The organism is Paenibacillus sp. FSL R5-0378, assembly GCF_038009285.1.
Classification (GTDB): Bacteria; Bacillota; Bacilli; order Paenibacillales; family Paenibacillaceae; genus Paenibacillus_AQ; species Paenibacillus_AQ favisporus.
The window spans coordinates 1-57,671 of the sequence record NZ_JBBPAY010000001.1 but is presented as its reverse complement, the minus strand read 5'-3'; the positions used below and the strand labels follow the sequence as shown (position 1 = coordinate 57,671).

The 57,671-nt window shown below is 55.9% G+C and carries 55 protein-coding genes (1 of these 55 running past the window's edge); 44 read left to right on the top strand and 11 right to left on the bottom strand.

Annotated features, from left to right (window positions below):
- A protein-coding gene (locus MKY74_RS00270) for a hypothetical protein (protein ID WP_076175951.1) crosses the window boundary here: on the top strand, nt 1-620 show its 3' portion. It extends 310 nt beyond the left edge of the window; the window shows 620 of its 930 coding nt (coding positions 311-930); its start codon lies off the left edge, out of view; it ends in the stop codon at nt 618-620.
- A 240-nt stretch (nt 621-860) separates the two neighbouring features.
- On the opposite strand, the gene MKY74_RS00265 is transcribed toward MKY74_RS00270, so the two are convergent.
- Together MKY74_RS00265 and MKY74_RS00260 are read right to left on the bottom strand one after the other, a co-directional pair.
- Nucleotides 861-1,148, bottom strand: coding sequence for a hypothetical protein (locus MKY74_RS00265; RefSeq protein ID WP_076175948.1), 288 nt, complete (start codon nt 1,146-1,148; stop codon nt 861-863).
- Between the two features lie 130 nt (nt 1,149-1,278).
- Nucleotides 1,279-2,601, bottom strand: coding sequence for an ArsB/NhaD family transporter (locus MKY74_RS00260; RefSeq protein WP_076175945.1), 1,323 nt, complete (start codon nt 2,599-2,601; stop codon nt 1,279-1,281).
- 347 nt (nt 2,602-2,948) lie between these two features.
- On the opposite strand from MKY74_RS00260, the gene MKY74_RS00255 reads away from it, so the two are divergent.
- The 3 genes from MKY74_RS00255 (at nt 2,949) to MKY74_RS00245 (ending at nt 7,721) form a co-directional block, all read left to right on the top strand.
- Nucleotides 2,949-4,667 carry a glycoside hydrolase family 13 protein gene (locus MKY74_RS00255; RefSeq protein WP_076175942.1) on the top strand — a complete coding sequence of 573 codons (1,719 nt, stop codon included), beginning with the start codon at nt 2,949-2,951 and terminating at the stop codon, nt 4,665-4,667.
- Nucleotides 4,668-5,133: 466 nt separating this feature from the next.
- Nucleotides 5,134-7,128: an endonuclease MutS2 gene (locus MKY74_RS00250; RefSeq protein WP_076175939.1), complete on the top strand. Its 1,995-nt coding sequence runs from the start codon at nt 5,134-5,136 to the stop codon at nt 7,126-7,128.
- Between the two features lie 173 nt (nt 7,129-7,301).
- Nucleotides 7,302-7,721, top strand: a complete 420-nt coding sequence (locus tag MKY74_RS00245; protein WP_076175937.1) for a TipAS antibiotic-recognition domain-containing protein — start codon at nt 7,302-7,304, stop codon at nt 7,719-7,721.
- Between the two features lie 131 nt (nt 7,722-7,852).
- Here the strand turns inward: MKY74_RS00245 and MKY74_RS00240 are convergent, their stop codons facing one another.
- The 3 genes from MKY74_RS00240 to MKY74_RS00230 form a co-directional block, all read right to left on the bottom strand.
- On the bottom strand, nt 7,853-9,520 hold the full coding sequence (locus tag MKY74_RS00240; protein ID WP_076175934.1) for a DUF4179 domain-containing protein: 1,668 nt from the start codon (nt 9,518-9,520) through the stop codon (nt 7,853-7,855).
- Complete coding sequence (locus tag MKY74_RS00235; RefSeq protein WP_076175931.1) at nt 9,468-10,034, bottom strand: RNA polymerase sigma factor; 567 nt, start codon at nt 10,032-10,034, stop codon at nt 9,468-9,470. Before MKY74_RS00235 ends, MKY74_RS00240 begins: the two co-directional genes overlap by 53 nt.
- A 179-nt stretch (nt 10,035-10,213) precedes the next feature.
- Nucleotides 10,214-10,693, bottom strand: a complete 480-nt coding sequence (locus tag MKY74_RS00230; protein ID WP_076175928.1) for a GAF domain-containing protein — start codon at nt 10,691-10,693, stop codon at nt 10,214-10,216.
- A 247-nt stretch (nt 10,694-10,940) separates the two neighbouring features.
- On the opposite strand from MKY74_RS00230, the gene MKY74_RS00225 reads away from it, so the two are divergent.
- The 3 genes from MKY74_RS00225 (at nt 10,941) to MKY74_RS00215 (ending at nt 11,804) form a co-directional block, all read left to right on the top strand.
- On the top strand, nt 10,941-11,249 hold the full coding sequence (locus tag MKY74_RS00225) for a hypothetical protein (RefSeq protein WP_076175925.1): 309 nt from the start codon (nt 10,941-10,943) through the stop codon (nt 11,247-11,249).
- Nucleotides 11,250-11,320: 71 nt separating this feature from the next.
- Complete coding sequence (locus MKY74_RS00220) at nt 11,321-11,671, top strand: hypothetical protein (RefSeq protein WP_076175922.1); 351 nt, start codon at nt 11,321-11,323, stop codon at nt 11,669-11,671.
- Nucleotides 11,664-11,804, top strand: coding sequence for a hypothetical protein (locus tag MKY74_RS00215; protein WP_167372934.1), 141 nt, complete (start codon nt 11,664-11,666; stop codon nt 11,802-11,804). Before MKY74_RS00220 ends, MKY74_RS00215 begins: the two co-directional genes overlap by 8 nt.
- Nucleotides 11,805-11,920: 116 nt before the next feature.
- On the opposite strand, the gene MKY74_RS00210 is transcribed toward MKY74_RS00215, so the two are convergent.
- Entirely contained in the window at nt 11,921-12,925 is a 1,005-nt protein-coding gene (locus MKY74_RS00210; RefSeq protein WP_076175920.1) for an alpha/beta hydrolase, read from the bottom strand.
- Nucleotides 12,926-13,228: 303 nt separating this feature from the next.
- Between MKY74_RS00210 and MKY74_RS00205 the strand changes: the two genes are divergently transcribed.
- From MKY74_RS00205 to MKY74_RS00160, 10 genes are all read left to right on the top strand, one after another.
- Nucleotides 13,229-13,951 (top strand): thioredoxin domain-containing protein, encoded by a 723-nt coding sequence (locus MKY74_RS00205; RefSeq protein ID WP_076175918.1) that lies wholly within the window; start codon nt 13,229-13,231, stop codon nt 13,949-13,951.
- A gap of 12 nt (nt 13,952-13,963) precedes the next feature.
- A complete protein-coding gene (locus tag MKY74_RS00200) occupies nt 13,964-14,401 on the top strand; it encodes a disulfide oxidoreductase (protein ID WP_076175915.1) in 438 nt (145 codons plus the stop codon).
- Nucleotides 14,402-14,582: 181 nt separating this feature from the next.
- Nucleotides 14,583-15,161 carry a GNAT family N-acetyltransferase gene (locus tag MKY74_RS00195; protein WP_076175912.1) on the top strand — a complete coding sequence of 193 codons (579 nt, stop codon included), beginning with the start codon at nt 14,583-14,585 and terminating at the stop codon, nt 15,159-15,161.
- A 22-nt stretch (nt 15,162-15,183) separates the two neighbouring features.
- Complete coding sequence (locus tag MKY74_RS00190) at nt 15,184-15,957, top strand: energy-coupling factor transporter transmembrane component T family protein (RefSeq protein ID WP_076175910.1); 774 nt, start codon at nt 15,184-15,186, stop codon at nt 15,955-15,957.
- A 134-nt stretch (nt 15,958-16,091) separates the two neighbouring features.
- On the top strand, nt 16,092-16,709 hold the full coding sequence (locus MKY74_RS00185; protein ID WP_076175907.1) for an ECF transporter S component: 618 nt from the start codon (nt 16,092-16,094) through the stop codon (nt 16,707-16,709).
- Entirely contained in the window at nt 16,690-18,324 is a 1,635-nt protein-coding gene (locus tag MKY74_RS00180) for an ABC transporter ATP-binding protein (RefSeq protein ID WP_076175904.1), read from the top strand. The genes MKY74_RS00185 and MKY74_RS00180 overlap by 20 nt, the downstream gene beginning before the upstream one ends.
- 194 nt (nt 18,325-18,518) lie before the next feature.
- The gene (locus MKY74_RS00175; protein WP_244169442.1) at nt 18,519-20,060 is read left to right on the top strand and encodes an MDR family MFS transporter; all 1,542 of its coding nucleotides are present in this window, start codon (nt 18,519-18,521) and stop codon (nt 20,058-20,060) included.
- Between the two features lie 156 nt (nt 20,061-20,216).
- A complete protein-coding gene (locus tag MKY74_RS00170; protein ID WP_076175899.1) occupies nt 20,217-21,230 on the top strand; it encodes a S66 family peptidase in 1,014 nt (337 codons plus the stop codon).
- Between the two features lie 178 nt (nt 21,231-21,408).
- The gene (locus MKY74_RS00165; RefSeq protein ID WP_076175896.1) at nt 21,409-22,119 is read left to right on the top strand and encodes an ABC transporter ATP-binding protein; all 711 of its coding nucleotides are present in this window, start codon (nt 21,409-21,411) and stop codon (nt 22,117-22,119) included.
- Nucleotides 22,120-22,213: 94 nt separating this feature from the next.
- Nucleotides 22,214-23,479: an ABC transporter permease gene (locus tag MKY74_RS00160; protein ID WP_076175894.1), complete on the top strand. Its 1,266-nt coding sequence runs from the start codon at nt 22,214-22,216 to the stop codon at nt 23,477-23,479.
- Between the two features lie 128 nt (nt 23,480-23,607).
- Here MKY74_RS00160 and MKY74_RS00155 read toward each other — a convergent pair whose 3' ends face one another.
- Both MKY74_RS00155 and MKY74_RS00150 read right to left on the bottom strand, forming a co-directional pair.
- Nucleotides 23,608-24,687 carry an NAD(P)H-dependent flavin oxidoreductase gene (locus MKY74_RS00155; RefSeq protein WP_076175891.1) on the bottom strand — a complete coding sequence of 360 codons (1,080 nt, stop codon included), beginning with the start codon at nt 24,685-24,687 and terminating at the stop codon, nt 23,608-23,610.
- A 24-nt stretch (nt 24,688-24,711) separates the two neighbouring features.
- Nucleotides 24,712-25,974, bottom strand: coding sequence for a BaiN/RdsA family NAD(P)/FAD-dependent oxidoreductase (locus tag MKY74_RS00150; protein ID WP_076175888.1), 1,263 nt, complete (start codon nt 25,972-25,974; stop codon nt 24,712-24,714).
- Between the two features lie 393 nt (nt 25,975-26,367).
- Here MKY74_RS00150 and MKY74_RS00145 point away from each other — a divergent pair, with 393 nt between their 5' ends.
- The 12 genes from MKY74_RS00145 (at nt 26,368) to MKY74_RS00095 (ending at nt 39,345) form a co-directional block, all read left to right on the top strand.
- Entirely contained in the window at nt 26,368-27,963 is a 1,596-nt protein-coding gene (locus MKY74_RS00145) for an ATP-binding protein (RefSeq protein ID WP_244169441.1), read from the top strand.
- 121 nt (nt 27,964-28,084) lie between these two features.
- Nucleotides 28,085-28,519 carry a BrxA/BrxB family bacilliredoxin gene (locus MKY74_RS00140; protein ID WP_076175886.1) on the top strand — a complete coding sequence of 145 codons (435 nt, stop codon included), beginning with the start codon at nt 28,085-28,087 and terminating at the stop codon, nt 28,517-28,519.
- Nucleotides 28,520-28,635: 116 nt separating this feature from the next.
- The gene (gene nadE, locus MKY74_RS00135) at nt 28,636-29,445 is read left to right on the top strand and encodes an ammonia-dependent NAD(+) synthetase (RefSeq protein WP_076175883.1); all 810 of its coding nucleotides are present in this window, start codon (nt 28,636-28,638) and stop codon (nt 29,443-29,445) included.
- Nucleotides 29,446-29,818: 373 nt separating this feature from the next.
- Nucleotides 29,819-31,570, top strand: coding sequence for a sensor histidine kinase (locus MKY74_RS00130; RefSeq protein WP_076175881.1), 1,752 nt, complete (start codon nt 29,819-29,821; stop codon nt 31,568-31,570).
- 13 nt (nt 31,571-31,583) lie between these two features.
- The gene (locus MKY74_RS00125) at nt 31,584-33,221 is read left to right on the top strand and encodes a response regulator (RefSeq protein ID WP_076175878.1); all 1,638 of its coding nucleotides are present in this window, start codon (nt 31,584-31,586) and stop codon (nt 33,219-33,221) included.
- Nucleotides 33,222-33,327: 106 nt separating this feature from the next.
- Complete coding sequence (locus MKY74_RS00120; protein WP_076175876.1) at nt 33,328-35,019, top strand: extracellular solute-binding protein; 1,692 nt, start codon at nt 33,328-33,330, stop codon at nt 35,017-35,019.
- A 195-nt stretch (nt 35,020-35,214) separates the two neighbouring features.
- Nucleotides 35,215-35,319, top strand: coding sequence for a pyrroloquinoline quinone precursor peptide PqqA (pqqA, locus tag MKY74_RS35655; RefSeq protein ID WP_076175873.1), 105 nt, complete (start codon nt 35,215-35,217; stop codon nt 35,317-35,319).
- Nucleotides 35,320-35,370: 51 nt separating this feature from the next.
- Nucleotides 35,371-36,294, top strand: a complete 924-nt coding sequence (gene pqqB / locus MKY74_RS00115; RefSeq protein WP_076176001.1) for a pyrroloquinoline quinone biosynthesis protein PqqB — start codon at nt 35,371-35,373, stop codon at nt 36,292-36,294.
- A 1-nt stretch (nt 36,295) separates the two neighbouring features.
- On the top strand, nt 36,296-37,006 hold the full coding sequence (gene pqqC, locus MKY74_RS00110) for a pyrroloquinoline-quinone synthase PqqC (protein WP_076175870.1): 711 nt from the start codon (nt 36,296-36,298) through the stop codon (nt 37,004-37,006).
- Nucleotides 37,003-37,281, top strand: a complete 279-nt coding sequence (gene pqqD / locus MKY74_RS00105; protein ID WP_076175868.1) for a pyrroloquinoline quinone biosynthesis peptide chaperone PqqD — start codon at nt 37,003-37,005, stop codon at nt 37,279-37,281. The genes pqqC and pqqD overlap by 4 nt, the downstream gene beginning before the upstream one ends.
- On the top strand, nt 37,272-38,417 hold the full coding sequence (pqqE, locus tag MKY74_RS00100; protein ID WP_076175865.1) for a pyrroloquinoline quinone biosynthesis protein PqqE: 1,146 nt from the start codon (nt 37,272-37,274) through the stop codon (nt 38,415-38,417). Before pqqD ends, pqqE begins: the two co-directional genes overlap by 10 nt.
- Nucleotides 38,404-39,345: a dipeptidase gene (locus MKY74_RS00095; protein WP_076175863.1), complete on the top strand. Its 942-nt coding sequence runs from the start codon at nt 38,404-38,406 to the stop codon at nt 39,343-39,345. The genes pqqE and MKY74_RS00095 overlap by 14 nt, the downstream gene beginning before the upstream one ends.
- A gap of 83 nt (nt 39,346-39,428) precedes the next feature.
- Here the strand turns inward: MKY74_RS00095 and MKY74_RS00090 are convergent, their stop codons facing one another.
- Nucleotides 39,429-39,827 carry a cupredoxin domain-containing protein gene (locus MKY74_RS00090; protein WP_076175861.1) on the bottom strand — a complete coding sequence of 133 codons (399 nt, stop codon included), beginning with the start codon at nt 39,825-39,827 and terminating at the stop codon, nt 39,429-39,431.
- A gap of 223 nt (nt 39,828-40,050) precedes the next feature.
- On the opposite strand from MKY74_RS00090, the gene MKY74_RS00085 reads away from it, so the two are divergent.
- Nucleotides 40,051-41,787, top strand: a complete 1,737-nt coding sequence (locus MKY74_RS00085; RefSeq protein WP_076175859.1) for a pyrroloquinoline quinone-dependent dehydrogenase — start codon at nt 40,051-40,053, stop codon at nt 41,785-41,787.
- Between the two features lie 76 nt (nt 41,788-41,863).
- Nucleotides 41,864-43,018, top strand: coding sequence for a carboxypeptidase-like regulatory domain-containing protein (locus MKY74_RS00080; RefSeq protein WP_076175857.1), 1,155 nt, complete (start codon nt 41,864-41,866; stop codon nt 43,016-43,018).
- 139 nt (nt 43,019-43,157) lie between these two features.
- On the opposite strand, the gene MKY74_RS00075 is transcribed toward MKY74_RS00080, so the two are convergent.
- Nucleotides 43,158-43,616: a WGxxGxxG family protein gene (locus MKY74_RS00075; RefSeq protein WP_084204206.1), complete on the bottom strand. Its 459-nt coding sequence runs from the start codon at nt 43,614-43,616 to the stop codon at nt 43,158-43,160.
- A 226-nt stretch (nt 43,617-43,842) separates the two neighbouring features.
- Here MKY74_RS00075 and MKY74_RS00070 point away from each other — a divergent pair, with 226 nt between their 5' ends.
- The 7 genes from MKY74_RS00070 (at nt 43,843) to mutY (ending at nt 51,172) form a co-directional block, all read left to right on the top strand.
- Nucleotides 43,843-44,097: a hypothetical protein gene (locus MKY74_RS00070; RefSeq protein ID WP_076175855.1), complete on the top strand. Its 255-nt coding sequence runs from the start codon at nt 43,843-43,845 to the stop codon at nt 44,095-44,097.
- 330 nt (nt 44,098-44,427) lie between these two features.
- On the top strand, nt 44,428-45,324 hold the full coding sequence (locus MKY74_RS00065) for an ABC transporter permease (protein WP_076175853.1): 897 nt from the start codon (nt 44,428-44,430) through the stop codon (nt 45,322-45,324).
- Nucleotides 45,325-45,341: 17 nt separating this feature from the next.
- Complete coding sequence (locus tag MKY74_RS00060; protein ID WP_076175851.1) at nt 45,342-46,220, top strand: carbohydrate ABC transporter permease; 879 nt, start codon at nt 45,342-45,344, stop codon at nt 46,218-46,220.
- Nucleotides 46,221-46,230: 10 nt separating this feature from the next.
- Entirely contained in the window at nt 46,231-47,277 is a 1,047-nt protein-coding gene (locus MKY74_RS00055) for a glycoside hydrolase family 53 protein (RefSeq protein ID WP_076175849.1), read from the top strand.
- Nucleotides 47,278-47,299: 22 nt separating this feature from the next.
- Nucleotides 47,300-49,366 (top strand): beta-galactosidase, encoded by a 2,067-nt coding sequence (locus MKY74_RS00050; protein WP_076175847.1) that lies wholly within the window; start codon nt 47,300-47,302, stop codon nt 49,364-49,366.
- A 197-nt stretch (nt 49,367-49,563) separates the two neighbouring features.
- Nucleotides 49,564-49,959, top strand: a complete 396-nt coding sequence (gene acpS, locus MKY74_RS00045) for a holo-ACP synthase (protein ID WP_076175844.1) — start codon at nt 49,564-49,566, stop codon at nt 49,957-49,959.
- Nucleotides 49,960-50,002: 43 nt separating this feature from the next.
- A complete protein-coding gene (gene mutY / locus MKY74_RS00040) occupies nt 50,003-51,172 on the top strand; it encodes an A/G-specific adenine glycosylase (RefSeq protein ID WP_208629395.1) in 1,170 nt (389 codons plus the stop codon).
- A gap of 137 nt (nt 51,173-51,309) precedes the next feature.
- Here mutY and MKY74_RS00035 read toward each other — a convergent pair whose 3' ends face one another.
- Nucleotides 51,310-51,927, bottom strand: coding sequence for a superoxide dismutase (locus tag MKY74_RS00035; RefSeq protein WP_076175842.1), 618 nt, complete (start codon nt 51,925-51,927; stop codon nt 51,310-51,312).
- 611 nt (nt 51,928-52,538) lie between these two features.
- Here MKY74_RS00035 and MKY74_RS00030 point away from each other — a divergent pair.
- The 6 genes from MKY74_RS00030 to folE all read left to right on the top strand — a co-directional run bounded on the left by MKY74_RS00030 (nt 52,539) and on the right by folE (nt 57,599).
- Nucleotides 52,539-52,964: a GNAT family N-acetyltransferase gene (locus tag MKY74_RS00030; protein ID WP_076175840.1), complete on the top strand. Its 426-nt coding sequence runs from the start codon at nt 52,539-52,541 to the stop codon at nt 52,962-52,964.
- A 155-nt stretch (nt 52,965-53,119) separates the two neighbouring features.
- Nucleotides 53,120-53,725, top strand: a complete 606-nt coding sequence (lepB, locus tag MKY74_RS00025; RefSeq protein ID WP_076175838.1) for a signal peptidase I — start codon at nt 53,120-53,122, stop codon at nt 53,723-53,725.
- A gap of 45 nt (nt 53,726-53,770) precedes the next feature.
- The gene (queG, locus tag MKY74_RS00020; protein ID WP_076175836.1) at nt 53,771-55,546 is read left to right on the top strand and encodes a tRNA epoxyqueuosine(34) reductase QueG; all 1,776 of its coding nucleotides are present in this window, start codon (nt 53,771-53,773) and stop codon (nt 55,544-55,546) included.
- A gap of 22 nt (nt 55,547-55,568) precedes the next feature.
- Nucleotides 55,569-56,603, top strand: coding sequence for an HD-GYP domain-containing protein (locus tag MKY74_RS00015; RefSeq protein WP_076175834.1), 1,035 nt, complete (start codon nt 55,569-55,571; stop codon nt 56,601-56,603).
- 96 nt (nt 56,604-56,699) lie between these two features.
- Nucleotides 56,700-56,948: a YneF family protein gene (locus MKY74_RS00010; RefSeq protein ID WP_076175831.1), complete on the top strand. Its 249-nt coding sequence runs from the start codon at nt 56,700-56,702 to the stop codon at nt 56,946-56,948.
- Between the two features lie 57 nt (nt 56,949-57,005).
- On the top strand, nt 57,006-57,599 hold the full coding sequence (folE, locus tag MKY74_RS00005; RefSeq protein WP_076175829.1) for a GTP cyclohydrolase I FolE: 594 nt from the start codon (nt 57,006-57,008) through the stop codon (nt 57,597-57,599).
- The last annotated feature ends 72 nt before the right edge of the window (nt 57,600-57,671 follow it).

The following is a 57,671-nucleotide window of genomic DNA, read 5'->3' as shown; positions in this document are numbered from 1 at the left end:
AGCTGCAGGAGCTGGAGCGAAAGTTCCAGGAGGTCCGTTACGCGGAGTTTGAATATGAGAAGATTCTGGACGAGAAAGAAAAAGTGATTTTACAGAACAACGCCGAGCTGGCGGCGCTCGCCGAAGAACAGGCCGACTTGTCGGTCCAGCTCAAGGAATTGAAAGAAGCGGTGCGTGCGGGCGAGGCCGTACTGGAGGATCTGGAGCGGGCAGATGACAGTTTGGGCTCGGCCGGAAATTGGGGCACCTACGACATGCTCGGCGGCGGCATGATCTCCACGCATATGAAGCACAGCCGTATTGACGAGGCGATGGAGCACATTGAATCAGCGCAGTTCAGCCTGCGCCGGTTCGGCAAAGAGCTGAAGGATGTGCAAATGGCGCTGGATATCGAAATCGGGATCGGGAGTTTTCTGAAATTTTCTGATTATTTCTTCGACGGCTTTATATCCGACTGGCTCGTGCAGGGGAGAATCCGGGATACCCAGGACGATGTGCAGGAGAAAATATCCGAGGTGGAGCGGATTGTCCGCCGCTTGGAGGGGGAGTATTCACGTCTCGATACCCGGCTGGCGGATACGAAGCGGAAATACGAGTCGATCATTGAGTTGGCGGAGTAGCATTACGCGCTGTAAAAGAGCGCGATGTTGAACGAAACCTCATAAACGCATGAAAAGAAGCCGCCGGTCTCTGCTCGAAAGGAGCAAGCCGGGCGGCTTCTTATTTGACTAACGTATTAACCCTGGCATAAATGGCACTGCCACATTTCCAACGTAGAAGTAAATGTGAAGCGCATCTATTTTGCAGCAGCCAATGGCCTGAATAGATCGACAGCGAACGCACCGCCAGCGCTAAAAGCTCTAAGGCGAAGGCTTCCACTCCACGCTCTGCAGCAGCTGATGCTTCATCAGCGCCAGCACGAAGTCCACGTAGTATTCCTTCCGTACGATCGCACCGTACTCGTGATTTTTATAGACATAAAACAAGGCGTCCGTGTAGATATCATTGTCCTCGAAAAAGCGCCTGATCTGCTTGAGCCGAGCCAGATAAGGCTCTTCCTGCAGCAGCCGGATGCGGAACTCCGCGTCCTGCTCGTTGACGCTTTCCGTAATCTGAATGATGCTCGGGTCGTAACGATACTCCAGCATAAGTTGATCCTCCTTCGCACGTGTCATTTTGCGCTGCTTTCAGGGGCTGTCATGTCTTTCCCTGGAAACATCAGTGCCACCAGCTGCCCCCAATCTGCAGCAACACCATCGCCCCCATTGCCTTCGGCCGCTACATCAAATACCGAAGATACACGTATGCGCTGGCCAGAACGATGGACAGCAGCATCATCGGAAAACCGAGCTTCAGAAACTGGGCGAACTTGATCGGATATCCTTCCTTGGCAGCCATGCCGGCCACGATCAGGTTGGCGCTCGCACCGATCAGGGAGCCGTTGCCTCCAAGGCAGGCGCCCAGGGCCAAGCTCCACCACAGCGGCTCCAAATTGCTGATTCCGAGGCTGCCCATGTCCTGGATCATCGGGATCATGGTCGCGACAAACGGAATGTTGTCGATAAAAGCGGACGCGATCGCGCTCATCCACAGGATGAGCATCGACGTTGCCGCGACGTCGCCGCCGGTGAGATCGGTAGCTTTTTCCGCCAGGGTGGCGATGACCCCTGTTTCGATCAGGCCGGCCACCAGCACGAACAATCCCACGAAGAAAAAGATCGTCGGCCATTCAACCTTGGCAAAAGCCTCCTCCAGCATATGCTCGCCCGTCAGCAGAAGCAGCAGGAAAGCACCGGCGAGGGCGACGGTGGCCGACTCAAGGTGAACCAGCTGGTGAAGGAAGAAGCCGATGATCGTCAGACCCATCACCGTCAGGCATTTGATCAGGAGCTTGCGGTCGGTGAGCAGCTCTTTTTCATCCAGATCCATAATGCTCTGCATCAGCTCCGGCGTCGTCTTGATCTGTTTGCGGAACATGAGAATGAATAGCGGAATAAATACGGCGAGAATGATCACCGCAATGGGCGTCAAGTTATTGATAAAGGCGACAAAGGTCAGCTCCTTCACCGCGCTGCCGATCATTATGTTAGGCGGGTCACCGATCAGGGTGGCGGTGCCGCCGACGTTGGACGCCATGATCTGGGTGATCAGAAACGGCGTCGGGTTAACCCGCAGCTGCCGGGTAATGCTGAGCGTGACGGGCACCATAAGCAGAACGGTGGTCACGTTGTCGAGAAACGCCGATCCGATCGCGGTGATCAGAATCAGCGCCACCATGATGGCGACGGGCCGGCCCTTGGCCTTTTTCGCGGCCCATACGGCAATGAATTTGAATAATCCCGTCTCAGCTGTGATATTGACGATGATCATCATGCCGACGAGCAGGCCGAGCGTGTTGAAATCGATATGATGAATCGCGGTTTCCTGGCTCACGATGCCGAATATGACCATGAGCGCACCGCCGATCATCGCCACGATCGTCCGGTGAATTTTTTCCGCGATAATAAATGCGTAAACAATGAGAAAAATACCAATAGCCAGTATTGCTTGCTGTTCCATAGCGTGCCTCCCCATCCTGTATATGTGCGAATCCTGAATCATGCAGCCCGGGTTTGGTTTCTTTGAGTAGAGATCGCCATGCCGTATAGCGTATCCAGAACTCTACATTTTTTACCGGGACTTCAAAAACAACGCGTCTATCCTCCTTTACATCAGGATGGAGGAGTGCATGGCGGACCCGCACAACGAATGAGAGGGAAAAAAAGACAAAAGGAGCCCGCACATGGCAGGCTCCTCCAATTGAATTCTATTTGATTGAAATGTAAAAACTTGCTCTCATTCTGAAAGGTAAACCGGAAATCGGTTTACAATAATTATAAAGTGTTCGCGCGATCTTGTAAACAACCGTCGGATATCCGGCACAAAATGGAGCACGTAAGGAGCAGGTTATGAACAAAAAATGGTGGAAAGAAGCCGTAGTGTATCAAATCTATCCGATCAGCTTCCTCGACACGAACGGTGATGGCAAGGGGGATCTGCTCGGCATTATATCGAGACTGGATTACTTGAAGGATCTGGGGGTCGACGTGATCTGGATTTGCCCGATCTACAAGTCCCCCAATCACGATAACGGATACGATATCAGCGACTACTGCGACATTATGGACGAGTTCGGCACGATGGAGGAGTTTGACCGTCTGCTGCGGGAGGCGCATGCGCGCGGTCTCAAAATCATGATGGATCTGGTCCTGAACCATACCTCGGACGAGCATCCATGGTTTATCGAGTCGCGGTCGAGCAGGGATAATCCGAAACGGGATTTTTATATATGGCGCAAAGGCAAAGACGGACATCCGCCGAACAACTGGGAGTCCTATTTCAGCGGCTCGGTCTGGGAATACGACGAGAAGACAGGCGAGTATTATCTCCATCTGTACTCCAAGCACCAGCCGGACCTGAACTGGGAAAATCAGAAAGTGATCGACAGCATGCATGAAATGGTGGAATGGTGGCTCAAAAAAGGCGTGGACGGCTTCCGTTTCGACGCAATCGCGCATATTGTCAAGGCGGTCGGCCTGCCGGACGGGGACAACCCGGACCAGCTGCCGACGGTGCGCGCGTATGAGCTGTTTTCCAATCTGGAAAACGTGCACACCCTGCTGAGCAACCTGTATGAACGGGTACTGTTCCACTACGACATCATGACCGTCGGCGAGACGTCGGGTCTGGGTCCGGAGCAGGCGCTCAGCTATGTCGGGGATACGCGCAACGAGCTGAACATGGTGTTCCAATTCGAGCATATGCAGCTCGATGCGGGTTCTTCCGGTTCCGGCAAGTGGGATATTCGTCCCTGGAACCTGCTTGAGCTGAAAAAGGTCATCAGCGGGTGGCAGACGGTGCTGCACGACAAGGGCTGGAACGCGAATTATTGGTGCAACCATGACCAGCCGAGATCGGTGTCCCGGTTCGGGGACGACCAGAAATACCGGGTGGAGTCGGCGAAGATGCTGGCGACCTTCCTGCACACGCTCGAAGGCACGCCGTATATTTACCAAGGCGAGGAGATCGGCATGACGAACATCGCCTTCGCCTCGATCGATGACTACCGTGACGTGGAAACGCTGAATTACTATGAGGAGCAGCTGGATCAGGGCGTGCCCGAAGAGCAGGTCATGCAGGCGATTTGGAAAAAAAGCCGGGACAACGCCCGTACGCCGATGCAGTGGACCAATGGGGAGCATGCAGGCTTTACACGGGGCACGCCGTGGATCGAGGTGAACTCGAACTATCCCCTGATCAATGTGGAGGATGCGATTAAGGATCCGAATTCGATCTACCATTACTATAAAAAGCTTATCGCCCTCCGCAAACAGCATGAAGTGATCGTGTACGGCGAATACAAGCTGCTGCTTCCGCTCGACAAGGAGCTGTATGTGTATACCCGGACGCTGGAGGACCAGTGTCTCCTGGTCATCCTGAACTTTTTCGGAGGCGAGCCGGTGCTGAAGCTGCCGGCGGAGCTCGTGCCGGAGGCCAAGCAGCTGCTGATCTCCAACTACCCCATCAAGGGGGAGGAGGATCTCGGGAATTTGAAGCTGCGGCCGTATGAAGCGAGAGTGTACCTCATGAAGACACCACCCCTTGACTTCGTGGCGCAAACTTGGTAAATTTACCTCATCCTATAACAAGGGAGAGATTTTGATGACGGTGGTTGTTCTTAACTAATCAAACTCCATATCGGCTGTATGATGTGAAGACAGGCGGGGAATGCCCAGGAGGGCACTCTTTCTTTCAATGCGCCTCTTTGCAGAATGCAGTCTTGGAAATAGTTAAGAACACGCGAAGCATCAAACGACAATCCCTTGCGGACTGTTTGAAACCTTTGTGATCCGAATCGGTGGAGCGTTGGCCGCTCGACCGTTGTCATGCCGGATACGGGCCGCCGCCTAATGGGCGGCTGGCTCTCCGGCGTACAGGACCGTGCTCTTTGCAGCACGGTTTTTTTGCGTACAGCAAAGGCAGCAGACAAAGGCAGTCCGGCAGACCAGGGGCAGGAATCGCATGCGCGTATTCTCTGCCCCTTTTTGCGTTGCCATAGGAAGATATAACAAGAAACAGGAGGATGAACTACCAATGGATCAAACGACGATGATCATGCTGGAATACGACAAAATGAAGGAAGCGTTGAGAGACTATGCGGTTTCGTATGAAGGACGCAGGCATATCGATGAATTGGAGCCGCTGACCACGGCCAGTGCAGTCCGCAGGGCGCTGGATGAGACGGCGGAAGCCAAGGCGCTGCTGGATAAAGGGGCCAGCGTCCCGCTGCCATCCCTGGAAGGGATTGACCGGATTGTCTCTCTGCTTCATACAGGGTACCTGTTCGACGAGCAGGATTTTACCGCGGTCCATACGTTTCTGCACAGCTGCGGGCAGCTGCGTAAGTACATGGCCGGGAAGCGCGACATCGCGCCGGGCATCAGCTCCTATGCTTCCTCGATGCAGGAGCTGGCAAAGCTGAAGAGCGAAATTGAGCGCTGCATCCGGTTTGGCCGGGTGGACGATCAAGCCAGCAAAAACCTGGAGCGCGTCCGCAAGAAGATCGCCATCGTTAAGGAGCGCATTCAGAAAAAGATCGCCGCGATTCTGTCCAGACACGGCTCGATTTTGCAGGAAAATCTGGTCAGTGTCCGGGGCGGCCGGTACGTCATTCCGGTCAAGCGGGAGTATCACAAAACGATCAAGGGCTCAGTGCTTGACCAGTCGACGAGCGGGCAGACCGTCTTTGTGGAGCCGGAGGAGGTCGCCCATCTTCAAAGCGAGCTTGGCATGCACGAAGCGGATGAGGCCCGGGAAGAAGGCATCGTGCTGAGCGCGTTGACCGGGCTGCTTGAGGCGGCTTCGGCCGATCTGCTGCTGAACATCGATATCACGGGAACGTACGATTTTATTTTTGCCAAAGCGAAATACAGCCGCACTTTGGGCGGGAACAATGTTCTTCTTAGCGACAGCGGGCGCATCAAGGTAAGCGGAGCGCGGCATCCGTTCATGCTGAAGACGATGGTGCCGCTGCGGCTGGAGCTGGGCGGCGGTTACCGCTCGCTGATCATTACCGGGCCGAATACCGGCGGCAAGACGGTGGCGCTCAAGACGCTCGGGCTGCTCACCCTGATGGTGCAGTCGGGTCTGCTCGTGCCGGTGGAGGAAGGCAGCACGTTCACTGTATTCACTAAAGTGCTGTCGGCCATCGGGGACGGGCAGAGCATCGAGCAGTCGCTCAGCACCTTTTCCGCCCAAATTAAGCGCCTGATCGGGATGGTGGATGCGGCGGACCGCCATACCCTGCTGCTGATCGACGAGCTGGCGGCTGGAACGGATCCGGGGGAGGGGATGTCCCTGTCGATCGCCATTCTGGAAGAACTCAGCAACAGAGGCGCCATGATCATGGTCACGACGCATTTTAACGAGCTGAAGACGTTTGCAGCACGGACGCCGGGCTTCCAGAACGCCCGGATGGAGTTTGATGTCGAGACGCTGGAGCCGCTTTACCGGCTGACGATCGGGGAGGCGGGGCAGAGCTACGCGATTCAAATCGCCACAAAGCTGGGGATGACAGCAGGCATTATCGAGCGGTCGCAGGAAATTTTGCACAGGCAGAAGCCGCTGCCTGCCCTGCAGCCCGATGCAGCCGAGGAACATCCCATTGTTCAAACAGCGTCTGAGCAGATGGAGGAGACAGCTCAGTCCTCCGGCCCACTTGAAGCCAATGAGGGCGATGGAGCAGGGAGCCGGGATCAGGCGGATGAGGATCAGGAGCAAGCATCGGCCGCACCCGTGCGCAAGCTTGAGGTAGGAGACGCTGTCTATGTCAGCTCCTATGGGCGAACGGGCATCGTCTATGAGCCGGAGGACGCCATGGGCATGGTAGGGGTCATGATCCAGAAGGAGAAGATCCGGATCAACCAGAAGCGGCTCAAGCTGTTCATTGAGAAGAGCGAACTGTACCCTGAGGACTACGATTTCGACATTATTTTTGAGTCCAAGGAGAACCGGAAGAAGAGCAAGCTGATGAACCGCAAGCATGTCGAGGGGCTGTCCATCATTCGCGATTCCGACTCGAAGCCCTAAATTGTGAATCGGGTTACGGAAGAAAAAAATGTTAAAAAAAGTGGATAAATGCTCTTCCGGCAGCGGTTAAATTCCTGCGAAACGGGTAATTGGAAGATGACAAGACCTGACATCAATCGTGCAGACCATGAGGCAAAAGATATAGATCAGAAAGTCAAGTGGAGGGAGAAACGATGGAACCAGACAAAAGAGGCCGGGACTCAGGCCCGGCCGGATCCAATGTGACCGAGCAGGACGTGCTGACCCAGCTGGGAGGCGAGTCCGAAACGCAGGAGAGCCAGCATAAAATGCAGCTGTGGACCAAGGAAGACTACCTGCGCTCCCAGCGGGAAATCGATCAGATTAACCGGGATTTAAAGGCGGCCATCGAGGAAGGCCATCACCCGGGTGCTCCGCAGGTTCAGCGGATCATCCGCAGGCATTATGAATGGATGAGCCGTTATTACACGCCGTCGGCAATGGTATATATCGGATTGGGAAACTTATATGTGGAACAGACCGAACACAAGCAGCTGTTTACGGCATACCATCCGCAGCTCCCCGTTTTTTTACGGGACGGGATGATCATATTCGCCGAGCGCGAGCTGATGTAAGAAAGATGAACAAGGGTGAGCACAACAAGCCCGCCTGGCCGATGAATGGCCGGGCGGGCTTCTGCCGTATCCGGGGGAGCATTTGTTTCTTTCATGGGGGCGGATCCGAGAATTGACTTTACCAAAAGGCGTTAATTAATGGCCGCTTCAACCGTCTCGTCCGGTTCGAGCAGCATGTACACGCCCGGGTTCAGCTGCAGCGCCGTTCCTTCCGGAAGGTTCGAATACGTCTCCACTTTGGTAAACGGCCCGCTCGAAGGCGGCGCAGGGACGTAGTCCGGGAGGATCTCTTTTCCGCCGGCACGGATCACCGATTGCGATACCCCTTTAAAGGTCGGGTCCTCAGAGGAAGACTTCACGATCAACTGGCTGCCCTTCAGATAGTAGGTGAACGTGACCTTCCGTCCGTCCAGATCCATCTGCACCTGCTGCTCAGTGGCAGTCGGCGCGGCCAAATCGTACCAATGCTTCGAAAGGTCCCTTTTTGTAATTTCCAAACCTGAGAAGATAAGCTTCATCGGTTCCCCCGACCAGTCTTTAAACCATGTCGGCGACTCAAAGCGCAGGTAGCCTTCATCCAAATATTCCCGGTGCCGGACCTTCTCGTACATGCCGGTATGATAGTCACTGCCTTCGATGCGCTGGTCCCCCAGCTGCAGGGATACGTTCGTAAAGCGTCTCACGCCCTCAGTCCAGTCATTGGAATCCTGCCTGTATGGGATTCGGATCTGAAGCGGCGTGATGACCAGCTGTTTCAGGTTCAAATTGACGTTTGCGGCCTGTTCCTCATTTGCCGGAAGCGGTTTGCTGTAAATGGCTTCGCTGGCCTTGCTGCCGTCTGCGTTGAAGTCAAAAGCCCAGGTTCCCGCTACTCTCTTGACCTCCTGCAAATAGGTCAGGTGTAGCTTGGCTCCCTTCCATTCCCGTTCCGGAATGGTGAAGGTCGATTGGCACAGCAAATCGTTACCGTCCGGGGGCAGGACCGCCCGGGACACGCTTTGATACGTGTGCGAACCGGAGGTGATCACCAGGTGGGGGTCCAGATCGCCTGGATCCTCAAGCGGTGACGTCAGGGCATACCGGATGGTCAATTGGTCGTTTTTCCGGACGATCGATTGGATCTCCACAGCCGCGAAGCCGCCTGAAGACGACGATGGAGCCAGCATGGAGCCTTCGGCAATATCTCCCTCAAGAGGCAGATCGTCATATTGGTAAAAAACCAGGTTGCTGGCGTCCAAGTGCATGCTCCGTTTAGACTTCTTCAGCTCATCCTGCAGCTCGAACATCCCTTTCAGTGTATCTTTTTCCTCATCGCGCTTGAGCAGAACGTTTGGCTTGGCATCTTTTCCCTTGGAATCGGACAGGGAGACGGATTCGAAATCGACGGCGTCATAATCCGGAAGGCCCGGAACCTGCATCGTAAAAAGCACATCCATCTGCTCGCCGTCAGTCACGACGCCGTGCAGCTTCATCGTTGTGCCCGACTGCCGGGCACTCAAATCCAGCGGCTCGCCAAAGCCGTGCTGAATGGCATTGTTCACACCCGGCCGTCCCCACAAGTCCCAGCCCGGGTTTATGGCTGCAAACACGGGAACGGCTACCGCCAGGAAGACCACAGCGGAAGCGGCCGCCGGAACCCACTTGCGGGTCACCGATGACCTTTTTACAGTTGAAGACTGGCCTGAACGCCGTCGTCCAACCTCTTCCTCGATCGTGCTCCACATCGCTTCAAAATCGGGAGCGGGCTCAGGCTTTCGTGAAATGGCCCGTTCCATCTGTTCCAAGCTGAATCGGTTCATCGTCGTTCTCTCCTTTCATGAGGGGGCAGGAGGGCTTAGCGATATATTTTCTCATGAGCGAAAGCCCCTTATTGATTCTGGATTTGACGGTCCCCAAAGGAACGCGGATCATATCGGCGATCTCCTGCTGGGACAGCCCGTTAATGTAACGGAGAATCATCACCATCCGTATGTTCGCGGGAAGCCGCCCGTACAGCCGGGACAGCTCCAGGGCCAGTTCCCGCCCTTCGACCGTTTCCTCGACCGAATGCGGGGCAGCCGCCAGATGCCGATAGGAAAAGAGCTTTTCCTTGATGACGCCCGCTTTCGAGCGGCGAAGCGAGTTTTTGCACAGATTGGCGGCGATTTGAATAAGCCAGCGCCGGATATCCTGAATAGAGCTCCGGTCCGCGAGCAGTGCCCGGATAAACGTCTCGTGGCAGAGGTCTTCGGCATCTTCCCTGCGCTGCATCATATAGTAGCAAAAGCTGTAGACATCCCGGTTAAAGGTCTCGAACAGCTCTTTGTCCGTCATTGCTTCACCTTCCTTGACATGCAAAGATCCATGGAACTGATGCCGGCCGGCGGTTGTTCCATCTGACCATAAGACAAACAACGCCGTGTTTTCGTTCATTATCTTATCATGCAGGAATGGAAAAAAGCGGTCTTCCGCATCATAAGCAGAAGACCGCTTTATTTTCCCAGGATCCTATATTACAGCTGTGCCGTCAAAATACCGGCAAACTGTTCGAGAAACTGCCGCTCATCTTGGTCAAACCGCCCCTTCAGCGGGCTGTCGATATCGAGTACGCCGATCAGGCGCTCTCCCTGGACCAGCGGAACGACAATTTCGCTGTTCGAGGCGGCATCGCAGGCGATATGCCCGGGAAACTCATGCACGTCATCGACCACAATCGTTCTCCGCTCGGCTGCCGCTGTACCGCATACCCCTTTACCCAAAGGAATGCGGATGCAGGCCGGGAGCCCCTGAAACGGTCCGAGAACCAGCTCAGTTCCATCGAATAGATAGAAACCAACCCAATTTATGTCAGGAAGGAAGCTGTTCAGCAGGGCCGAGGCGTTGGCTAGATTGGCAATGGAGCTGGGCTCATCATGGATGAGCGACTTAAGCTGTTCGAGGACGGCTGCAAATTGGTCATTCCGGTTTCCTTCGTAGGGAAGGGCTTGAAACATGACGATCCACCTCATTTCTGTCTTTTAACCGTTGGTTAATTATAAAAGATAGTATACAGGAATTCCTTCCACGTCAAGTGAAATTCCTCCCTCTAAAAATCATGGTCATATCCTGTGAAGCCTGCTGATTCCGGCGTCCGGCATGGCTTAAACAGGGATTCTTATTGTTTCCCGGCAGCGGAAGAAGGGTAAACAATGGTAATGACAGGCTCATTTTTACAGGCGTTCGCCGGAAGGAGAGGAATCTATGCGTGCAGACGTACAAAATTTATTCATGAGTATCCACATGCTTTACCATGCCCATCACCATGACTTGACCATCCGTGATATGCAGCCCGTGCTGGAGGCGCACGGCTACAAGGTGGGGGAACGGGAAGTGAAGCAGCAGCTGGAGCGCCTGACCGAATTGAACTTTCTGACGGCTCACGGCGATGAATACAGCTTGACCGGAACGGGAATCGGGGAGTTCAAGGAAATTCAGGTCATGCTTCAGAAACTGTGCGGGGAAGTGCTGGCACCACTTGAAGAAACGGAGAGCGCGAATGCCGGTGCTTAACGCCCAGGCTTCCAAGATCAACTTCCTGCCACCTAGAATCGTTACCGCATCTTAGAATGGAGGGAATGAATATGCACAAATGGTTGACTACGGTTTTAACGACAAGCCCGGTGCGGGTGCTCGCGGCGGAGCTGCCCGATGCAGGGACTGAGCACAGCGCACATGGAGCATGGTATTGGTTGTCCTATGCGCTGGCGATTCTTGTGTTCGGATTTGCCATATATGTCATGATTGGAGCGCGTTTGAAGCGCCGGCTCAGTCGTTTGAAGCATACGCTGTCGGATGAATTGGTAAAGGTCAACGGCACCCTGGTAGCCGAAAAATCCTCGGAATTAACAGAGGAAAGAGCCGGCCAATATGCGCAGTCCCATATCCGCAGGCTGACGATTTTTGAGGGACCGGCTGAGATCGGATGTGGATGAACTGAGCGAGCTGGACGTTTCCGTATTCGACCTGAAGGGATTAAACCAAGCGATCAGTCATTACAATGCGGAGAAAATGAGCATCCGGGAAGACATTGCGGCAGAGGAGAGCAAGCAGTACAGGATGCGATAGGGCTGGCTGGCTTCATGTTCAGAAAATGGAAAAGCCCCTTGGTCCGAAGGAGAGGAGTCCGGAGTCCAAGGGGCTTTTTTGAGTTGTAATTAATGTTGTGAGATGGTACAGAAGTTTTACATATTAAATTCCGGCTGGGGAAGCCCCGCCTGCACAGGTTCTTCCACAAGCTCCTCGGCCTGTTCCGGCTGCATGGCAGGAACGGCCCCTTCCATCACATCGCGGACAAATTCCTGCACGGCTTTTTTATACAGCTCCGGGTTGACCCCCAGCGCATTGCCGTGGGAGGCTCCTTCAACGAGAAGAAGCCGTTTCATTCCTTCTTTGGCGGCAAACAGTTCCTCGCTCATCTCCGTCGGGATATAGCGGTCCCGTGTGCCATGGATAAACATGACGGGAACGGGGCTGTACCGGGCGGAGCGGACGGGGCTGACCTGATTCAGCGTAAAGCCTGCTTTCCGGAACAGTCTGCGGTCGACAAGCGGAAGGAACACAGCCGCGGGAATACGGTTCAGCGCCTGCATTTGATGATGCATCAGGCGCGTCAGATCGGAATAAGGGCAGTCGGCGATGACAAAGGCGGCGTCCGTGTGAGGCAGCGACAGGTATTCCAGCACGGTGCCTCCTCCAAGGGACATGCCGTGCAGGCCGACGACCGAGTCGCTGCCATACGTCGCGCGAATCCATCGGATCCAGGAGTCGATGTCGTGCTTTTCGTGGAACCCGTAGGTCGTATATTTGCCTTCGCTTTTTCCGTGCCGGCGCAGGTCGATCAGAAGCGTGTTGAACCCATCTTCCCGGAAAATGTCCATAAAGGGAATCGATGCCGGAAGCGAGGCGGTATATCCATGGACGAGAATGACGAAACGGTTGGAGCCCGAAGGGTGCGGTATGAGCATGCCGTTCAGTTTCAGCCCGTCATAGCTCGTAATTTGAACCTCTTCCTTGGGCAGCGACTCAAAGTAATCCTGCTTGAACAGCCCGACCTGCTCCATGGCTTGAAAGGTCTGCTCGTATGTGAGGGCCTTCATCTGCGTCATTTGATAAAAGGCGTAACGCGTAATTCCTATCGCGGCCAGGACAGCGGCAAAAACGACAATAACGGCAGTCTGCCACTCCATAATCTTCCCCCCCTTCTTTTCAAACAGTTACGGTAAAAGTAGTATCACCGGAACGTTTCAAGTCAACTCATATTTTCATGAAAAAACTCACTACGGGCTGTCATGTAATTGATTTTGTTACAATTTATTTAACAATTCCCGATTTGACCGGTTTTGGAAGCGGTTCTTTCTGGTCATCGGCGGGGGGAGATGCTAGAATAACCTAGAGAAGAAGTGTTAAGTAACTTACATTAAGGAAGAACTAAAGACCCAAATGCCAAGGCGCCTCAGCTTTAGTTCACAGGAAAGGAGACGTCAGGCTTCGTGAAACCGAAGAAGAAGCAAGTCAACACCGTGGCCCAACGTAAAGCCCAGCGGGCAGCGCAGGAGAAACGCATGAAGCGGATCATGTGGATTACAGGTGCATGTATCGTCGTGCTGGTCCTGCTGCTGGTGTTTATTCGGCCGCAATCCAAGGAAGCATCGTTTGATTACAGCTCGCTCCCGGTGCTGGGAAATCCGGAAGCCCCGATCAAGATCGTGGAGATGGGCGACTACAAGTGCCCGGCCTGCCAGTATTTCAGTCAGGACATCGAGCCGAGCCTGCAGAAGGATTTTATCGATTCCGGTAAAGCTGCGCTCTATTTCATGAATTACCTTATCATCAGTCCGAATGCGGACTCCAACACGGCTGCTCTGGCCGCGCAATCGGTGTTCCATCAGAACAAGGATGAATTTTGGAAGTACTACCACGTACTCTTCGACAACCAGCAGGATGAAAAAACCGAGTGGGCAACGCCAGAGTTCCTGGTGAAGCTGGCCCGCGACAATAACATCAAGGTGGATTACGATCAGCTCAGCAAGGACATCGAGGAGAAGACGTACCAGGATGAAGTGGACAGCCATATGGCTACCGGCAACAAGCTGGGCGTGAACAGCACGCCGACGCTGTACGTAAACGGCGAGAAGGTAGCGGAGAATGTCACGCTCGATTACAACGCACTCAAGAGCTATTTGGATAAAAAGTCGGCTGACACCGACAAGTAAGGGGAGTTTCGGATGGAAGGCAACCGTTTCATTGCGTTCATCAAGCCCTACAGCCTGTATTTTGCCTGGATCGTGTCCCTTATCGCCACGGGAGGCAGCTTGTATTTAAGCGAAGTGATGCACTACGAACCGTGCAGGCTGTGCTGGTTCCAGCGGATATTCATGTACCCGGAAGTGATTCTGCTCGGAATCGCCAGCTATAAAAATGACCGTAAAATCATTCCTTATGCGGTGACCCTCAGCGCGATCGGCGGCTGCATCTCGATCTATCATTATGCGGAGCAGAAAATTCCGGCGCTTGCCAATGCACTGCCGTGCAAGGTAGGCATTCCCTGCAATTTTGATTATTTGAACTGGTTTGGCTTCATTACGATCCCGCTTCTGGCATTGATCGCTTTTATTTTTATCATTGCGTTTCTGCTGATGGGAAGAACGGAAGCACAGCAATAATGGTGTAAAATACAGCGATGGACAAGCACTCCGGCTGCAGCCCTCCTTAAGGACACAGGGTAAGCGCCGGGGTGTTTTTTGCGTTCATATGGCAGAAACCGGGAGGGGAGGCGCTCTTGTGCTGCAGGGGGCAGGCGTTGTACATTGATAATATTGCAAAGTACATGAAGGGGGCGTTGGGATGAGCTATCAATGCAGCGGGAACATTCCCGAGCTTGAAGGGCCGCGGATCCGGCTCCGTCCGCTCGAGGAAGGCGACGCCCCGGCGCTGTATGCGTGCTGGACCGACGAGGAGGTGCGGAAGTACTCGGATCTTCCGGACCTGCCGGACGAAACGGCGGCAGCGGAACTCATCCGGCTGCTAAATCGTTTGGCGGCCACCGAGGATGGGCTCCGCTGGGGAATTCTCCTGCCGGAGGCCGGGATCATCGGCAGCTGCGGTTTGAATTGGTGGCAGCTGGAGGGTGCTTACCGGGGAGAAATCGGCTGCGAGCTTGCGAAGCCCCATTGGGGAAAGGGCTACATGCGAGAAGCGATCGGCCTGATGCTCGGATTTGGCTATCGGACCATGGGCCTTAACCGGATCGAAGCGCTGACCGATCCGCGGAATGAACGAGCCGTCCGTCTGTTCGGGTCCCTCGGATTCACGGCCGAAGGTCGGCTGAGACAGTACCGCCATACGGCTTCAGGCTTTCAAGATGCACTGCTCCATTCGCTGCTGCGTGAAGAATGGGAGCAGGCGGAGTATAACAAGTTTTAGATCAAGAAGGAGCGATCAGACGATGATCCTATCGTATCAAGGGGGAGGCTCGCCGCTGCACCGTATCGACCCGCTCAGCAAGCTCGTGGTCCTGCTATGCATCGCCGTGCTGACGATGCGTTTGCACACATCGGCAGGGCAGGCACTGCTGCTTCTGGCGGCCTCGTTCATGGCCCGAACGGCAGGCGGAGTCAGTTGGAGAAAGCAGTGGAAAGCGATGGCTTTCCTGATCGGTTTTGCGGTTCCGTACTTTATACTGACCCTGCTGACCGTACCCGGCAGCCATACCATTTGGCAGTTCGGCATGCTGCACGTCACGACGGAGGGAGCCGATGCGGCCGGTTCGGTGACGCTGCGCATGTTTACGGTGTTTCTCTCATCCTTTGTCTACATGGTCACGACCGATCCCGGCGATCTTGTCACCGCGTTAACCCGGCGGATGAGGGTTCCTTACCGGTTCGCCTTCGGCATTTCGATGGCGCTCACGTTTTTGCCTTTGCTTCAAGAAGAAGGGAGAAGCATTTCGGCAGCCCATCAGGTCAGGGGAGCAGCCCGCCCTAAGGGAGTCAAGCAGCGGTTAGGCTGGTGGAAGGTGTTTGTGTCCGCCATGTTGCATAATGCCGTGCGCCGGATTCAGCAGACTGCGGGAGCGATGGAAGCCAAAGGCTTTGGCGCATATCCCGAGCGTACGTTTTTAAGGGAGCAGCAGCCGTCTGCTGCCGGGCATATCACGGCGGTTGGGGCCGTGCTGATTACCGCGGCATTGTGGTGGTATATCCATATTGTTAACCTGTAATTTATTTTTAGGTTGACGTTTCGAATCCGATCATGCACAATAGCAGGGAGGCTAGGCCAATCGCAGGGAATTTGCGATGCGAGTCTTCAAGGGTGAGAAATCCCACCATTTTCCTGATTAGGAGTTGACATGAGATGGAAACTTTATCACAATCAAAGAGACGTGTTGTCCCGTTTACGACGCTGGACATCGTGCTGATGGCGATGCTGGCCACAGCGAACGCGGTATTGACCTTTTATTTATCTTACATTAATAAAATGCTGAACAGCCTGGGCGGGCCCGTGGCGACCTCTACCATCGTCGGCGTGTACATGGTGTACGGCCTGCTGGCCTACTACATTATCCGCAAGCCGGGAACTGCGGCGATTACATACGGAATCGGCGGCGCGATCCAGTGCTTCGTAGGCAATACGTACGGGATTGCGGCGAGCATCGTGGCGGCGCTGTGTTATCTGGTTGTGGCGGAGGCCGTATTTTTCCTGCTTCGTTACAAACGCTGGAATGCCGGTGCGATGATGCTGGTCGGCGGCGCGATGGTGCCGATCTGGTTCATTTGCGCGGCGAATATGTTTGGGTATACGTCCTGGAGCTTTCAGGTGCTGGCAATAACGATGGTGGTGCGGATCGTCAGCGGCATCGTGCTGTGCGGCCTGCTCACCAAGGTGCTCGGGGATATGCTTCAGCGGAGCGGACTGCTTAAACGTTTTGCCATTGGCAGAAAGGCTTCTGCGGATGCAGGGAACTTCCATTGAGCTGACGGAGCTTTCTTATTGGTACGAAGATGTGGAGGAGCCTGCGCTCCGCGGCGTGTCGCTCACGATTCCGGCCGGACAGTTTACGGCGGTAATCGGACCGGGCGGCAGCGGCAAGTCTACCCTGTGTCAGCTGCTTAGCGGCTATCTTCCGCGGAGCGGAGGCGGCCGCCGGGAAGGGAAGGTACGGCTGGACACGATTGACCCGGCGGAAGCTCCGATCGCTGAGATCGCCAAGGTGGCCGGCATCGTGTTCCAGGATCCCGACGCCCAGCTGGTGAGGGGCGTCGTCGAGGATGAGGCCGCGTTCGGGCCCGAGAATCTCCGCGTGCCGCCGGCGGAGATCGATTCCCGCGTGGCCGAAGCGCTGGCGGCGGTGAACCTGACCGCCCGCCGCCGCTCCCCGGTGCGCGAGCTGTCCGGCGGACAGCGCCAGCGCACCGCCATTGCCGCGGTGCTGTCGCTGTCGCCGCGGATGATCGTCTTCGACGATGCATCCGCCAGCCTCGACCCCGCGGCACAGGCGCAGTTCGTGCAGCTCTGCCGCAGGCTGCACGCCGAGGGCCGGACCGTCGTCACGGTGTCCGGCCGCTTCGACGATGCCGCGCGCGCTGCGGAGCGCGTCATCGTCCTGGACGGCGGCGCAGTCCTGCTGGACGGAGCGCCGCAGGAGCTGCTGCGCACCAGCCGGGACCGGCTGGCGCAGCTCGGCGTGCTGCCCCCGTGGGAGGGGGCAGCGGAAGCCGGCGGCCCGGCAGGTAGCCGCCGCGAGGTCCCGGAAGCCGGAGAGCATGCAGCGGAGCCGGCCGCCGGGCCCCTGCAGAGCGCCGGCATGTTGACGGCGCCGGCGCAGATGCCGCCGGGTGCGGATGGCCCCGGCGGTGACTCAGGTTCCGGACCGCTACTCGAGGTCCGGAACCTGAGCTACACTTATCCCGGAGGGCAGGAAGCGCTCCGGGACGTCTCGTTTGCGATGCATCCGGGAGCGTGGGGCATGCTGACCGGTGAGAACGGTTCGGGCAAAACGACGCTCACCCGCCTCCTGATGGGCCTGCTGCCGGTTCCTTCCCGTTCGGTATATTGGAAGGGGCGGGACGTATCCGGGATGCCGGTTCATCAGCTGGCCGGGGACATCGGATACGTGTTCCAGCAGCCGGAGCATCAATTCGTGGAGCATACGGTGTGGGATGAGCTCGTGTACGGCTTGCGGATTCGAAGCGGCTGGCGCCGGCGGCAAGCTGAACTGACGCCTGAGCAGACCGAAGCGGCCGAGGCGCTGCTTGCGGCTGCCGGGCTGAGCGGGCGTCGTCAAGACTCCCCATACCTGCTCAGCCAGGGTGAGAAGAAGCTGCTCAGCGTCATCGGCCAGCTGATCCAGCCGAAAGCCCTCTACATTCTCGATGAGCCCACTTCGGGCATCGATTACCGCGCCGCGCAGCGGCTGCTGAAGCTGTGCCGGGGTGCCGCCGCCCGGGGCGCTGCCCTGCTCATGATTACCCACGACCCCCGCCTGGTGGAGGAGGATGCTTCTTTCGTGCTCCGGCTCGATCAAGGCAAGGTCGAGGATTACCGGCAGTTGGGCCGGAATCACGGACTTATTCATGTACGATCATAGGCAGGAAGATTTCGTTTGACGACGGTCGAAGGATCGTCTACGCCTGAAACTTCACGCCCTTCTATTTTAATAAACCCTATGCATCCGCCCAGTCTGAAAAGCGGTCTCTTACCAGAGGCCATTTTTCGTGCACTGGGTGGATACGTTTCGTTATAAGGAAACTTTGTCAAAACGGGAGAAAGGATACAAATAACGTGAATCGATCTGAACAATTGCCTGGAAAGCAGAGCCGGAACTGGATTCTGGCCGGCATCCTCGTATCCACGTTCTTGTCGGCCATCGAAGGAACCGTAACGGGGCCGGCCGGTCCGGCCATCATCAGCAGCTTTGGCGGCATGAAGCTCCTCAGCTGGATTTTTACCGCGTACCTGCTGACCATGGCTGTATCCACTCCGATTTTTGGTAAAATCAGCGACCTGTACGGCCGCAAACCGGTATTTCAAATCGGGTCGCTGCTGTTTGTCCTGGGATCGCTGCTGTGCGGCTTCTCGCAAAGTATGGGACAGCTGATCGCGTTCCGGGCCATTCAGGGCATCGGAGCGGGGGCGGTCATTCCGGTCACTTTTACGATTATCGGGGACGTCTACCGGATTGAAGAACGTGCCAAAATCCAGGGACTCATCAGCTCGGTCTGGGGCATTGCCTCCCTGATCGGACCGCTCATCGGCGGATACTTTGTCGACTATTTGAATTGGCGCTGGATTTTCGGCTTTAACGTGCCGTTCGGGCTGCTGTCCATGTGGATGATCGCCCGCCATTTCCACGAGCAGCGGCAGGAGCGTGCCGAAACGCATGTCGATTTCGCGGGTGCCGGAACGTTTACGGTGGGGATGACGGCGCTGCTGTTTGCGTTGGCGACCGGCGGGCAGTTTTTTGCCTGGTCCTCGGTGTGGATCGTGCTCTGCATCGTGCTTGCGCTGGTTTTCCTGGCTGCCTTTATCGTGGTGGAGGCCCGGGCGAAGGAGCCGATGCTGCCGCTGAAGCTGTTCAGGATCCGCGACATTTCCGTGTCCACCGTCGCCGCCATGCTGACCAGCGCGCTGCTGATCGGCCTCACGACGTATACGCCGCTCTGGATTCAAGGGGTCATGGGCAAAAATGCCACGATGTCCGGGCTGACGATGGCGCCGATGTCGATCGGCTGGCTGTTCGGCTCCGTAGCGGGGAGCCGGCTCATTCTTACCGCCGGTTCGCGGAAAACGACGCTGATCGGCCTGGCCGGCATCGTGATCGGGGCTCTCGGGTTAGCCTGGATCGGCGAGGGGACGCCGCATTACGTGATTTTGATTTTTACCTTTATCTACGGCCTCGGCTTCGGATATTCCAACACGGTGTTCACGATTATTGCACAGTCCTCGGTCGGTTACTCGCTTCGCGGCGCGTCGACGGCGCTGAATACCTTTATCCGCTCGCTGGGCCAGACGGTCGGCGTCGCTGTCTTTGGATCGTTGATCAACTTGACGCTGGCCGGGCGGCTCGCCGATACTCCCGGGCTGGAGCGGGTCGGCCAAGAAGAGGTCAACCAGCTGCTGACTCCGGAAGGAAGCGCATCGCTTCCCAAGGAGCTGTGGAGCGAGCTGAGGCATATTCTTGAGGGGAGCCTCCATTCCCTGTATGTCGTGATGGCTGTCATTGCCGTCGTAAGCCTTCTGATCGTGCTCGGACTGCGAAATACGGTTCCTTCGGCCGGTCCGGAGGAAGAGGAGGAAAGAGCGCGGGAGGGCGCGAAAGTTTAAAACATCATAGCGTTGCTGTCGCAGCAAGGATTCTTCGATGTCCGGAGAATCCTTGTTTTTTTGGAATCTCTGGGCTCGCCAATACCGTAACATCGTCATTGTTCCAGCCGTCCTTTTCTAGTAAGATAATGGGAAAATCTTATGGGGGGATGGGCAGTGATTCAGTATCCGCGAATGGAAAAAGGGGCTGTCGTCGGTGTGACGGCTCCCTCCTCGGGCATAGAGCCCGGTCTGCACGACATGTTCCGCACGGCCGTCAGCCGTATGGAGGAGAGGGGCTATCACATACGTGTCGGGGAGACGGTCTGGACGCAGCACAAGGCCAAGTCGGCCCCGGCCAAGGTCCGTGCCGAGGAGCTGAACGAGATGCTCGGGGATCCCCAAATTGGTGCGATCATTCCTCCGTGGGGCGGGGAACTGCTCATCGAAATGTTGGACCGGGTGGACTTTGACCACATGCCGTCGAAATGGATTCTCGGCTATTCGGACCTCAGCGTCCTTCTTCTGGCCATTACCTTGAAGACGGGAATCGCCACTGCTCACGGGCTCAATTTCGTCGACCTGCGGGGGACGTATTCGGATCATACTTCGGCCATGTGGGAGGCCGTGCTGACGGCCAAGCCGGGCGATCGGATTGCTCAGCAGGCATCGGCCAAATACCAGAAGGAGTGGCGTCATGACGATCCGAGCCCGTGCGTCTTCCATCTGACGGAGCCGACGGTGTGGAAGACGGTTTCGGGCGGGCCGGAGTCAATGCAGGGCCGGCTGCTCGGGGGATGCGTTGACGTTATCCGCCATTTGATCGGCACGCCTTACGGGGATGTGGCAGCATTCCGGGAGCGCCATATTCCGGGCGAACCTCTCCTCTGGTATTTGGAGAACTGCGAGCTGAACACAGCCGATCTGCGCAGGTCTCTTGTTCAGATGAAGTATGCCGGCTGGTTCGAAGGCTGCGCCGGGCTGATGTTCGGCCGGAGCGCGGCCAACCGTCCCATGGAAGGATACACGGTGGAGGATGTATACCAGGAGCTGTCGGAAGAACTGGGCGTACCGGTCATTTACGATATCGACTGCGGTCACGTGCCGCCGCAAATGACGCTGGTGAACGGCGCTTATGCCGAAGTGAAGGCGGATGGCGGCGGAGGAACGCTGGTCCAGCATTTTAAATAAGCCCGCCGGCTGTAGATCGATTTCAGTCCCGGGACGTATGGATTATCAGGTGAACTTTTCATATAGTTAAATTAACAGGGTCGGGACGCAGCCGTTCCGATCCATATGGTTTTGGTGGCCTTTATTGATTTACATAAGCTCTATGGCTGAAACGGATTATTTTTGCTGGAGGTGGATCATGGAGCCTTTGCTGCCTGTGCTCGATGTGCATATCGAGGAAGCGGGATATGAAGAAGGACAGCCGCGCATTTGGGACGTTTCTTTTCAAGTGGCGCCCGGCGAGCTGCTGGGCGTCATCGGTCCGAACGGTGCCGGAAAAAGCACGACGCTGAAGACGCTGCTCGGTCTGCTGAAATACTCCAGGGCGTCCGTAACGATCGGAGGGGAGAGCGGGCGGTACGCCTACATCCCAGAACAGCCGGTATTTTATGACGATTTGACGCTCTGGGAGCATCTCGATTTGGCTGCGGCCGCTTACGAATTGGAATACGAGGCTTTTGTCCGCCATGCGGAGGAGCTGCTGGCTCAGTTCGGCATGAGCGGGGTGAAACATCAGCTCCCGGCCGGTTTTTCCAAAGGGATGAAGCAGAAAATGATGCTCATGCTCGGATTTCTGGCGGAACCCGATATTTATATCGTGGACGAGCCCTTCATCGGCCTGGACCCGCGGGCGACCAAGGATTTTCTGCGCCTTCTGGAAGAGGAGCGGGGCAGGGGCGCCGGCGTGCTGATGTCTACCCATGTGCTGGATACGGCCGAGCGGATCTGCGATGCGTTCGTGATGATCTCCGGCGGGCGAATGGTGGCCAAAGGGGATTTGACGGATATCCGCAGGACGGCCGGGCTGCCGGACGCCTCGCTGTTCGACTGCTTTGATGCCCTGACCTGAGACCGGATGCTTCGACGAGCCCAGTCTTCGGTAGGAACGAAGGGACCGGATGTTTCTTCGCAGACTGGCTGACATCCATGGAAAGGAGATGAACATGGCGGACTCAAGCAATACCGGTTATGCCTACCCAACCCCCGGGCGATTGTTCTGGCACCGGCTCCGGACCCACTGGAAGGAAACGATCGCCGTCATCCGGTCGGTGGCGGACTGGACGGTGCTCCTGTATATGCTGATTCCGGGCGCGCTGCTGGGGGGAAGGCTGTATTACGGTTTATGGAAGGAGCCGCTCCCGCAGTGGAGCAGCCATATGATATTCGGCGTTATTCCTGTATTTCTGTTATTGTGGCTGTCAGCGGGAAAAATGTTCCTTATGGTTCGGGAGGCCGACGTTCTCTTCATTCATCAGCGCGTGCGGTGGCTGCGCGGGCTGATGCTGAGGGGAGGCATTTACAGCATGATCGCCACAGCCCTGAAGGCGGGAGCGGGCTTTCTGCTGGTGCTTCCCTTTATGGTCCGCAGATATGGGATCAGTCTTGATGCTGCCTGGTGCTGGCTGCTCTTCACGGTGATGGCCGGCGGCCTGATGGTCTGGCTGAAGCATTTCGCACGGATCCGGGCTCACGGCTGGCGGAGATGGCTGCTGTATCTGCCCATGGTTGTGCTTCCGGCCGCGGCATACGTCATATTGTCAGTATGGTGGATAGACAGCCCGTCCTGGCTGGCTGCCGCTTCCGCCCTGCTGGCGGTGATCAACGTGCTGCTGCTCCTGGTGCGGATGAGAACTCGCGGCACAATTATGAACGATATCCAGGAAGAGCTGGTTCAGCGGACCAAACTGACCGGACTCGTGCTGAGCAGCGCCATGGACAAACCGCGGAAAATTCGCAGCAGACCATGGATTTTCCGGCGGTCCCAGCGTCTGTTCCGATCGACAACGCCGGTCCATCGCCTGGCCGGGGCATGCGTGAAGGCATATGTACGCCAGACGAAGCAGCTTACAGGATATGCGCAGGTTATGTCGCTCAGCGCGGCCATTCTGTTGACGCTGCCCCCCGGGGTGAAGATTCTGGTCTACGCCGCGCTTCATTTGCTGCTGGCTTACTGGCTGTATTTGAATGCAGCGGCCTTTATGAAGGAAGGCTTTGTTACGATGCTGCCCTGGGCGGACGAGGTGAAGCTGGGCGCCATGAAGAAGGCCGTGCGGATGCTGCTTGCGCCGTATGCGCTCGTGACGTCAGGGCTGCTGCTGTTCTCCATGCTGCCGGTCTGGGCAGCTGCGGTTGTGCTGATTCCGCTGGCGCTCGCAGCTGTTTGGATCACGGTAACCCTTCTTCAGTTGCTGATGCTGCGAAAGATATGATCAACAGCTCTGCTCCAAATATATACGTTCTTAATCTAAAAAAACGCCGGATCTTAGATCCAGGCGTTTTTTGGTAGGAAAGCATAACGTCACATCATTGCATCACAATCGTACGAATCGCGCAGGAGCTAAGATTCCAATATTTCGAGCGCCTGCCGGACGGTTTCCTCCACGATGTCTGCGGCGCTCTGGCCCGCTTTCAGCATTCTTGTCGCCTGCCCGGCCCATAGCGACATGTAACCGGCTTGATTCTGCCGGGCGGCCGCGTTCCGAATATCCCGGGTCGCCGTGTTCTGCGTCGGGAACGGCAGCGGCTCTACGCCGCTCTCGTTCCACTCCCGGACGAAGGCGTTGGCGATGCCCCGGGCGGGCCGGCCCGAGAAGGCCTTGGTCAGCACCGTGCTCTCTTCGGTGCTGGCAAGCAGCGCCGCCTGATAGGCGGGATGCGCACCGGATTCGGCTGCCGTCAGGAAGCGGGTGCCCATTTGGACCGCCTGCGCTCCCAGAACCATGGCGGCGACCATGCCGCGCCCGTCCATGATGCCGCCGGCGGCGATGACCGGGATGGACACCCGGTCGGCGATCTGCGGCACGAGGGCGAAGGTGCCGATGTTCGCCCCCATCGGGTGAGCATCGACGTTGAACGTGCCGCGGTGGCCGCCGGCCTCGCTTCCCTGGGCGACAACCGCATCGCAGCCGGCGCGCTCGGCTTCCAGCGCCTCCTCCACGGTGGTCGCCATGGCGACCACCTTCATGCCGGCCGTCTTGGCCAGCTCCATATGCCGCGGGGACAGCACGCCAAAAGCGGTGCTGATCACGGGAACGCCGGCTTCGAGCACTTCGGCGAACTGCCGCTCCAAGTGATCCGGCGTTTGGACCGCCTGAAGCGGGGCGGGCGGCAATCCCAGATCGTCCCGGATGGAGTCGAGCACACGCTGGACCTCGGCGGTCCGGCGATTGTCGTCTTCCATCGGGACGGTGAACAGATTGACCGCAAACGGGGCGCTTGTCCGCCCGCGAATGTCCACGATCGCTGCGCGGATCGCCGCAGGCTCCATGTAGGCCGCTCCCAGAGTACCGAGACCGCCGGCATTCGATACGGCGGCCACGAGTTCAGGCGTCGTGGGACCGCCGGCCATGCCCGCCTGAAAAATAGGGTAACGAATGCCGAATTGCCGGCAAAAATCATTGTTCAGCTCCATCCTCATACCGATCACCTCGAAATTGGATTATTAATGGTAACACGCTGCGTGCATGCCGGCGGTATAGCCGGTCGAGAAGGCGGCCGTAATGTTGTAGCCGCCGGTGTATCCGTGAATGTCGAGTACTTCGCCGCAGAAAAACAGCCCCGGCATCAGCTTCGATTCCATCGTCTTCGGATTGATCTCCTTCAGGTTGACGCCTCCGCCGGTGACAAACGCCTCCTCGATCGATTTGGTGCCGACCGCGCGGAAACGGAACTGCTTCAGGCAGGCGACAAAATCCCCCCACTGCTGCTTGGGCAGATGGGCGTAGGTCGCGTCCCCGTCCAGCTGGGATTTATCGAACAGCAGCGGAAGCAGACGATCGGGGATCTGGCCCTTGAGCACGTTACGGATCGCCTTTTTCGGCTCGGACGCGAGTTTGTCCCTAAGCAGCTGGTCGAGTGACGAAACGTCCAGATCCGGGAACAAGTCGATGGCCATTTCGACGTCGGGCGTATGAAACTTATTTTTGACCTGCCGCAGAAATTGGCTGCATCGCAGGGCGATCGGACCGGATACGCCGAAATGGGTAAAGATCATATCCCCGCGGTGCCCGATCACTTTTTTACCTTTGGGATTCCACACGGAGAGCTCCACGTCCCGCAGGGAGAGTCCCTGAAGCTCCTTGGACTGGATCCACTTTTCATGGGAAACGATAGGGACTTCGGTAGGGTACAGCTCGGTAATCGTGTGGCCGGCGGCCTCTGCCCAAGGGTAACCGTCACCGGTGGATCCAGTATGGGGCACGGATTTGCCGCCGGTGGCGACAATGACGCTGGGGGCTCTGTAAATATGGCCGGACTTCAGACGAACGCCTGCCGTTCTTCCATCCTCATAGAGCACCTCCTCAATCGGGCTGTCCGTTTTGATCTCCACGCCGAGCCTCTTCACCTCCTGAATGAGAGCGCCCACGACGCTGGCGGCCTTGTCGGATACCGGAAACATCCGCCCGTTGTCCTCTTCCTTCAGGGCAATGCCGAGCCCTTCAAAAAAGCTCATAATATCCCGGTTGTTAAAATGCTGGAACGCGCTGTACAAAAAGCGGCCGTTGCCCGGGATATGGGCGATCAGGTCATCGGTTTCTTTAGCATTGGTTACGTTGCAGCGGCCGCCTCCGGAAATGCCGAGCTTGCGGCCAAGTTTATTTCCTTTGTCCAAAAGCAGGACAGATGCCCCATGCCGGGCGGCCGAGACACATGCCATTAGACCCGCGGATCCGCCTCCGGCAACAATTACGTCATATCGGTTCACTGGTTAAACTCCTTTATTTTTACGTCAGTCTATTTTCCTGTTTCGTGTGTCCTTTTTTAGGATATATCAGGATATATTGTAATATCGTGTTGGCTGTGATTTAATCAAAAGGAAATCGTCTTTCATCATAAAACAGCGGTACATCTTCCTATTCCTTGTAGTCCGTTAAACCTGTAATGAATCGCTTTCACTCGAACGGCAAGAAGAACCAGCTGCAATCACTAAAGATTCGTATTGGGAACTACACATACCTGCCCTGGCGGGGAGGAGGGATTGGCGATTATTTACGCACTGAAAAACATTATAACACAGGTACTTATGGCCGGTTCCTTCGCTTTTCTCTTCCCAATGGGACTGGACAAATATGTCCGGGTTTTTAGGCGTAGAAAGCGAATGGAAGCCATGGATTTTGATCTTGTCATTATTTTGTCCAGCGCTCTGACGATTTTGCTCTGCTCGATGTTTTCCACCTCCATTTTTAACTACATTCCATTAAACCTGGGCATTCTGCCGCTGTTTATCGGGATGCTGTATGGAGGATATAAGACGGGCCTGCCTCTGGCGGGGCTGTGCCTTCTGTGCGACTTCATATTTAATCCCAATTGGACGGTACTCGGTTTGTTTCTGCATACCGGATTACCGCTATACCCTCTTCTGATCTGGATGTCCCCAAAGTTCCGGAAAGGGCCGCTCACGGAGAAGATCAACAAGCTGTGGCTGTGCCTTATGCCTGCGATGCTATTGATCACGGCCGCCCCGATTATCGAATCTCCCAACCTGAATTTAACCGATGCAGGGCTGGTGCTGATCGTTCTCTTCTATATATTAACCAGTATGTTCACCGGGGGTACTCTGGTGTATATGATTGAATTTGCTCTGGAGAAGCTGCGGCTGAAGGAGCAGGTTATGGGCATCTCCGAGAAATATCTCAGGGAAGAGGAGAAGCTGCAGCAGGTCATCGATGCTACGCCCATTTCAATGGTTTCGGTCGATCATGCCGGCAATATTACAAGCATCAACGACACGATGATGAACCTGGTCAAGACGAAGGACCCCGACCTTACTAAGCAGGACGTGCTCGGCTACCCTGTCACGATGTTCGTGGATATCATGGGTCAAGACTACATCAACTATCGGATCGTTCAGGCGCTTCAGGGCAAGAAACTGGGCAATGAGCTGATCCGTATCGGAACGCATAACTACTACATAAGCACATCACCATTAACGAATACACATACAGGTGCCATTATCGGAGCGGTCCTCGCTTTTCAGGACGTGACCGAGCTGGCGAGGCTGCGAAGCGAGCTGGAGAATGTGGAAAGACTCAGCCTTGTCGGTCAGATGGCGGCCAGCATCACCCATGAAATACGCAATCCCATGGCCGTCGTCCGGGGCTTCCTGCAGCTGATGAAGGAGAAGAGCCCGGAAGCGCTCGACCATTACTACCGGATCGTCATGGAGGAACTGGACCGGGCGAACGGTATTATCAACGACTTTTTATCCCTTGCCCAGAACCGTATCGCCGAGAAAGAACAATGGCATCTGCATACGATCATCAGCGATTTAAGCCCGCTGTTGTGGGCGGATGCGAATCTGCGCGGACAGACGATCGAGCTGATCCTGGACGAGAAGGTCCCGGAGCTGAGCCTGAACGCCAAGGAAATCAAGCAGCTGGTGCTGAACCTGTCGCGCAACGGCATGGAAGCCATGGAGGAAAAAGGGCAGCTGACGATCGAGACGAGGCTGAACGACTCCTTTGTGGAGCTGATCATCAAAGATACGGGAATGGGGATCGCCAAGAGCAGGCAGGAGCGGCTGTTTGAGCCGTTTTTTACGACCAAAGCCAAAGGTACCGGGCTCGGTCTTGCCCTCTGTCTCAGCATCGTGGAGCGCCATCACGGCAAAATATCGGTAGAATCGGAGGAGGGAAAGGGGACGGCTTTCACCATTCAGTTCCCCGTTACGGATTCGTGGGCGGGAATGATCTGACAGCCCGCAAGGCCGCTGCTTCTCTTGATTTCGACCCTTATGGATGTATAATAGGAGTATTAACAGCGGATGTTGTTATGAGCTTGTCCATTGATATTTTGTATCCAAGGAGTGATAGGGAATGGCCATGTCTTTTGACAGATATATGAAGGATATGATTCAACCGATGCGTGACGAACTGACGCGCCTCGGCATTAAGGAACTTAGAACTGCGGAAGAAGTGGAGACTCACCTTCCGGACGCGCCAGGCACCACGCTGGTTGTCGTTAACTCGGTGTGCGGCTGTGCCGCCGGCCAATGCCGTCCCGGCGTAGCTCAGGCTTTGCAGCATGACATCGTGCCTGACAATCTGTTTACGGTATTTGCCGGACAGGATAAAGAAGCGACCGCGAAAGCACGCGAGTATTTCGCTCCGTATCCGCCGTCTTCTCCATCCATCGCCCTGATGAAGGACGGGGAGCTTGTTCATTTTATTGAGCGTCACCAAATCGAAGACCGTTCGGCTCAAGAAATTGCCGACGATCTGATCGAAGCGTTTGACCGGGTGTGCCGTTAATCGGCGCACCTCGTACATAATGCCCCGGGTATTCGGACATCCGATACGTACGGGGCTTTTGTGTTTGCAATCACACCGTATTTAATCGACTATTCTGTTCAAGAGAGGTGCTTATCGTGAGTTTGCAGGAAGAAATTATTGCGGCCCTTGGCGTGAAGCCGGCAATCGATGTGGAGAGCGAAGTCCGGAAAAGGGTGGATTTCCTGAAATCCTATGTGAAGAGCGCGGGGGCGAAGGGACTGCTCATCGCCATCAGCGGGGGGATCGACAGCGCCGTGGCGACCGGCCTGTGCAAACGGGCGACCGACGAGCTCAGCGAGGAGGAAGGCAAGGAATATATGACGCTGGGCGTGTTCCAGCCCTATGCGGTTCAGGAGGATATCGAGCACAGCTACGCGGTGGCGGAAGCTTTTAACCTGAAATATAAGGCCGAGACCAATATCGAGGATGCCGTCGGCGAAATTGCCTTGGAAGCGGAGCATGGGCTCAAGCAAATTGGCATCCACCGCCACCTGACCCCGCAGGGCAAAGGGAACATCAAGGCGAGAACACGCATGGTGATGCAGTATGCGCTGGCATTTGACCTGAACCTGCTCGTCGTGGGAACGGACCATGCTTCCGAAGCCATTACCGGCTTCTACACGAAGTGGGGCGACGGTGCGGTGGACATTACGCCGCTCAGCACGCTCAACAAGCGTCAGGTCCGCCAGCTGGCCGGCTACCTTGGCGTGCCGCAGGCGATTCTGGATAAGGCGCCTACCGCCGGTTTGTGGGAAGGCCAGACGGACGAAGGCGAGCTCGGCATTACTTATGACGAGAACAGCGACTATCTGGAAGGCAAGGAAGTGAGCCCTCAGGCGAAGGAGCGCCTGGAGAGCTACTATAAGCGTACCGCACATAAGCGCAATTCGATTCCGGGCATCTAAGCTGACTCCGGAGAATCAAGGGCAGGCCGCAAACAGCGGCCTGCTTTTTTTTGACCTCATATCGGGCGTAGCTATGCCGTTCTCCATCCGTTTGGTTGCGAAAAGTGCTGAATTGTTGAAGAATGAACCATTTTCGGGACGGAGCAGGCTCCCTACAATAATAAGAGAACGGCTCTCCGATTCATCCGGTCATTTGATCACGCGTTCCATGGCGGGTTCACTTAAGGCAGGTGGGGCTTCTTCTTTGGTGAAAAGAACGCTACTCGCATGCATCCGTTTCCAGTATAATGATGATGCTTTTAGACATGTTCTGACAAAGATCTACGTCTTGCTGATCCATGACTTTAAAAATATGCGTAAGGTGTGAACTGCCGTGCCCAGAAATACATTATTCCGTAAAATGGTGCTATTGCTCGTCATGATGCTTGTTCCGATCGTGGGCCTTTACTTCTATTCCAACCGTACGAGCACGGAAGTGCTGGGGACGGAGCTCAGCCAATCGAGCGCCAACCAGCTGAACTTTTTCCAGACGCAGGTCAACACGAACATCGAGCGCTTTTCCTTGTGGCCGACCCTGCTGATCCAGGATCCCGATATTTTCGGATTTAAGGACGTTTTTTTGAACAGTGAGTATTTCAATCTCGACATGATTAACCTGGTGAAACGGATCCAGACGAAGCTGAACATTCAGGAAAGCTCGTCAGACTGGAAAACGAAGCTCTACATTTTTTCCCCGTCGCTGGGGCGGATGGTGTCGGACAACGACGTGGAATCCTACGATAACGACGATTTGAAGAAGCGGATGAGGCCCGGCTGGCAGGTGAAAAAGATGGGGGAAGGGGACGAGGCGTATTATTCGTTCTCCTTGTTCACGGCGTATCCGTATTCTTCCTTCAGCCATCCCGAAGACGCCAATCTGATCATCGAGCTGCAGTTTGACAGCAGCAATATCCAGAACATGCTGGACAAGTTCAAAAGCGACGGGCGGCGCGACCCGATCTACTACAGGCCGGACATGGGCGTAATCTATAACCGGTCGGCGGACCGGCCGCTGACAGACTCCATCCTGCGGCAGCTTCGGCAGGAGCCGCTGAAGAAGGCGGAGAACCGGAGGCTCGAGCTGGACGGCGAGACCTATCTGGTCAACATCGCCGCTTCGGACACCACCGGCTGGTACCTGATCGACTACGTGCCGCTGAAGGAAATCGTTGCGCCGATCGAGCAGTCGAACCGGCTGTTTTATGTTTCCGTCGGCTTGACGCTGCTGCTCAGCTGTCTGGCGGCTTATATGCTGTATGCCCAGGTCCAGGTTCCGGTGAAGCGGCTCGTTTTGGCGTTCAAGAAGCTGCAGCACGAGGATTATTCCGTCCGGCTGGAGGCCAAGGGCAACAATGAATTCGGCTTCGTGTTCCAGCGCTTCAACTCGATGGTCGGGCAGATTCAGGAGCTGTTCGAGAACGTGTATATGGAGCGGATCCACGTCAGGGAGGCGCGGCTGAAGCAGCTGCAATCGCAGATCAATCCGCATTTTTTCTACAACTGCTTTTCCTTCATTTCCAGCATGGCGAAGCTCGGGAACATGAAGGCCGTGGTGGCGATGGCCCACAACCTGTCGAACTATTACCGATACACGACACGGCAGGAGAGGGATGTCGTTCCGCTGCAGGAAGAGCTGGACTTTGTCCGCAGCTATTTGGAGATTCAGAAGATGCGCAAGCCTCAGCTCGAATTTGCTGTTGATATCCCTGAGGTGATGCGCAAATGGGAAGTACCGCTGCTGGTCGTCCAGCCGCTGGTGGAGAATGCGGTGCTGCATGGAATCGAGCCAAAGTCCGGTGCAGGCAGCGTGCGGATCGCCGGTGAAGTCGGTCCCGGTGAAATGCGGATCATCGTCGAAGATGGGGGCCGCGGCATGACGGAAGAGCAGATGGAGGGGCTGCGCCGTTCCCTGACCCTGCCGATGAGCCAGGATATGGGCTGCGGGCTGTGGAACGTTCGGCAGCGCATGCTGATCCATTACGGCGACACCGCCGGGCTCCGCTTCGCAAAGTCCGGTCTGGGCGGCGTCCGGGTAGAGCTCCACTGGCCCATTGAGCATACCAATATACGAACGGGCAGCAGGTAAGGGGGAACATAGAATGATTGAAATTTTACTAGTGGATGACGAATCCTATGTCACCGAAAGCATTAAAGCCACGATCCCGTGGGACGACTTGGGGATTGCCAAGGTTTATCAAGCCGACTCGGCCGAGGCGGCTCTGGCCGTTCTGTCCGAGCAGTCCATCGATATCGTCGTATCGGATATTCGAATGCCGGAAACCGACGGCCTGCAGCTGATTGAGCGGATTCAGCAGGACTGGCCGCATATCCGCTGCATGGTGCTGACCGGATATTCGGACTTTCAATATGCGAAGAAGGCACTGCAGCTGCAGGCTTTTGATTATATTTTAAAGCCCGTGAACGACGAGGAGTTCATTCTCAGCTTGTCGAATGCGATCGAATCTTTGAAGGACGAGTGGGAGGCGGCGGAAAAGGTGCATCAGTTAATGTACGCCATCAAATCGGATTCCGGCGTGCTGAAAGCAAGCCTGATGCACGATCTGGTGCTGGGCCGGACCTGGTCGCACCGGACTGTGGCGGACAAGCTGGCCCAGTACGAAATTCCGCTGCAGGTCGGCGAACCCGCCGTGCTGCTGCTCGTCCAGCTCGGACGGCAGTTTGCCCATTACGACCACCATTCGATGGCGCTGATGGAGTACGCGGTGGGAAACATCGCGGAAGAGACCCTTGCGGAGGCGTTCCATGTGTGGGGCTGCAAGGCGCCCCATGACTGTCTGGTGCTGGCGGCCGCGCTGAAACCCTCTTACCGGGAGGGCATCGAGCTGCTGCCGGATTTTGAGAAGCGCCGCAAAGCGAAGCTCCACGGGCTTGCGGAAAACTTCCGCACGCAGGTGAGCAGTTACTTGAAGGGCGATATCACGCTGGTCATCACCGACTGGTTTCCGTTCCCGGACGGCATCGCCCAGGCTTACCGGGCCGGTCTCGGCTCCTTTATGATGTCTGGCGGCGAGTCCGGGGGCATCCTGTACCTCGATGACGTACGGTCGCAGCCTGTCAGCCCGGTCCAATCGATGGAATCGCTGTATAAGCCGCCGACGCTGATACACCTGCTGGAATCCAAGCAGTGGGATGCCGCGCGGAACAAGCTTGACGAAGTTTTTGCCGATTTGGAAGGGACGAGCTACTCCCGTGAGCATCTGTACGAGGTGTATTTGCTGATGACGAATGCGTTCATGTATATGGTGCACAAGCAGGGCCAGTTTGCCTATCAAGTCGACCAGTCGGGCTTTGACCTTGTCCATGACCAGGGAATGATTCTGTCGCTGGACAAGCTGCGAAGCTGGGCCTTGCGGATGCTGGACAAGCTCCGGACGGAGCTGTCGGCCAGCGATCAATATACGCGCAGCTACATTATCCACCAAGTGCAGGAGCTCGTCTCCCGCGATCTGGGGCAGGACACGTCGGTGAAGACGATTGCCGACAAAGTCTTTTTGCATCCGGTCTATTTGTCCAAAATCTATAAAGCCGAAACCGGCGAGAGCCTGGGCGATTATATTATCCGGATGCGGATGGAACGTGCGCTCTATCTGCTGAAGAAGACGAACAAAAAAATATACGAGATTACCGCCGAGCTCGGATACCAAAACCCACAGTACTTCAGCAAAATGTTTAAGAAGCATTACGGGCTAAATCCAAACGAATTCCGGGACCAGTAACAGGTTGCAAAAGGTGCAGAAATGTTCGGAGAATGACATAGGACGCCGATTGGGGCACCTCTATAATGAAACATGTAGAAGAAATATAGATTTAAGGGGGAGCGACATGAAGGCATATACGAAAAAGGCATTGACGCTTGCATGCAGCCTGGTGCTGGTCAGCGCGCTGTTCACCGGATGCTCGGGGTCCAAAGGAGGAACTTCTGCGGATTCGGCCCAGAACCCGCCGGCTGCAGCCGAAAATGAAAACGCTTATAAAGACAAATACGACCCGCCGGTGACGATCAGCACGGTGTGGGGTGTCGATCCGGAGCTGAAGTTCAAGAACGGAGAGTCGATCGAAAATAACGTGGCTACCAAGTGGGCCAAGGACACGCTGGGCATCGAGATCAAATCGCTGTGGTCGGTGACCGACACGAACGGCGCATTTGCAACCAAGCTCCGGCTGGCGATGTCTTCCGGCCAGGAAATGCCGGATGTGGTCACCGTCGGCGATGCGCAGCTGGCGCAGGACCTGATCGATTCGGGCATGTTCCAGGATGCGGGCGCGCTGTTCGACAAGTATGCCAACGACACGTGGAAGCAGGCGATCGATCAGGACAAGAACGTATGGAACCCCTATATCCGCGATGGCAAAAGAATGGGCATCCCGGTGCTCGATTACGCCTACAACCACGATTATTTGCTGTGGATTCGCCAAGATTGGCTCGACAAGCTGGGACTTGCCGCGCCGAAAACGATCGATGAGCTGGAGAAGGTCATGGACGCCTTCAAAAACAACAATCCGGACGGTCTGAAGCCGGACGAGGTCATCCCGCTGAGCATCGGATTCAAGACCACGATGAATACCTGGATGGGTGATCCGTCCTGGATCTTCGGCGCCTACGGCACCATCCCGCAGCAGTGGAACAAAGGCGCGGACGGGAAACTGGAGTACGGCTCGATCAACCCGGGTATGAAGCCGGGGCTGCAAAAGCTGAACGAATGGTTCACCAAAGGCTATATTCCGAAGGAAGCGGCGCTCTGGGATGAGAACAAGACGTCCGAACCGGCCGTCGCCGGCAAAGCCGGAATCATCCCTGGACCTTACTGGATGAGCGGATGGCCGCTGAGTGACACAGTGAAGAACGTGAAGACGGCGGTCTGGAAGCCGATTGCCCTGCCGGCTGGGCCGGACGGAAAAGCCGGGCGCCACGGCACCCTGTTCACGAACGGCGTGACGCTGATCAACAAGGACATGAAGCATCCGGAAGCGTTCTTTACCTACCAGAACTACATGTTCGACAATTTGGCCAATTCCCAGCCGGGAGGCGTGTTCGACAACGGCCTCTTCAAGGGATACGATTACGATCTGGACGCCAGCGGCAAACCGCTCCGGTATGAGGACATCCCCGGCGGATTCGTGAACAGCCTGCGCTACCTGCTGGTGCGCGACGGGGCCCGGATTCCGGACGCGCAGATGAAGGCGCTGCTGAACCTGGCGGACGGCAAGGAAGCGACAACCCGCCTGGAAAAAGAAGTGAAGCTCAACTACGGTCTGGATACGCCGGCAGCGGCCAAGGTATTGATGTCCCAGAAGGACATTGCTTATCCGAACCTGTACACCGGCCCAACCACGGCAACTATGAAATCCAAGCTGGACTATTTGAATAAAATCGAAAATCAGACCTTTAACGAAATTATCTACGGCAAGCAAGGCGTGGATGCGTTTGATAAATTCGTCGAGACCTGGAAGTCTTCGGGCGGCGACCAAATGACAAACGAAGTGAATGATTGGTATTCCAAGCTGGGGCAATAACCGGCGCACAGAAGGGAAGCGGCATGCTGAGGCATGCCGCTTTTTTGCTTCCGTCTGCGAAGCCTATTGGCGAACCTCGCGAATTTTGACTTTGGGAGAGAACGCTTAAGTGAACACCCCTTCGCATGGTTACGTGTTATAGAATGCCAAAATACAACATATGATTAAACAGACTTGTGCTCTCTACTGGCAGGCATGGTGGGATATTTCATCAAAGGGGGTGGCGGCATGTGGGTTAAACCCGATTTTGAAGTCATAGAGGTTTGTGCAGAGGTTACCGCATACGCTTATCAGAAGTGACGAACCATGCCGGAGCAATCCGGCATCTATTTTTTTGAGGGGGGCAGAAACATGCTGTTGAAGGTGCTGGGATCGGCGGCGGGGGGAGGCTTCCCGCAGTGGAACTGCGGCTGTCCGAACTGCCGCCGCGTGCGGATGCAGGATCCCTCATTACGTGCCCGGCTGCATAATTCGCTGGCCGTCAGCGATGATGGCTGCGATTGGGTTCTCATCAACGCCACGCCGGATATCGGTGCACAGATCGAGGCCCATGCCGAGCTTGCTCCGGGTTCCACGATCCGGCATACGCCCATTTCAACCGTGCTGCTGACGGACGGGGAGCTGGATCATACGATGGGCCTCCTCCACTTAAGGGAGTCTTCGGCAATCGACGTTTACGCCGCAGCTCCCATATTGGACGCCCTGATGGAAGCCTTCCCGGTCAGGCAAATCCTGAAGCCCTATGCTTCATACCGGTGGCACGAAGTCCGGCCGCAGGAATCTTTTCCACTATTTGGGGGCAGAGTAATGGTATATCCGTTCTTCCTGGGCTCCAAGCCGCCGAGGTATGCGTCGTTCCTTCGGGATCCCGATACGGATGGGGCGCCCACATCCCCTTGGGTCGTCGGCTACCGCATGGTAGACCAGCGGACCGGAGGGACTGCTGTATACGCGCCCGGTGTCGAGTCCTGGTCGAACGAGCTTCATACCCAATTGGAAGCAGCCGACTGCGTCCTTGTGGACGGCACCTTTTGGCATTCGGATGAGCTTCGGCGGCTGGATATTTCCCGATTAGTGGCATCCGATATGGGGCATGTCCCCATTGCCGGACCGGGTGGAAGCCTGGAGCACCTTTCCCGTATATCGGTTGGGCGAAAAATTTACATCCATATCAACAATACCAATCCGATCCTTGACGAGGCTTCTGCGGAGAATCGCAGCCTTCGGGAGCTGGGGATCGAGGTCGGTTATGACGGATTGGAATTGGAGGTCTAACATGAACCAGCATTTGCTCTCGAACGAAGAATTAACGATGAGGCTGCGCCAGGTCGGGGAACAGCGCTATCACGACAAGCATCCTTATCACGTACGCATGCATGAAGGAAAGCTGAGTCCCGAGCAGCTTCGGGCTTGGGTGGCGAACCGGTTTTATTATCAGAAAAATATCCCCGTCAAGGATGCCATCATCCTTTCGAAGCTGCCTTCCAGAGAGGAGCGCCGCCACTGGATACAGCGCATTGTGGACCATGACGGAACGGAAGGGAGCGAGGGAGGGATCGAAGCCTGGATCCGCCTTGGCGAAGCCGTCGGCATTCCGAGAGAGGAGATGCTGGATGAGCGCCATGTCCTTCCCGCCGTCCGGTTTGCGGTCGATGCCTACGTGAATTTCTGCCGCCTGCAGCCGTGGCTCATTGCCGTAGCTTCCTCTTTGACGGAATTGTTCGCTCCCGTCCTCATCTCCCAGCGAATCGCCGTGTTTGAACAGCTGTATCCATGGATCCGTCCGGAAGGACTGGAGTATTTCCAGGCGAGGCTGCATCAGGCACCGCGTGACGCGGACCACGGTCTGGAACTCGTTTTGCGTGAATGCAAAGACCGCGGCGAGCAGGAGCAGGTCATATCCGCCCTGCACTTTAAATGCGATGTCCTCTGGGCCATTCTGGATGCGTTAAGTCTGGCGTATCCCGATGCGGAGGCACAGCGATGATCGCTTGGGGGCAGTCGGAGCAGCTCAGGCTGCGAAGTCCCGCACGGCTGAAGTTCGATAAAGCCAGGCAAACCGATATGCTCCTGCTCCCCGAACGCGTCGTCAACCTGAATCCGACGGCCGGGGCCATTCTTTGGCTGTGTGACGGGACACGGTCGGCTCACCAAATTATCGGGGAGCTTGAGGCGAAATACAATCAATCCAATCTGCAGGAGGATGTTCTCGAGTTTCTCACGCAAGCCATTGAGCGGGGGTGGATCGAAAAGTGTCCGTAAGCATACCGTATGCCCTGTCGGCGGAAATTACCCACCGGTGCCCCCTTCACTGCGCCTACTGTTCGAATCCGGTAGAGCTCGCCAAAAGGGAGCATGAGCTGAGCACGCAGGAATGGATCAGAGTATTCACGGAAGCCAGTGAGCTTGGGGTCGTGCAGCTTCACCTGACAGGCGGCGAGCCGCTCATGAGACCGGACGTGGACCAGCTGATCCGGCAGGCCCGTGAACTGGGCTTTTTTGTAAATGTCATTACCAGCGGGGTTGGCGTGACAGAGAAACGCATGCAGCAGCTGGTGGACGCGGGGGTCGACAGTATGCAGCTCAGCGTACAGGCGTCCGAGCCAGGCCTGGCGGATGCGATTGCCGGCTCCCGGGCACATGAATTCAAACAGAAAACGGCTGCCTTGATCCGGGAGGCGGGGATCCCCTTACATATGAACGTGGTCCTGCACAGGCAAAATATCCACCTCGTAGAGGAAATCATCGAGATGTGTGTGTCATGGGGAGCCGTTCGGCTGGAGCTGGCGAATACCCAATACTACGGCTGGGCGCTGCTTAACCGCCAGCATCTGCTGCCGACCAGAGCGCAGCTCGCGGCGGCTGAGGAAGCTTTTTTTCGGGCCAAAGCGCGCTTTGACCGCCAGATTGAACTGATCTGGGTTCTCCCGGATTACTATGAGGATTTCCCAAAACCCTGCATGGGCGGGTGGGGCGAAATTTCGATGACGGTGACGCCCGACGGAACCGTGCTGCCCTGCACCGCGGCATCCAGCATTCATACCTTGACCTTCGAATCCGTTAAAAAGCGGAGCCTCGAATGGATATGGCGGGAATCCGCAGCATTCAACAGCTTCCGCGGCTTCGACTGGATGGCGGAGCCCTGCCGGAGCTGTGAACACCGTTTCCGCGATTTCGGCGGATGCCGCTGCCAAGCTTACCTGTTGGCCGGCGACGCGCGGCAGGCGGATCCTGTCTGCCAGTGGTCGCCTCATCACGAACTGATATCCGATATTTTATCTTCCCTCAATCAAGACCACGATGAACCATCCGTTACTGTGCCTCATCGCCCTGTGCCTTCTTATTCCTATCGCGGCAGGTTCAAGAAGAACGGAGGAATGACCGGTGACCATATTTGACGCCCACTGCGATGTGCTGAGCAAACTGCTTGAGCATCCGCAGCTGGATTTTGTGCACGAACAGGATTTGCTGGATGTCACGCTGGAACGCATGCAAAAAGCCGGCATCGGGTTCCAGAATTTTGCCGTCTACTTGCCTGAGAAGTATGCCGGAGAGTTTCGTTATGTGCTGGAGAGCATTGACCTGTTTCATGAGAAGGTGCTCGCAAGCGGCCCCATCCATTTTATCCGGTCCAAGGAGGACCTCGAATACGCAGAGAAGAACGGGCTGACCGGGGCGCTGCTATCGCTTGAAGGAGTCGATGCGCTGCAGGGAAACCTGGCCTATGTGCGGATCCTGCATCATCTGGGCGTCCGGAGTATCGGCATCACCTGGAATTACGCCAATTGGGCGGCGGACGGCGTCATGGAGTCCAGGAGAGCGGGATTGACCGAGAAAGGCCGGCAGCTGATTCAGGAATGCAACCGTCTGGGCATGATCCTGGACGTGTCCCATCTCTCGGAAAAAGCGTTCTGGGAGCTGGCGTCGCTGTCCGCGAAGCCGCTTATCGCCTCCCATTCCAATGCCGGCAAAATATGCCCGCGCCGCAGAAACTTGAGCGATGAGCAGATTGGCTCCATCATTCGGGCGGATGGAGTCATCGGGGTCACCTTTGTGCCGCCTTTTGTCCATGCGGAGGAACCGGTAACGATGGAACGGCTGCTCGCGCACATCGACCATATCTGCTCTCTTGGGGGCCGCCGGCATATCGGGCTGGGATCGGATTTTGACGGTATCCGTGAAAAGATCATCGGTCTGGAGCATGCGGGGAAATATCATGATCTGGTCAATTTACTGCAAAAGCATTACAGCGAGGAGGACGTGGAAGGCTTTATCTGCGGCAACTGGTATCGTTTTTATTTGAAGCACCTGCCCGCGGCGACCTAATGTCTGCTTCCTGCAGCTTTCCACAAGCCATAAATCGAAAAAAGGGAGTTCCATCCTGGGATGGGCTCCTTTTTTGTTTGGTCTTAGGATACCGTAATCGTACCCGTCATATTGTCGTGGCCTGAGCCGCATTGGATCGAGCAGTTGAAGTCGTAAGTCCCGGCCTTGTCTACGGTAAAGGTGGCCGTTTGTCCGTCCTGCAGATTGACGTTCAGGTCAGGAATTTCGAAGCCGTGTACGCCATCCGCGTTTTTAAAGGTCAGCTTGACCGTATCGCCGGCTTTCAGATCGATATTGGGCGGGTCGAAAGCGAAGTTTTTCGCCGTTACGGTAATTTCTTTGGTTTGTCCGCCGCCGGTGGACGGGGCTGTATTGTTGGCAGGCGGAGCCGCCGTACCGTTATTGCTTTTGCCGCATGCGCTTAATACCAATACGATCGAGAGCAGCGCTATCGTAAAGATCAAACGGAATTTCGGTTTCATCGTCGTCCTCCTTGAATGCAAATCTGGGTGGTGTGATTCTTCTCCTTCAAGATGACCGATTTGAGCCGCTTTTATACCTGCATGACATCAGCCGGAAATGCTGCTTGGGTGCAAACCAGGTGCATGTACGAAGGGCTGTATATTTTTTCTGCATGATTTTTGGTCTTGCTGGAAATATTACGTTACAACGCTTCTAATGAAAAAATGAGGAGATCGTTCCAACATGAGAAAAACTCACGTGATGATTGGCGCAGCCCTTTTAAGCACAAGCCTGGCTCTAAGCGGCTGTAATACGAATAAGAACAATAACGCAGCGACACCGGCTCCGGCGCAAAATACAAACGAAAACAAACCTTCCACGACGCCGGGAAAAGTGACGGGCACCTCTTTTAAAAACTTCGGCACCTATGGATTCGATCTGAAAAATACCCGGCATGTCCCTTATAAAGAGGTGACCGCGGCCAACGTCAAGGACCTGGGCGTGATCTGGAGCGCGGACCTGAAGGAGCTTGACAAAGACGTCAAGAACGGGAATCAGTGCTATCCGGTGTTCGTCGACGGCATCGTGTACATTACGACCGCCGGGAATCAGGTATTCGCCTTCGACGGCGCAACCGGCAGTCAAATCTGGCACTGGAAGCCGTCCGCAGAGCAAGCTGCGACATTCAGCAAGTCGGGGATCATTGCCAACCGCGGCGTCGCTGTTGGGGAAGGCAAAGTGTTCATGCTGACGGTCGACAATCAGATTGTGTCCCTGGACCAGAAGACCGGCAAGCTGATCAAAATGGTGCCGATCTCCGAGTCCATCAAAGGTGTGACGCTGGAGAATGGTTATTACGAAACGACCGCGCCTGTGTATTACAAAGGCAACATTTATATCGGCAGCAGCGGCGGGGACAACGGCATCCGCGGGTTTGTCAACGCGTATAAAGCGAGCGACCTGTCGCCGGCCTGGGCTTCTCCTTTCTACACGGTCCCGCCTAAAGGCCAGGACTGGCTCGCCAACAGCAAGTTCCAGGGCGGAGGCGCGGTATGGAACCCGCCGGCCATCGATGAGGAGACAGGGATCATGTACTTTGCCGTGGGCAACCCGGCGCCTGACTTTTACGGTGAATCCCGGCCGGGAGACAATCCGCACACGGACTCGGTGGTTGCCGTCGACGCTGCTACGGGCAAGCTGATTTGGGCGAAGCAGGAAATCAGCCATGACCTCTGGGATTATGACGCCGCGGCTTCGCCGATGATCCTGAATGCCACCGTCAAAGGCAAGCAGCAAAAAATCGTCGTGCAGGGCGGGAAGTCGGGACAATGGTACGCATGGGACGCCAAGACCGGAGCTGTCGTTTGGGACGGGGTTCCTTTTGCCAAGATCGATCATCCGAAGCCGACACCGGAGGGTGTTACCGTGTACCCGGGCGTGCTCGGAGGCGAGAACTATGCTCCCGAAACGTATGATCCCGCAACAAATTATGTGCTGATTCCGGGCGTGGAACAGGGGGCCGTCATCAAGTCTGCGAAAAGCCAGACGGAAGCCTCGACACCGGACATGCCCGGAGCGGCCGCGTTCGGTACGACGACCTCGGCGCCAGCGAAGGATGTACCGTACGGCACCATCACGGCGATGGACGTGAATACCGGCAAAAAAGCCTACCAAATCAAGACGAAGGATCCGATGCGCGGAGGCTTTACGAGCACGACGACGGGACTGGCTTTCTACGGCGAGCTCGACGGGAAGATCAACGCCCTGGATATTAAAAACGGCAAGGTCATCTGGACCTTCCAGACGACGGGCAGCAGCATTCAAGCAGCGCCGGCGATTTTCGTCGTCGACGACAAACAATATATGGCCTTTACATCCGGCGGTCCCAAACCGAAAGTGTTCGTGTTCGGTCTTGGCGGCGACAAAACCCAAGGCAAAGCGGGTACAGCGGAAGACACGAACGCTCACCAGAAAAAATAAGGTTCAGGAAGCGGGGCAGAGCCTATGGCTTTGCCCCTGTTTATTTGCGCACAAGTAAAGGGGAGGAATCGAATCCATGTGGTATTTGCAGCGACTGTCCATTTTGATCATGACGGTATGTCTTGCCGGATGTGCCGGGTTGCCCTCGAAGCCGGTATCCTCGGAGGCTCCGGCATCGGCGCAAGCGGCGGACCAAGGCGTACAGCTGACGGTTGATTCGCCGTCCTTGCGGCTTAAGCAGTGGAAGTCGGACGGGTCCCATATGACCTCCGTTCACGGCAGGCTGCTCCTCGACAATCAGCCTGTGGCCGGCGCCACGGTGCATACGAGCCAGAGCCAAATTGACGCTCCCACAGGGAAGGACGGATCGTTCACCCTGACCGTTGACCAGAGCCTCCTGGCTGAGACTAAAATCAGTATCGCTTCCCTTAAGGACGCCACCGTATCCGGGAAACATCTAACGCCGGAAATGTCGAAGCGGCTTCTTACTGCTTCGGCCATGCTCAGCGTAAATTATCCGATTGAGGTGCTGAAGGTGGAAGACGATCCTGAAGATGCGTCCAAGGTCCAGGTTCACGGACGGGTCATCGCCGGCAGCGGTGACGTCGTATCTTATTTTCAAGTGGATAAATACCGGATGGGCGGGGTTGTCAAAGACGCGAACGGCAGACCGGTCGAGAACGCGGTGGTCTGGTTTGACCGGGATCAAGGCGAAGGCTTCGGGAAATCGACGCCGACCGATCAGGACGGCAGATATTCCATTTTCTATTGGCCAGAGGATGAAGAAACAAATCTGTCGGTCACGATCGGCACCAAGAGGTACACGCTTCCGGAAGGCAGGGTATTCAAGATGCCCGAGAACACGAGCGTGGAGATCGACATCACACTGCCGGAAGAGGGCACGGTCATCACGGATCGTCCACCGTATCTGGTGAGCCGGACATCGTCTGGCGCGATGTACACCGGAGTGCTGGTCGGACTGAGTTTGCCCAAGGATGTCCCTTATTCCGTCACCATTCCGAACAAGCGAGGGGAATTTACCGTGACCGTTGCCAAAAAGGTGTGGAAGCAGCGCCCGGCCTTTTTCGAGACCCGGATGTCCAAATTCGTCGAGGGGCGCTTAACTTGGGGCGATACCCTTCCGGCCGGTTTTGTTCAGCCTGCCGCTGAAGATCCGAAACATATCCCTTTTAAATATGATGAACGTCCGGCTCACTCTACAGCCATTTAGGATAGGACATTTAGATAGCGATAGACAACAGAATGTGCTGTTGATTGATCGACCGGGAGTCGAAGCACTAAAAATCCCTGACCTACATTTGAAGTAAGTCAGGGATTTTTATGATGGCTGACCATGCATTTAGGGCAAACTAACCACGGTCTCGTTCCGGGTTTCCTTTGCGCATGCCGGCTAATCCGATCAGACCCAGCAGTCCGAGCCAGCCCCAGCCTCCGCCGCGGTTCGTGTCCGTCGCTGCGTTCGTCCGGATTCGGTTATTGTCAGTCAGCATATTCGTATTGGATCCGGTGTAGTTGTTTGTTCCCATCCGGCCGGTGTTGTTCGTTCCGTAATTTGTATTCAAGTATTGGCTTCCTGTTCCAGTGCCATATACGCTGACATGATAGTGGGATGTCGTTCCGACATTGTTCACCCGGTAATGCGAACCACCGGTGGATTCGGTTCCGAGGGTCCCCGTGCCCATACCTGTGCCCATGCCGCCATTTCCGCCGTCTTGCGCCGTTCCAGCCGCCCCATAAGCAAAGGCCGGAGCAGCCAGCATCAAAGACATGCCTGCAATCAATACACCGATTCTTAACTGTTGTCTCATTGAGGCTACCTTCCTTCGGAGTATGTTTTTAAACTTACGTTATTGTGTCACGGAAGAAGTGAGCTTATACAGATGGGGAGCCAGGGGCTTTTTAACGGTTATTCGGGCATATTCGATTTTGTCCACGACATATATATCACAAAAGGCAGGAAACAAAGAACTTTGGCGTGCAGGCCTATTGCTTGTCGATTCAGATTATAAGGAATCAGGCGGGGGAGTGTGTCGAATGGGAAAAATGAGTTTAAGGTCGTCCGTAAAGGGCGCAGTGATGGGGGCTGCCATGACCGGAGGGTGGCTGCTTGCCGATCTGCTGCTGCCGGAGCCCTGGGGTGATGTGGTTTTATTTGGAGCGATGGCGGTTTTGAATATAGGCATCGGCTGGAAAATCGGCAGAATGTTCGAACAGCGCGAAACGCAGGAAGCCGGCACCCATAGCGAGGCGGCGCATGCCAGCAGCCCGGCCAGCCTGGAGTCCCGATAATAGAATGGATGAGCGGGAAACACCGTCTCACAATACGCTGTAACTCCGTTGTATCGGCGTTTCAATGGAAGAGTCGGTCGCCTGGAAACCGGTGAAAATCAATCATTTGATTTTCACCGGTTTTTTGTGTCTGGTATGCCATGCTTCATAAATTCCCTCGTCGGCGGAAGAAGGCTGGCAGGGGGACAAGCCCTTCGCGGATTCATGCCTGCAATTGGTTGCAATAGTGCCATTTATGTTGGTTTTATGAGCTACGACGACATTTGGGCGGTTGCTATAATGACGGTACCAAAAGAGAAATTGGCATTCCAAGAGGGGGAACGACCTTTTATGAACCGTCTAAAAAGAACCTGGCCGCTGCACATTATGCTGCTGCCGGCGCTGGTGTTTCTGGTCATTTTCAGCTATGTGCCGATGGCGGGGATCGTCATGGCCTTTCAAAATTTTAAGCCCTGGCTCGGCTTTGCCCACTCCGAATGGGTTGGACTGGACAACTTCCGCATGCTGTTTGAACGGCAGGACAGTATGGAGGTGATCTGGAATACGCTGATCATTTCCGCACTCAAGATCGTGCTGAACCTGCTGGCGCCGTTTACGTTTGCGCTGCTGCTCAACGAGGTGCGCAGGGCGTTCTTCAAGCGTTTCGTGCAGACGCTGGTCTATTTGCCCCACTTTTTGTCATGGGTCATTCTGGGCGGCATTCTGCTGGATTTTCTGTCCACGGACGGCGGATTTCTGAACCGCATCCTGAGCTCCTGGTTCGGCATCCCGCCGATCTTTTTCCTTGGCGATAACAACTGGTTCCGGTTTACCGTCATCGCCTCGGACGTATGGAAGGAGTTCGGCTTCGGCACGATCGTATTCCTGGCTGCACTCGCGAACGTGAATCCGTCCCTTTACGAAGCGGCGGAGGTAGACGGGGCAACCCGCTGGAAGCAGACGCTCCATATTACGATTCCGTCCATGCTGCCGATCGCTGTGGTCGTCGGAACGCTGGCGCTGGGCAACATTTTGAACGCGGGCTTTGACCAAATTTTCAACCTGTACAATCCGCTTGTGTACCAGAAAGGGGATATCATCGACACGTTCGTGTACCGTACCGCGATTCTGAACGGAGAGATGGGGCTTGGCACAGCGATCGGTCTGTTCAAGTCGGTCATATCGATGATCCTGATCCTCATTTCGTACCGGCTGGCCTACAAGCTGGCGAACTACCGGATTTTTTAAGAGGGGGATATAGAAGGATGTATCATAAAACCGCTTCATACCGCATATTTTCGGTCGCCAATACCCTGGTGCTGCTGTGCCTGTCGCTGATGTGCATCATTCCGCTGCTGCATGTGCTGGCGGTGTCGTTCAGCGCCAAGTCGGCGGCGGACGCCAATCTGGTGGGCCTCTGGCCGGTGCAGTTCTCGACGGAGGCCTACAAAAAAACGATCGACAACCCCGTGTTCCTGCACTCCATCTGGGTTTCGGTAAAGCGTACGGTGCTGGGCACCGCGCTCACGCTGCTGCTGGCCTTTCTGGCGGCCTATCCGCTGTCGAAGGAAGCTTCGGTCTTCCGGGCGAGAAACGTGTACTCCTGGGTGTTCGTGTTCACGATGATCTTCAGCGGCGGGCTGGTGCCGTTCTATATCGTCATCCAGAAGCTGCATCTCATCAACTCCTTCTGGGTGCTCGTTCTGCCAGGGGCGGTCAACGTGTATCTCACGATATTGCTGCTGAACTTTTTCCGGGGAATCCCGAAAGAGCTGGAGGAAGCGGCGTTTATCGACGGTGCCGGGCATTTCCGCACCCTCTTCTCGATTTTTCTGCCGGTATCGCTTCCTTCGATCGCAACGCTGGCCTTGTTCAGCATGGTGTTCCACTGGAACTCGTGGTTCGACGGGCTGCTGTATCTGAACAATGCCAAGCAGTTTCCGCTGGCGACCTTCCTGCAGACGGTCATTGTGCAGAAGGATATGAGCACCATGAGCATTGATCCGAAAGAGGTGGCACTGCTCTCGCAGAAAACGGTCAACGCCGCCCAGATCTTCATCGGCGCGGTGCCGGTGCTGCTGGTTTATCCGTTTTTGCAAAAATATTTCGTCAAGGGCCTTGTGATGGGCTCGGTTAAGGAATAGGAGGCAGGGCATGGAAATCGAAAAGATGTGGATCAAGGGCATGGACGTGTCCTTCCTGGATGAGATCGAACAGGGGGGAGGCACGTTTCATGAGGGCCCGGACAAGGTGGACGTTCTTGAGCTTTTACAGCGCAGCGGCACCACCTCCATCCGGCTGCGGATCTGGAACGACCCGCCGGGAGGCTACTGCAATCTGGAGCGGACTCTGATAATGGCCAAAAGGGTCAAGGAGCTCGGCATGCATCTGCTGCTGGATTTTCATTACTCGGACAAGTGGGCCGACCCGGCGAACCAGTGGAAGCCGGCCGCTTGGGAAGGACTGCGCGGGACGGCGCTGGAACAGGCCGTTTACGATTATACGTACGAAGTGATGGCGGTGCTGCGCGCCGGCGGTGCCCTGCCGGATATGGTCCAGATCGGAAATGAGATTACTAACGGCATGCTCTGGCCGGATGCGAAGGTGGATCCGAGAGCGGAGGCCGGTGCGGATGAGGAGCCATGGGCCCGCTTGTGCGGGCTTCTCAAATCCGGTGCAAGCGCTGTGCAGGCGGTGGACCGATCAGTCCGGGTGATGCTGCACATCGACCGCGGCGGGGATCCGGAAGGCAGCCTGACCTTTTTTGAGCGGATGGAGGAGCAGGGGGTTCCTCATGACGTGATCGGATTGTCGTATTATCCATGGTGGCACGGTCCGCTGGAGCAGCTCGAACGGAATTTGCAGGATTTGTCTCTGCGGTTTGGGCGGGACATCGTCGTCGTGAAAACGGCTTACCCCTGGACTTTTCGGACTAGGGAAGGATTTCCCCTCATCGTGGAGAATGATGAAGCATTGCCGTCCGCGTTCCCCGTTTCGGCTGAAGGCCAGCAGGCTTATTTGAAAGCGCTAACCGACATCATCCGCCGCACGCCGGACGGCCGGGGCTTGGGCTTCTATTATTGGGAGCCGTGCTGGATCCCGTCGCATCAGGTGTGGTCCGTCGGCCATGCCAACAATTGGAGCAATCTGACGCTGTTTGATCATGACGGTTATCCGCTCCCGGCGCTTTATATCCCATAACAGAAAAGAGGCTTGTATTCATATGAAGAAATCCTATCCACCGATCAGCCCGCAAATTTCAGGTTTCATGCATGGGGCCGACTATAACCCGGACCAATGGCAGCACGATCCGAAAGTGCTTGAAGAGGACATCCGGCTGATGAAGCTGGCCCATTGCAACGTGATGGCCATCGGCATTTTTGCCTGGGCTGCGCTGGAGCCGGAGGAAGGCGTATTTACGTTCGATTGGCTTGACCAGGTGCTGGACCGGTTTGCAGCAAACGGAATGTATGCATGGCTGGCAACCCCCAGCGGCGCAAGGCCTGCATGGATGTCGCAGAAGTATCCCGAAGTGCTGCGCGTAGGGGAGAACCGGGTGCGCAGTCTGCATGGCGGGCGCCATAACCACTGCTATTCTTCGCCCGTATACCGGGAGAAGACCCGGATCATCAATACGAAGCTGGCGGAGCGGTATGCGAACCACCCGGCTGTGATCGGCTGGCATATTTCCAATGAATACGGCGGAGAGTGCCACTGCAATTACTGCCAGGAAGCGTTCCGCGAGTGGCTGAAGGCGCGTTACGGATCGCTGGAGGCTTTGAATCAGGCTTGGTGGACGTCGTTCTGGAGCCATACGTATACGGACTGGTCCCAGATCGAATCTCCCTCCCGGCACGGGGAAAAGATGGTCCACGGCCACAATCTGGACTGGAGAAGGTTCGTCACGGACCAAACCGTGGACTTCTGCAAACAGGAAATTGCTCCGCTCAAGGCGATCCGGCCGGACCTTCCTGCGACCACGAACATGATGGACTGGTTCGAAGGGCTGGATTACCACAAATTCGCGGATATCCTGGACGTCATCTCCTGGGACGCCTATCCGACGTGGCATGACAAGCAGGACCCGGGCAAGCTCGCATCCTGGTTCTCCTTTAACCACGATCTGTTTCGTTCACTGAAAGGCGGGCAGCCGTTCATGCTGATGGAGAGCACGCCGAGCCTGACGAACTGGCAGCCGGTCAGCAAGCTGAAGCGCCCGGGCATGCATCTGCTCTCCTCGCTGCAGGCTGTAGCTCATGGCTCGGACACCGTGCAGTATTTTCAGTGGCGCAAGAGCCGCGGCTCCAGTGAGAAGTTTCACGGCGCCGTCGTCGACCACGCCGGGCACGAGCACACGCGGGTGTTCCAGGATGTAGCCCGGCTGGGCGGCCTGCTCGAGCAAATCGCCGCGGTGACCGGTTCCGGCGTGCCGGCGGAGACGGCCATTATCGCGGATTGGGACAACCGCTGGGCCGTGAAAGATTCTCAGGGGCCGCTGAACCGGGGAATTGACTACGAAGGAACGGTGATGCAGCATTACCGCGCCTTCTGGAACATGGGCGTGCCCGTGGACGTCATCGGCTCGGGCGACGACTTCTCCCGGTATAAGCTGATTGTCGCCCCGATGATGTATTTATGCACGGCGGAAGCCGGTGCCGCGCTCGAGGCGTTTGTGGCCGGCGGAGGCATCTTGGTGGCGACCTACTGGTCCGGCATCGTCAATGAGAGCGACCTCTGCCATCTGGGCGGATTCCCCGGACCGCTTCGCAAGACGCTCGGCATCTGGTCCGAAGAGATCGACGGCCTGCATGAGGGCGAGCTCAACCGGATGATCCCCGTCCAGAACAACGGACTGGGCCTCGAAGGCGATTATGAGCTGTACGACCTGTGCGACCTGATTCATCCTGAAGGCGCCCAGGTGCTGGCGGAGTACGGCGACGATTTTTACGCGGGGTGTCCGGTGCTGACGGTACATTCGTTCGGACAAGGCAAGGCCTATTACCTCGCCTCACGCGCGAAGGAGCCGTTCTACGGCGATTTCTATGCCCGCCTTATTCGGGAAGCGGGGGTCAGTCCGGTGCTGGATACTGAGCTTCCGCAAGGGGTTACGGTCCAGCTTAGGTCGGACGGCAGCACGGACTATGTGTTTGTCCTGAACTTCACGGGTGAGGACAAGCAAGTGGATCTGGATGAGCGGGAATACCGCGATCTGCTTGGCGGCGAGCCCGTCGCCGGAAGCATCAAGCTGGAGGGATACGGTGTGCGGCTGCTGGCGCGGAGCACCGTATAATCGTAGACGGTAACAAGAATGCGGGGCCTGGCGAAGGGCTCCGCATTTTTCGTGTACGCTACAGCTTTTGAGGTATTGTCTGGGATCGTTTCATGAAGAACAGCTGGTAAAAGCCGCCTATTCACAAGCGGCTCGTTTTTGGGACGTGCACCTGTTACAATAGGATTTGTATGTCATGGAAGGGAAGGTGCGGGGCATTGATTTACGGAATCGGGCACGATGTGCTGGAAATCAAGCGGGTTGGGCTGCTTCTCGGCAGCCGTCAGGGCTTCCGTTTTATGGAGCGGGTGCTGACGGCCCGTGAAAGGGAGGAAGCCAAGAAACGCGGCGGAAACCTGACCGAGTTTGTCGCCGGGCGCTTCGCCGCAAAGGAGGCTATCTCCAAAGCCTTTGGCTGCGGCATCGGCGGGGTAATCGGCTTTGTGGACATGGAAGTGCTTCCCGATGAGAGCGGCAAACCCGTCGTGGTGCTGAACGAGCAGGCTTGGGAGCGCCTCGAGCTGCCGGGCGAGCCGGAATATGTAATCCATCTATCGATCTCCCACCAGACCGAGCTGGCTTCCGCCTTTGCTGTTGTAGAGAAGCGGGAATAGGCCGGCTCATGATCAAGCCAGCCAGAAAGGTATGAAGGACCTCATGAGCAGTTCGATAAGTTCAATGGAGCAGAAACGGCATTTCAGCATCAACCTGCTGGAATGGTACGACAAGCATAAACGGGATTTGCCGTGGCGGCGCCACCGCAATCCCTACTATATTTGGGTGTCGGAAATCATGCTGCAGCAAACGCGGGTGGACACGGTCATTCCGTTCTTCAACCGGTTCATCGAGCGGTTTCCGACCGTGGAGGACCTGGCCGACGCCCCTGAGCAGGATGTGCTCAAATGCTGGGAAGGCCTCGGATATTACTCCCGGGCGCGCAATTTGCAGGCTGCGGCCAAGCAGGTGAAGGAGCTGCACGGCGGTATGGTGCCGGACGACAAGGCGTCCGTGTTCGCCTTGAAGGGGGTCGGCCCGTATACGGCCGGCGCGATTCTGAGCATTGCCTTCAATAAGCCGGAACCGGCCGTTGACGGCAATGTGATGCGGGTTCTGTCGCGATACTTCCTGATTGAGGAAGATATCATGAAGGGAAGCACCCGCGCCTTTATGGAAAGCCTGGTCGTGGAGCTGATCCCGGACGGCCGGGCATCGGACTTCAACCAGGCGCTCATGGAGCTGGGCGCCTTGGTGTGCACGCCCAAGTCGCCGCACTGCCTGACCTGCCCGGTGATGGAGCACTGCTCCGCCAGGCAGGAAGGCAAGGAGGAGCAGCTGCCGATCAAGACCAAGGCGAAGCGGCCGCGGCCCGAGTACCGGGTGGTGGCCCTCGTGGAGGGCCGCGGCGATCATAGCGGCCGCGTTCTGATCCGCCAGCGTCCACAGGAAGGGCTGCTCGCCCGCATGTGGGAGCTGCCGCATTTGCAGACGCCGGCGGCGCGCAGCGGGCGTCTGCCGGACGAGCCGGCGATGGATATCCTCGCCGGGGCGCTGCTCGAGGAAGGCATCGCTGCGCGGCCGATCGCGCATTTAACGGATGCGGAGCATACCTTCAGCCATATTCACTGGAACCTGCAGGTCTACCGCTGCCGCGAAGAGGACCTGCCGCAGGCAGCCGAGCTGAAGGCGATGTACGCGGCCGGGGACAGCGGCGAGCCGTCCGTCCAGACGGAGTACCGATGGATCGATGAGCAGGATATGCAGCATTATGCTTTTCCTAATGTATTCTTGAAAATTTTACAGAACTATTTTAAACATTCATCCTATTAATCGTTTAAAACGTGAACCAGAGCTTGTTCCCAGCCGCCGGTAATTACCCGGTTTAGAGACAAGCAAAAGGGGCTGCCCCTCAAGAAACTGCAATGCAGTTCTTGGGGGCAGCCCCTTTATTTCCGGGAAGGTACAGCTTACGGCTGTACGATTTCCTGGTAACGTTTGCTGACAACATCCCAGTTCAGAACGTTCCAGAACGCTGCGATGTAGTCAGGGCGTTTGTTTTGGTATTTCAGGTAGTAAGCATGCTCCCAAACGTCCAGACCGAGGACCGGTGTTTGACCTTCCATCAGCGGGTTGTCTTGGTTAGGCGTGCTAGTTACAGCCAGTTTGCCGTTCTTGTCCACGACGAGCCATGCCCAGCCGCTGCCGAAACGGGTTGTAGCCGCTTTGGTGAATTCTTCCTTGAATTTGTCCAAGCCGCCAAGCTCGCTGTCGATCGCTTGAGCCAGAAGGCCGTTTGGCTTGTCTCCGCCTTTAGGGGCGATGATTTCCCAGAAGAGGGAGTGGTTAGCGTGTCCGCCGCCGTTGTTGCGAACGGCTGTACGGATGTTCTCAGGTACGCTGTCCAGGTTGGAGATCAGCTCTTCAAGGCTTTTGTTTTGCAGTTCAGGAGCATTTTCCAGAGCCGCGTTCAGGTTCGTTACATAAGTGTTATGGTGACGGTCGTGATGGATTTCCATCGTTTGAGCGTCGATGTGCGGCTCGAGCGCATCATTCGGGTATGGAAGTGGTGGTAATTGAAATGCCATAATAAATACCTCCTGTTAATGTTTTTTTGGGTAGAATCAACGCAGGCGGTTGATTCATATGAATAAAGGAACGCTTTTGTTGTCCAAAAGAGCCCTTTATCGGCATAGGTATGTAGCATGGAACGTGATTCCATTTCTATTAAACCGTATTTTTTCGATTAAATCAACATTTATGTTTACAAAGTCGAATTAATCCTGAGGCGGGCTTGCCAGCTGTATTGGAACGGACTTAACCGCAGCCTTTTCCAGTGAGAACCTCAAATGATCCAGGCGGGAAGTGCCATTCTTTCATCGCGAGAAAAAAACTTTTTTTGATTCCATGAAGGCACGTCGAAAGACGCATTTGTTATCCTTTACCCAAATCCCGAAGGATTATGCCGCAAAACTAGTCCATTATATGGGAAATTTACAGATGATAGAATGAAAACGCTTGCCATAAAGCGCTTTCAAAAGAAAACGCGTGTTTTTTAAAGTAAACTATGGTTTAATGGATGATAAAGAAGGATTTTCACGGTTTTTGTCGTAATACTATACCTTGGATTAGAGGGTTTTTTTGTTTTCCCTGAAAATCCCCTTAATCCTATAAAGCTAACGAAAAGGGAGATTTAAACATGCATGTTCGTTCCTTTCAGTTAAGTGATGCGACTCGTGTCAACGAGCTGCTGCAAATCGCGTTATCCGAAGAATGCTACGAGAATACGATCGAACCTTTCTCCAGGCAGCTCTACTGGGATTCTGACCTGATTATGGTTGCAGAAGAGGATGAACAGATCGTCGGTGCCCTGATCGGCACGATCGAGCATAACCACGGCTTCTACTATCGTATTGCCATCCATCCGGATTACCGCCGCAAGGGAATTGGCAAGGCACTGGTCACCATGATGGAAGGCCGGTTCCAGCAGCGTAAGGTCAGCGGAATTATGATTGCAGGAGACGAGCATAACAAGGCCGCGATGCCTCTGTATGAGGCGATGGGCTACGGGGCCAACAAGGTGCTGCAGGCATTCCAGAAACTCAGCATTGTCGCGCCGCAATAGAGATAACGACCCTTTGGTATTATGGAGAAAACCTACATCCATATCGTTAATAAGCAATATTTACTATACTTGAGCATATCTTTGCGGCGTTGCAAAAGGCCCGAAGATATGCTTTTCTGTATATATGGGAATTTGTCATAAAAATGAGGTGTAGCATGAATCAAGTCGATCAGCGGGAGCAAGGCCGCCCCGAGCCGGTTCCGGTTACAACGCCGGGAGAGCAGGCAGGCAAGCGCGGCTGGCTGTCCGAATTTTGGGACTGGGCCAAAACACTGGTTATCGCATTTGTCATTATGATGCTGCTGAATTTATTCGTTTTTAATCTGTCCATGGTCCGCGGGCAGTCGATGCAGCCGACGCTGGTAGAGCAGGAACGGCTGTTTGTCGATAAGATCGTATATGATTTTACCGCACCGAAGCATGGCGAGGTCGTCGTGCTTCGCGATCCGAGCAACGGTCCGGAGAAAAAGGAATTTCTGGTAAAGCGGATCATCGGCGTGCCGGGTGACACCGTGGAAGTGAAGAGCCACAAGCTGTACGTGAACGGTAAGGAGCAGAGCGAGCCTTACACCGAGGTGGAAATTCAGGATGCGGATTTCGGCCCGGTCAAGCTGGACAAGGATCACTATTTTGTGATGGGGGACAACCGGCATGCCGGCGCAAGCCGGGACAGCCGTTCCTTCGGCAGCGTGGAAGCGAGCGCCATCGTGGGGCGGGCTGAATTTATTTTCTGGCCGTTATCCAAAGCGAGATCGCTGTAAGACATTATGGAACGACTCTTAACGGAAAGGAGGCCGCAAGGAGAAATGACATCAGGTAAACCACAGGCTGCGTACGCTCCTTCGGCTTCGCCGTGGGAGCAGCTGAAACAAGACATTAAAGAGGCTGCGGCCGGGTTCGGCATTGACGATATCGGTTTTGCTTCGGCTGACCCGTTTGTCTCTCTGAAATCGATTCTCGAGAACCACCGCAAGCTTGGTTACGAATCCGGCTTTGAAGAGCCGGATCTGGACAAACGCGTCACCCCGGCACTCCCCGATGCACAGCCCGCCTCCCTCATTGCTATCGCCGTAGCCTATCCATCCAAAATGGAACACAAGCCCAAACAGGTGCCTGGACAATACCGGGGGATCCTAGCCCGTTCCGCGTGGGGGCGGGATTACCATCAGGTGCTGCGGGACGCTATGGGCAAGCTTGAGGCGTTTATCCGGGAGCGGGTGCCGGATGCGGTGATGGAGAGCATGGTGGATACCGGGGCATTGGTGGACCGGGCGGTTTCGGAGCGGGCCGGCATCGGCTTCAGCGCGAAAAACTGCTGTATCATTTCGCCCAAATGGGGTTCTTGGATCTATCTCGGGGAGATGGTGACCAACATTCCGTTCCCTCCGGATACGCCCGTCACGGAGGACTGCGGCGACTGCACGATGTGCATCGACGCATGCCCGACGGGAGCGCTGGTCGGCCCCGGCCAGCTCAATGCGCAGCGGTGCATCTCCTTTTTGACCCAGACCAAGGGCTTTCTGGAGGACGAGGTGATGCGCAAGATCGGCAACCGGCTGTATGGATGCGATACCTGCCAGGTCATCTGTCCAAAGAACAAGGGGAAGAACTGGACGCATCATGATTATCTGCTGCCGGATCCCGAGAAGGACAAGCCGCTGCTGCTGCCTATTCTGGATCTGAGCAATAAGGAGTTCAAGGAGAAGTTTGGGGAAAGCGCAGCCGCCTGGCGCGGCCGCAAGCCGATTCAGCGCAACGCCGTGATTGCGCTCGGCAACTTCAAGGATACATCGGCGGTGCCCCGCCTCGGCCGGGTGCTGCTGGAAGACCCAAGACCGGAACTGCGGGGTGCCGCAGCGTGGTCTTTGGGCCGGATAGGAGGGGAAGAAGCTTTGAATTGGCTGAATAAAGGTCTGGCTTCAGAACAAGACGAGAAGGTGATAGACATGATGAGCGAAGCGCAGGAAAAGCTTCAGCCCGCTGGAAGCGGACAACCCGCAGATGCCGAAATGGCTGCGGATGATTTTTCTCCCGGTTTGGGAGGCGAGAAGGAAACGGTCTATTATTCGGAGATGATTTCTCCGATCGGCCCGCTGACGCTGTGCGCAACGGAGAAAGGGCTGTGCCTGATCGAGTTCGGACCGTTTAACGTCAAGGAGGCGGTTCTCCAGAAATGGTCCCGCACCTGGTGCGGCGGCGGTGATTTCGTTCAGGACGACGAGCGTTTGGCAGAGGCGAAGCGCCAGTTGGGTGAGTACTTTGCCGGGGAACGCAAGACGTTCGACGTGCAGCTGGATATGCGGGGAACGCCGTTCCAGCTTCAGGTTTGGAGCTCGCTTGCCGATATTCCTTATGGAGAGATCCGATCCTATGCAGATATCGCAAATGCGATTGGCAGACCGAAGGCCGTCCGTGCCGTCGGCGGAGCCAACAACAAAAATCCCGTACCGCTGATCGTCCCGTGTCACCGGGTGATCGGCGCCGACGGCAGTCTCGTAGGATATGGCGGAGGGATGGAGATCAAGCGCCATCTCTTGACCTTGGAGAACTCCCTGCCCGAAAGAAAGGGATGGGCCGATTAAGTAACCAATCGGGGGAACGTTCATGAGGTATGTAGGCATTGAAAGTGTGGAGCCCGGGCAATTTTTGGGGAAAACCATCTATTCCGGGAATGGGACGGTACTGCTGTCGGCGGGAGTCCAGCTTACCGTGTATATGATCAGTACGCTGAACCGAATCGGGGTCACGATGCTCTACATCCAGGATCCGCTGTACGCGGACGTGGAGACGGAGGACATTCTCAGCGAGGCAACCAAACAGGGCCTGATTCAGGAGATGAGTGACGCTTTTGAAGCGGTGCGGTCCGGGAAGGAATGGAACACCCAGCTGATCGGCGCGAGTGTGGACCATCTCCTCGAGGACGTGATGGATAACAAAGAGCTGCTCGTGCAGCTTACGGATGTCCGGACCGCAGACAACGCCCAGTATGTTCACGCGATGAATGTATGCTTGCTGTCCACGGTGATGGGCGTCAATATGGGCCTGAATTATCAGCAGGTCAAAGAGCTCGCTACGGGCGCCCTGCTGCATGATATCGGCAAGAACGGCATGCGGGAGGGAGACGAGCTGTTCCCGGATTCCAAGAGCCATCACACCTGGCGCGGTTTCGAGAAGCTCAAGAACAAAAGGGAGTTCGGCCTGCTGATCGCCCACGTCGCCCTTCAGCATCATGAGCGGGTTGACGGCTTGGGCATTCCCCGGGGACTGACCGGAGACGAGATTCATTTATATGCCAAAATCGTCGCCGCTGCGGACGCTTACGACCGGATGATTCATCCGCTGAAGCCTTCGGGCCGGAGGCTGATGCCGCATGAAGCTTGCGAGCAAATGATGGCCATGTCGGAAAAGCAGCTCGACCACGGCGTGCTGGTCCAGTTTACGAGGATGGTGTCGATCTATCCCAACGGGACGGCCGTCAGGCTGTCGAACAAGGAGACGGGGCTTGTCGTCCGTCAGCACCGGGGGCTGCCGGGACGTCCGGTCGTCCGGATCGTGCGCGGCGAAGCGGGTCATTTGGATATTAAAGAGCTGGATTTGGCGCAGGAAACGACCGTATTTATCGAGGCTGTATTGGCCTAGAATTCATTTGCGAGCCGCATTTGGACATGCTATGATAGGTTCGTGCTGCTCAGGCACGCGCAAGGAATCGATTTATACTTATAGGGGTGGCGGAATATGCAATATGTAATTCCAATTATTACGCTGATCGTCGGCTTGGTCGGCGGGTTTTTTATCGGCGTGTATTATCTGCGCAAGCAAATGGAAAAAATGCAAAATGACCCGCAAATGCTTCAAAAGATGGCCAAGCAAATGGGTTACAACCTGAACGGGCGCCAGATGCAGAAAGCGCAGCAGATGATGAAAAATCAGCAGTTTTCCGGCAAGAAGGGCCCGGCACAAGGTCAAGGCCGCAAGAAGAAATAATCCCCTCGGCATAGAACGTCTACAGAGAAGCAGGGGGTAGCGATAGGAGGAAGTGCTGTGGCTGGCGTTAAAGATTACGTGAACACGCGGGTTGGTGAAAACCGCGAGAAGATCGAGTACCATATCGAGCAAATTTTGAAGCTGATCGGTGAAAATCCCGAGCGGGAAGGGCTTCTTGAGACACCCGCCCGCGTTACCCGGATGTATGAAGAAATTTTTGCCGGATATGAGGTAGACCCGCGTGATGTGCTGGGCGTGACCTTTGACGAAAATCATGAGGAACTGGTGATCGTCAAGGATATCGTGTATTACAGCCAATGCGAGCATCATATGGCGCCGTTTTTCGGCAAGGTCCATATCGGCTACATTCCGAGCGGGAAAATTGCCGGACTCAGCAAGTTGGCCCGGTTGGTCGAGGCGGTCACCCGCCGTCTGCAGGTACAGGAGCGGATTACGTCCCAAATCGCCGACATTATGGTCGATGTGCTGCAGCCGCATGGTGTGATGGTCGTCGTGGAAGGCGAGCATCTGTGTATGTGTTCGCGGGGCGTGAAGAAGCCGGGCAGCAAGACGGTGACCTCCGGCGTACGCGGCATTTTCCGTGAAGATCCGGCGTCGAGAGCGGAATTTCTGTCTTTGATCAAAGAATAATGACGGCAATATAGAAAGAGGGCACGCCCGGAAGGGGGCGTGCCCTCTTTTGTTTGTACCAGCTATTTTTTG

Bases quoted from the DNA above. Each gene is read 5' to 3' on its own strand.
- MKY74_RS00010 (WP_076175831.1), top strand. From the start codon at position 56,700: ATGCAATATGTAATTCCAATTATTACGCTGATCGTCGGCTTGGTCGGC.
- MKY74_RS00165 (WP_076175896.1), top strand. From the start codon at position 21,409: ATGGAGCCTTTGCTGCCTGTGCTCGATGTGCATATCGAGGAAGCGGGA.
- MKY74_RS00230 (WP_076175928.1), bottom strand. From the start codon at position 10,693: ATGTTTCAAGCCCTTCCCTACGAAGGAAACCGGAATGACCAATTTGCA.
- MKY74_RS00265 (WP_076175948.1), bottom strand. From the start codon at position 1,148: ATGCTGGAGTATCGTTACGACCCGAGCATCATTCAGATTACGGAAAGC.
- lepB (WP_076175838.1), top strand. From the start codon at position 53,120: ATGAATCAAGTCGATCAGCGGGAGCAAGGCCGCCCCGAGCCGGTTCCG.
- MKY74_RS00160 (WP_076175894.1), top strand. From the start codon at position 22,214: ATGGCGGACTCAAGCAATACCGGTTATGCCTACCCAACCCCCGGGCGA.
- MKY74_RS00015 (WP_076175834.1), top strand. From the start codon at position 55,569: ATGAGGTATGTAGGCATTGAAAGTGTGGAGCCCGGGCAATTTTTGGGG.
- queG (WP_076175836.1), top strand. From the start codon at position 53,771: ATGACATCAGGTAAACCACAGGCTGCGTACGCTCCTTCGGCTTCGCCG.
- MKY74_RS00155 (WP_076175891.1), bottom strand. From the start codon at position 24,687: ATGAGGATGGAGCTGAACAATGATTTTTGCCGGCAATTCGGCATTCGT.
- pqqA (WP_076175873.1), top strand. From the start codon at position 35,215: ATGGTGGGATATTTCATCAAAGGGGGTGGCGGCATGTGGGTTAAACCC.
- MKY74_RS00145 (WP_244169441.1), top strand. From the start codon at position 26,368: ATGGAAGCCATGGATTTTGATCTTGTCATTATTTTGTCCAGCGCTCTG.
- MKY74_RS00070 (WP_076175855.1), top strand. From the start codon at position 43,843: ATGGGAAAAATGAGTTTAAGGTCGTCCGTAAAGGGCGCAGTGATGGGG.
- MKY74_RS00075 (WP_084204206.1), bottom strand. From the start codon at position 43,616: ATGAGACAACAGTTAAGAATCGGTGTATTGATTGCAGGCATGTCTTTG.
- MKY74_RS00180 (WP_076175904.1), top strand. From the start codon at position 16,690: ATGCAGGGAACTTCCATTGAGCTGACGGAGCTTTCTTATTGGTACGAA.
- MKY74_RS00065 (WP_076175853.1), top strand. From the start codon at position 44,428: ATGAACCGTCTAAAAAGAACCTGGCCGCTGCACATTATGCTGCTGCCG.
- MKY74_RS00050 (WP_076175847.1), top strand. From the start codon at position 47,300: ATGAAGAAATCCTATCCACCGATCAGCCCGCAAATTTCAGGTTTCATG.
- MKY74_RS00260 (WP_076175945.1), bottom strand. From the start codon at position 2,601: ATGATTCAGGATTCGCACATATACAGGATGGGGAGGCACGCTATGGAA.
- MKY74_RS00185 (WP_076175907.1), top strand. From the start codon at position 16,092: ATGGAAACTTTATCACAATCAAAGAGACGTGTTGTCCCGTTTACGACG.
- mutY (WP_208629395.1), top strand. From the start codon at position 50,003: ATGAGCAGTTCGATAAGTTCAATGGAGCAGAAACGGCATTTCAGCATC.
- MKY74_RS00090 (WP_076175861.1), bottom strand. From the start codon at position 39,827: ATGAAACCGAAATTCCGTTTGATCTTTACGATAGCGCTGCTCTCGATC.
- MKY74_RS00245 (WP_076175937.1), top strand. From the start codon at position 7,302: ATGGAACCAGACAAAAGAGGCCGGGACTCAGGCCCGGCCGGATCCAAT.
- MKY74_RS00030 (WP_076175840.1), top strand. From the start codon at position 52,539: ATGCATGTTCGTTCCTTTCAGTTAAGTGATGCGACTCGTGTCAACGAG.
- MKY74_RS00125 (WP_076175878.1), top strand. From the start codon at position 31,584: ATGATTGAAATTTTACTAGTGGATGACGAATCCTATGTCACCGAAAGC.
- MKY74_RS00220 (WP_076175922.1), top strand. From the start codon at position 11,321: ATGCACAAATGGTTGACTACGGTTTTAACGACAAGCCCGGTGCGGGTG.
- MKY74_RS00140 (WP_076175886.1), top strand. From the start codon at position 28,085: ATGGCCATGTCTTTTGACAGATATATGAAGGATATGATTCAACCGATG.
- MKY74_RS00200 (WP_076175915.1), top strand. From the start codon at position 13,964: ATGGAAGGCAACCGTTTCATTGCGTTCATCAAGCCCTACAGCCTGTAT.
- MKY74_RS00235 (WP_076175931.1), bottom strand. From the start codon at position 10,034: ATGACGGACAAAGAGCTGTTCGAGACCTTTAACCGGGATGTCTACAGC.
- pqqD (WP_076175868.1), top strand. From the start codon at position 37,003: ATGATCGCTTGGGGGCAGTCGGAGCAGCTCAGGCTGCGAAGTCCCGCA.
- MKY74_RS00085 (WP_076175859.1), top strand. From the start codon at position 40,051: ATGAGAAAAACTCACGTGATGATTGGCGCAGCCCTTTTAAGCACAAGC.
- MKY74_RS00250 (WP_076175939.1), top strand. From the start codon at position 5,134: ATGGATCAAACGACGATGATCATGCTGGAATACGACAAAATGAAGGAA.
- MKY74_RS00195 (WP_076175912.1), top strand. From the start codon at position 14,583: ATGAGCTATCAATGCAGCGGGAACATTCCCGAGCTTGAAGGGCCGCGG.
- pqqB (WP_076176001.1), top strand. From the start codon at position 35,371: ATGCTGTTGAAGGTGCTGGGATCGGCGGCGGGGGGAGGCTTCCCGCAG.
- MKY74_RS00060 (WP_076175851.1), top strand. From the start codon at position 45,342: ATGTATCATAAAACCGCTTCATACCGCATATTTTCGGTCGCCAATACC.
- MKY74_RS00190 (WP_076175910.1), top strand. From the start codon at position 15,184: ATGATCCTATCGTATCAAGGGGGAGGCTCGCCGCTGCACCGTATCGAC.
- MKY74_RS00035 (WP_076175842.1), bottom strand. From the start codon at position 51,927: ATGGCATTTCAATTACCACCACTTCCATACCCGAATGATGCGCTCGAG.
- MKY74_RS00255 (WP_076175942.1), top strand. From the start codon at position 2,949: ATGAACAAAAAATGGTGGAAAGAAGCCGTAGTGTATCAAATCTATCCG.
- MKY74_RS00210 (WP_076175920.1), bottom strand. From the start codon at position 12,925: ATGGAGTGGCAGACTGCCGTTATTGTCGTTTTTGCCGCTGTCCTGGCC.
- MKY74_RS00080 (WP_076175857.1), top strand. From the start codon at position 41,864: ATGTGGTATTTGCAGCGACTGTCCATTTTGATCATGACGGTATGTCTT.
- pqqC (WP_076175870.1), top strand. From the start codon at position 36,296: ATGAACCAGCATTTGCTCTCGAACGAAGAATTAACGATGAGGCTGCGC.
- MKY74_RS00240 (WP_076175934.1), bottom strand. From the start codon at position 9,520: ATGAACCGATTCAGCTTGGAACAGATGGAACGGGCCATTTCACGAAAG.
- MKY74_RS00120 (WP_076175876.1), top strand. From the start codon at position 33,328: ATGAAGGCATATACGAAAAAGGCATTGACGCTTGCATGCAGCCTGGTG.
- MKY74_RS00225 (WP_076175925.1), top strand. From the start codon at position 10,941: ATGCGTGCAGACGTACAAAATTTATTCATGAGTATCCACATGCTTTAC.
- MKY74_RS00055 (WP_076175849.1), top strand. From the start codon at position 46,231: ATGGAAATCGAAAAGATGTGGATCAAGGGCATGGACGTGTCCTTCCTG.